Origin of the sequence: Staphylococcus sp. IVB6181 (genome assembly GCF_025561445.1) — a bacterium.
Taxonomy (GTDB): Bacteria; Bacillota; Bacilli; order Staphylococcales; family Staphylococcaceae; genus Staphylococcus; species Staphylococcus simulans_B.
In genome coordinates, this window is the sequence record NZ_CP095096.1 from 1,384,117 (window position 1) to 1,441,787 (window position 57,671).

Below are 57,671 nucleotides of genomic sequence, written 5' to 3' on the forward strand. Positions count from 1 at the left end.
CTTGAAGGTTTAATTGATATGGATAAAGAAATTGCACGTCTTGAAAAAGAATTAGATAAATGGCAAAGCGAACTTGATCGCGTAGATAAAAAATTATCTAACGAAAACTTTGTTAATAAAGCACCAGAAAAGATTATTAACGAAGAACGTGCGAAAAAAGAAGATTATCAAGAAAAATACGATAGCGTTAAAGCTAGAATCGAACAATTAAAAGCATAGGAGTCCTGATTATGAATTACCTAGACAGCTTATATTGGATACATGAAAGAAATAAGTTTGGTATCAAGCCTGGTACTAAACGTATGGAATGGATGCTCGAACGTCTAGGCCATCCTGAACAAAATATAAAAGGTATCCATATCGGCGGAACAAACGGCAAAGGTTCAACAGTTGCTTACTTGCGTGCTGCGCTTGTCGAAAATGGTTATGACGTCGGTACATTTACATCGCCTTATATTGAAACCTTTAATGAAAGAATCAGTTTAAACGGCGAACCTGTAAGCAATGAAACCATTGTTGAACTTGTGACTCGCGTCAAGCCGGTGAGCGAAGCGTTAGAAGAAGAAACTGAATATGGTACAGCTACAGAATTTGAAATCATTACGACAATGATGTTCTTATATTTCGGTGCGTTGCACCCAGTGGATTTTGTGATAGTAGAAGCGGGTCTTGGAATTAAAAATGACTCTACCAATGTATTTTCACCGATTATGACGCTATTGACGAGTATCGGATTAGATCATACAGATCTGCTTGGTCCAACATATTTAGATATCGCCAAAGACAAAGGCGACATCGTGAAGCCGAAAACACCTTTTATTTATGCAGTGAAAAATGAAGAAGCATTGAAATATCTCGGCACATATGCTGAAAAGCAGCAAGCACCTGCCTATGAGTTGGATAAAGATATTTCTGTTGTTTCTCAAGAAGATGAGTTCACATACCGCTTCAAGGACTATGAACTCGAAAACATTGCATTGCATATGCTGGGAGAGCATCAAAAAGAAAATGCGGCACTTGCAATTACTGCTTTGATAATTTTGTTTGAAGAAGGACAAATTCATTTAGACTTTAATAAAATGATTAAAGCGATGGAAAATGTCAGCTGGACTGGACGTATCGAACAAGTGAAAGCCGAGCCGCTTGTGATTATTGACGGAGCGCATAACAATGAAAGTATCGATGCGTTAGTAGATACAATTAAAAACTATTATCATAAAGATAAAGTAGATATCTTGTTCTCTGCAGTCAGCGGCAAACCGATTCATCATATGCTTGAGGATTTAAGCGAGATTGCAAATCAAGTGTATATCACGGATTTTGATTTCTATCGTGCGAAACCAAAAGAAGAGATTGCGCAAGAAGCGGAAAACTTTAATCCTATTCTTATCGATGATTACAATACGTTCATTGAAAATTATGAAGGTGATACATTAGTTATCACAGGCAGTCTATATTTCATCAGTGAAGTTAAAGCAAAAGTTGATTTCGAAAAATAAATAATTATTGATAGCCTTCCTTTTCAGTCTCAAGCAGAGATTGTGCAGGAAGGCTTTTTTTATTATATAGAGGGGTAAAAAACGTTTTTTGTAACTTAAAACGATACATAATTATCATATTTGATTTAAAAATAATTATATTTGTTAAATCGCAAACAGGAGCGTATAATAAGGTATTATTTCAGAAAGTGGGTGAAGCACCTGACGCTTCTTTTATCATCATTAATAAGTCTTGTTTTAGAAAGCTTCTTATTTCAATTGTGTCATGTAAGACAATTAAGTATCAGGTATTTTAAACAGCGCTCTCAATGCGAACATTGCAGGCAGCCGATTCAATGGTATGATTTGATTCCAGTTGCAAGTTTCCTTTTATTAAGGGGGAGATGCAGGTATTGCCATGCACAGTTATCCATCCTTTATTTAGCAGGTGAGATCTTGGCATGTATTCCTGTATTGCTGTTAAGTTATCATGTTGTCCTATTGCCTCAAGAGTTGTTTACAGCGCTTTATTTATTATTGCTTGCGGCTGCATTATATGACATTCAAACACAAACAATTCCTCTGCATTATCTCCTTATCACTTTCATTATCGCACTCACGCTTGCACCTCAGATTTATGTTTTCAACTTTTTTATTGTAGGCTTGCTGCATTTGTTGTTCTTTGTATCGCGTTATGCAATAGGGTACGGTGATATCTTTCTATTTTCTGTCATCAGTCTTACAGTTCCGTATCTCTTTTTTTTCTTTTTTTTCTGCATCACATTTATTATTGGCGGTTGTATTATTTTAATATGTTTGTTGTGTAAGAAACGTATCCTTCACATACCGTTAATTCCTTTTATATTTTTTTCTTTTGTATCAACCTCTGTCTTTTACGCAGACCTTTTATATTTTTTCAACTTTAACTGATAGGAGCATGAAAATTGAATATTAAACAATTACCAGATTGTGATAAACCCAGAGAAAAGCTGGTGACCAAAGGGGCAGACAAATTGTCTGAATCAGAATTACTGGCAATATTAATAAATACAGGCACTAAAGGAAAGTCCAGTGTGGAACTTGCTCAGGACTTACTGCATTTAACGACGAACCTCAAAGATTTGAAGCTATTGTCATTAGACGATATGACAAAAGTTAAAGGGATTGGTTTGTATAAAGCTGTGATTTTAAAAGCTGCCTTTGAATTAGGAGAACGCATGAATGCGCCGGATCAAAAAGAGAAAGTGAAAATCAATTCACCGCAAGATGCGGCGGACTATTTTATGTCTAGGATGATGCATTTAAAGCATGAGCAGTTCGAAGTTTTAGTTTTGAACTCGAAAAATATAGTTATTCGTCATGAAGTGATATTTGTAGGGACATTGAACTCGTCTGTTGTTCATCCAAGGGAAGTATTTAAAGCTGCAATTAAATGGTCGAGTAATGCGATTATTGTCGTACATAATCATCCTTCTGGAGATGTTACGCCTTCTAAAGAAGATATACGAACAACACAACGTTTGCAGGAGTGCGGCAGAGTCCTTGGAATAGAAGTGCTCGATCATATCATTATTGGAGATGCTAAGTATTTGAGTATGGTGGAAAAGGGATATTTTGATGCATAATAAAACCCGACTATACCTTTTATGTATAATCGGGGAGATTATCTATTTCGCTTAAAAGAGATGCAGCTGGAAGTAATCATTCAACCAAACAACGCCTTGATAAGCGAGATAAATTACTAATGCTAATATCGCTAATTTTATAATAAAACGCAATAATGAAATGCCCACTCTAAAGAGCAGTCCAATAAGCAGTACTATTAATATTATTGTTAAAATTGACATGGTCGCCACTCCTTTAATTACATTTTAACCGAAACTATCAGACGATGCATCAGTCCTGGGATAGACTTTTGAAGTCATTCTCTAGTCTGATGCAAACAGTTGTATTTTCGGCTAAAATAAAGACAATAATAATGAGGCGGTGTGAGCATGCGTTTTCTCTTCAACATTATAAAAAATATCATCGCTGTTGTATGTATTATTGTTATCGTATTTTTTGCATTGAAATACGCACCGTTCTTAAAGGAACAAGAGTGGAATCCTATCAGCAACAAAACGACGTATTCCTCTTATCATGGAGGCAACGTACCTGTTGAAGACTTCAAACCAGGTCAGCGTTACGTTGTTGAAAAGAACGATTTATTAAATAACATGCCTGCAAGTCAGACTAAAAATATCTTCGGCATGCTGGACAAACAAGAATTTATGGACGTCAGCGGAATCAGCAGAATGGGATATAACGATAAATATTTAATCGGACAGCGCGGGAATCAATTTATTATGTATCGCTTCGGTTCGAAAGAAATACGAATCTATGCGACTGAAATCGAATTGCAGCAGGATTTGAGAGCGATGCAGCAAAATATACAGATGCAGCCGGTTTCGGCTTTTAAGTAAAAGCACTTCAACAGTTAAGAATCTTGAAAATATGCCTGTCTTGCGTTAACCTTGTGTTGAATCATTAAAAAGAGAGGTTTGGTGTTTGCAATGAGTAAACAAGCGAATGGTAAGAAAGCTGACGAACAATCAAAAGCACAAAAACTATTCGAACAGTGGAGAAAAGAAGAAACACTGTATAAAGAAGACGAGAAAGACAACAGCAGCCAGAAGAAATGATTCACGTTAGGAATGCAGGGAATTAACATTAAAAGCTGATTTTTGAAATAATAATAGAGTAAAAAACACTTTGGAGTATCAGCAAATTGATTTGAATTTGTTGATGCTCTTTTATTTTGTAAAGTGAGTTATAAAATAGGGGGTTCGTACTTTATATAACTAACAGAGTAATATAAAATAAAATGAGATATGAAAAATTGAGTTAATAGAGGTGTTCAGGTTGTCCAAGTTTTTTAAAAATAACAAACTGATTGTTATTTTCTGTTCCCTGATTCTATTTATATCATTAATAGGGTTATCGATCAGATCACATCACCAGTCTCCGGTGGAACAATATGTCGGTGATACTGTTTCAGTTCCGCAACGCGTACTATCTTACCCATTACATATGGTGACTGGTTCAATCAGCGGCTTATTCGATGGGAAATCATCTGAGGAAGATAAAAATAAAATTAAGCAATTAGAAGCGGAAAACGAACGTTTAAAAGCAGAAAACAAAGATTTCCGCAAAGAGCTTGATATTAAAGACATATCCAAATATGAACCTTTGAGTGCTACGGTAATTGCCAGAAATCCAGATCAATGGATGAATAAAGCGATTATCGACAAAGGTAAAAAAGCGGGTGTCAAACAAAACCAAGCAGTGATTACGACGAAAGGTTTAGTCGGCAGAGTTTCGAAAGTCAATCAGTTTTCATCTCAAGTCGATTTGCTTTCTACATCATCAAGAAATGGTAAATTAGCAGTCAATATTCAACATAATTCAAACAAAGTTTTCGGTCTTATCAATCACTATGATACTAAAACAAATGAATTAGTGATCAGCGATATAGACAACAAAGACAAAATTGCCAAAGGCGATAAAGTCGTAACAAGCGGACTTGCTGAACAATTGCCGAGCAACTTATATATTGGAGAAGTTACAAAAGTCGAAAACGATCAATACGGTCTTTCTAAAGAAGTGAGAGTGAAAACAGCGGCTGATTTAAGTGATTTAGGTCATGTCTATGTCGCACAACGCGATCCTCAAACACTTCCTGACGAAAGCGGTGATGAATAATGCGTGCATTTTGTTATTTTTTGATAGGGGCGGTATTGTTTTATCTTGATGCGCTCATCGCATTAGTCATCCCGATGCAGATTTCCGGTAAGAGTATTATCTTTGTACCGCATCTGCTTTTGATGTACTTGCTGATGATTACAATATATAAGAAACCAAGCATTGCAGTGGTACTTGCAATTATTTTCGGGTTAACAACTGATTTGTATTACGGTACGATTTATGGTCTGAACACTTTTGGTTATTTATTATTCGTGATTTTAATGGACTTTTTCTTTAAAGTTTATTACCGCGATCATACAATGATTTTCTTGGGTGTTTGGATATTCACAATCATTTTTGAAATCTATCAAGTTATTATATATGGACTTCTTGGGTTGATTCGATTTAATTTAGGCGAGTTTATTTTATTCAGAATGCTGCCTACTGCTTTCATCAATTTATTACTGTTAATTATTATTTTCAGCTTGATTAGAAAAATTGTAAAAAAATTAGATTTGTCAATTGACAGGAAAGCATAAGGATGGTAAGCTTTAGCAGTTGAGTAGTTTATAGCTACATACAACCGCTCAAATATAGGTTTAAGAATACTATGTGTATCACCTATATATGGCGTGACTTATTTTATAGGAGGTGCAAAGTATGTTTGCTATTATCGAAACAGGCGGTAAACAAATTAAAGTAGAAGAAGGTCAAGAAATCTACGTTGAAAAATTAGACGTAAATGAAGGTGACGCTTTCACTTTTGACAAAGTTTTATTTGTAGGCGGAGACTCAGTTAAAGTTGGTGCTCCAACAGTAGAAGGTGCTACTGTAACAGCTACAGTAAACAAACAAGGTCGCGGTAAGAAAATCACTGTATTTACTTACAAACGTCGTAAAGACTATAAACGTAAAAAAGGCCATCGTCAACCATACACTAAATTAACAATCGACAAAATCAACGCTTAATCATGATAAATATAGACGTTTCGTTTAACGATGAAGGTCAAGTTACAGATGTCATCATGGATGGTCATGCTGAACATGGCGAGTATGGTCATGATATTGTCTGTGCTGGAGCTTCAGCTGTCTTATTTGGAAGTGTAAATGCCATTCTTGGATTAACATCTGAAAGACCCGATATTGATTACGACGATGATGGAGGTTATTTCCACATCCGAAGTGTAAACGTAAACGATGATCAAGCACAATTAATTTTGCAAGCAATGCTCGTTTCGCTTCAAACTATTGAAGACGAATACCAAGATAATATAAAATTAAATTATAAGTGAGGTGTATCCAGATGTTAAAATTAAACTTACAATTCTTCGCATCGAAAAAAGGGGTAAGTTCTACTAAAAACGGACGTGACTCTGAATCTAAACGTCTTGGCGCTAAACGTGCTGACGGACAATTCGTAACAGGCGGTTCTATTTTATTCCGTCAACGCGGAACTAAAATTTACGCTGGTGAAAATGTAGGTCGCGGCGGCGATGACACATTATTCGCTAAAATTGACGGCGTTGTTAAATTTGAACGCAAAGGCCGTAACAAAAAACAAGTTTCAGTTTACGCTGCAGCTGAGTAATTTTGTTGACGCAACACCAGAAGTTTAACTTCTGGTGTTTTATTTTTGTCTTTATTTCTCTGGGTACATAAATAATGATATAATATTCTAGATATTGCATTAGAAAACATATAAAAAAGAGGTGAGAAACATGTTTGTCGATCAAGTGAAAATACTATTAAAAGCTGGTGACGGCGGTAACGGCATTACAGCATACAGAAGAGAGAAATATGTTCCATTCGGAGGACCAGCAGGCGGAGATGGCGGTCGCGGTGCATCAGTGATATTCGAAGTAGATGAAGGATTAAGAACATTGCTTGACTTCAGATACCAACGCCAATTTAAAGCGAAACGCGGCGAAGGCGGTCAAGGCAGCAACATGCACGGCAGAAATGCGGAGGATTTAGTACTTAAAGTACCGCCAGGCACTATTATCAAAGAAGTTGAAACAGGTGAAGTCCTTGCAGATTTAGTTGAAAACGGCCAACGTGCAGTCATTGCCAAAGGCGGTCGCGGCGGACGAGGCAACTCTCGTTTTGCGACACCAAGAAACCCTGCGCCTGATTTCAGTGAAAATGGCGAACCGGGCGAAGAAATTGAAGTTACATTAGAATTGAAATTATTAGCGGATGTAGGACTTGTCGGTTTCCCAAGTGTCGGTAAATCTACATTGCTTTCTACAGTGTCAAAAGCTAAACCAAAAATCGGTGCTTATCACTTTACTACTATCAAACCTAATTTGGGTGTGGTTTCAACACCGGATGGCAGAAGCTTTGTTTTGGCAGACTTACCAGGATTAATCGAAGGGGCTTCTGAAGGTGTCGGTTTAGGCCATCAATTCTTGCGACATGTCGAAAGAACAAAAGTTATTGTACATGTTATCGATATGAGCGGTTCTGAAGGCAGAGACCCGTTAGAAGACTATGAAACGATTAATAACGAATTGAAATCTTACGGTCAGCGATTGGAAGATCGTCCGCAGATTGTTGTTGCGAACAAAATGGATTTGCCAGATTCAGAAGATAACTTAGAATTATTCAAAGCATCTGTCGGTAAAGATATTGAAATTATTCCAGTTTCAGCATACACACGCGACAATATCGATCAGTTGCTCTATGCGGTAGCTGATAAATTAGAAGAGTACAAAGATGTAGACTTCTCTAAAGAAGATGATGAAGCATTAGGTGTAAACCGTGTACTTTATAAACATACACCATCACAAGATACATTTACGATCACACGTGATGATGATGCAGCTTATGTTGTCAGCGGCAAGGCAATTGAAAGAATGTTCAAGATGACTGACTTTAACAGTGATCCTGCAGTCAGACGCTTTGCACGTCAAATGCGTTCGATGGGTATTGATGATGCATTACGAGAACGCGGAGCGAAAAATGGAGATATCGTCAGAATTTTAGGCGGAGAATTTGAATTCGTTGAATAGAGGTGTCTAAGTGAACGATAAACAAGTTAAGAAGTTCTATCTGATACGAGAAGATGTACTGCCTGAATCTGTAATCAAAACATTACAGATTAAAGACGCATTAAAGGACAATCCGCACTTATCTATCTATGAAGCAGTGAAAAAGTTCGGTTTATCCCGCAGTGCGTTTTATAAGTACAAAGATACTATTTTCCCCATTGATGAAAAGATGGAGGAAAGCAAAGAGTTTACGATTATTCTTTATGTGTATGACAAGGTAGGTATGCTTGCGCAAGTTCTCAATACGATATCTCAAATCCAAATGTCGATATTAACGATTCATCAAAGTATTCCTATGGAAGATAAAGCAACCATTACACTTTCTTTGAATTCAGCTGGCAGTCAAGCCTCAATGGAAGATGTGATTTATGCGTTGAGAAATATAGAAAATGTATATAAAGTAGAAATTATAAGTATGTCCATGTAAGGAAGTGACGGCATGTATGCATATATAAAAGGGCAATTGACGCAGCTTTTTCCAACACATGTTGTGGTTGAAACGAATGGTGTCGGTTATGAGATTCAAACACCGAACTCTTATCGTTTTCAATCGTCTTATCAAAAGGAAGTTGTTATTTATACTTCCTTAGTAGTAAGAGAAGATGCGCAATTACTTTACGGATTTGTTTCTGAAGAAGAAAAAGAAATGTTTTTAAGTCTGAATAAAGTAACGGGTATCGGTCCTAAATCAGCTTTAGCAATTTTAGCTGCCAGTACCCCGAACGAAGTTAAAATCGGAATTGAAAATGAAAACGAAGCGTATTTAACGAAGTTTCCGGGCATCGGTAAAAAGACAGCCAGACAAATTATTTTAGATTTGAAAGGCAAAGTTAAAATTACCGAAGAAAGTGCAAGTACTTTATTAACGCAGCTGGACAGTACAGTGTCAGGCAATGACCCTGTTGTCGAAGAAGCATTGCTTGCTTTAGATGCCTTAGGCTATTCTAAGCGTGAATTGAATAAAGTTGAAAAGAAACTCAATGCAGAACATTTCGAGTCTGTAGACGATGCAGTCAAAGCAGGTTTGAAACTGCTTATTTCATAAATTTGTAATAAGGAGGGGACAAAATGGATGACAGAATGGTAGATCAGTCCGTGCATGATGATGAATATTCATTTGAATTATCATTAAGACCGCATTTACTAAGACAATATATTGGCCAAGCTTCAATTAAAGCCAATTTAGAAGTTTTTATCAAAGCAGCTAAAATGCGTGAAGAGCCATTAGACCATGTCTTATTATTCGGTCCCCCTGGACTCGGTAAAACGACACTGTCTAATATTATTGCGAATGAAATGGGTGTCAATATCAGAACAGTAACCGGTCCTGCAATTGAACGCCCAGGCGACTTAGCAGCCATACTCAATGGCTTGCAGCCGGGCGATGTCTTATTTATTGATGAAATCCATCGCTTGAGCAGTGTAGTAGAAGAAGTGCTTTATCCTGCAATGGAGGACTTTTATTTAGATATTGTTATCGGAAAAGGCGAGGAAGCGAGAAGTATCCGCATTGATTTGCCTCCGTTTACACTGGTTGGAGCCACTACGAGAGCCGGAAGTTTAACTGGTCCGCTTCGCGATCGCTTTGGTGTCCATCTGCGTTTAGAGTTTTATAAAGAAAATGAACTCAAAGATATTATTAAAAGAACAGCAGATGTCTTGGATACTGAAATCGATGAAGAAAGTGCAGTTGAACTTGCTAAACGCAGCCGTGGTACACCGCGTATTGCGAATCGATTATTAAAACGTGTCCGTGATTTCCAACAAGTAAATGAAGATGACAAAATTTATATTGAAACGACAAAACGTGCTTTACAGCTCTTGCAGGTAGATGACTATGGTTTAGATTATATTGACCATAAAATGATGCGTTGTATTATCAACCAATATAACGGCGGACCTGTCGGTTTAGACACTATTGCAGTTTCAATCGGAGAAGAACGTATTACTATTGAAGATGTCTATGAACCTTTCTTGATTCAAAAAGGGTTTTTAGAACGTACGCCTAGAGGCAGAAAAGCAACACCCCTAGCTTACGAACACTTTGGTACAGAACATGGAAAGAGGGACGATTTTGAATATTGAAGAATTTGATTACCATTTGCCAGAATCATTGATTGCACAAACGCCTTTAAAAAACAGAGATACTAGTCGTTTGTTAGTGCTGCATAAAACGAATGGCGAAATTGAACATCGTCACTTTAAAGATATTTTAGAATATATCAACCCAGGCGACACATTGGTATTAAATGATACGAAAGTGATGCCTGCACGTTTATTCGGAATAAAAGAAGATACAAAAGCAAAAATTGAAATGCTGATGCTGACACAAATAGAAGGCGATGATTGGGAAGTATTGCTAAAACCTGCCAAGCGAATTAAAGTCGGACAAAAATTATCATTCGGCGAAGGCAAAATTATTGCTGAATGTATAAAAGAATTAGAACAAGGCGGACGTATCATGCGTTTATCGTATGAAGGTATTTTGCAAGAACGTTTGGATGAGCTTGGAGAAATGCCTTTGCCGCCATACATCAAAGAGCGCTTAGATGATCCTGATCGCTATCAAACAGTGTATGCTAAAGCAGCGGGTTCTGCAGCTGCACCAACAGCAGGTCTGCATTTTACAGACGCATTATTAGAACAGCTGAAAGAAAAACAAGTGAACCTTGCATTTGTAACGCTACATGTCGGATTAGGCACTTTCAGACCTGTCAGTGTGGAAAACATCGACGATCATAAAATGCATAGCGAGTACTATCAAATGTCGCAAGCAACAGCGGATTTATTGAATGAAACTAAGGCACAAGGAAAACGAATTATCTCTGTGGGTACAACTTCGACAAGAACACTTGAAACGATACGCAGAGACCATGACCAATTCGCAGCAAAAAGCGGTTGGACAGATATATTTATTTATCCAGGCTTTGAATTCAAAGCTATTGATGGTTTAATTACGAATTTCCATTTGCCTAAATCAACACTTGTCATGCTGGTTTCCGCATTCAGTTCAAAACAATACATTTTAAATGCATATCAAACCGCTGTTGAGATGAAATATCGTTTCTTCAGTTTCGGCGATGCTATGTTAATTATTTAAGGGAGTCGTGAAAAAGTTATGCCTGCAGTAACTTATGAACATATTAAAACATGTAAACAATCTGGTGCGAGGTTAGGAATTGTGCATACACCGCACGGTTCTTTCGAAACACCGATGTTTATGCCAGTTGGAACAAAAGCCACAGTAAAAACAATGAGTCCAGAAGACTTGCGTGCGATCAACGCAGAAATCATTTTAGGAAACACATACCATTTATGGCTTCAACCGGGCAGTGAAATTATCAAACGTGCTGGCGGCCTGCATAAATTTATGAACTGGGATGGTCCGATTCTTACAGATTCAGGCGGTTTCCAAGTCTTCAGTTTAAGCAATCTGCGTAAAATCACAGAAGAAGGCGTACACTTCAGACATCATAAAAATGGTTCTAAACTCTTTTTAAGTCCTGAAAAATCAATGGAAATTCAAAATGATTTAGGATCAGATATTATGATGGCTTTTGATGAATGTCCTCCGATGCCGGCAGAATACGAATATGTTAAAGATTCTATCGAACGCACAACAAGATGGGCTGCACGATGCATAGCAGCGCATCAGCGTACTGAGGATCAAGCATTATTCGGTATTATCCAAGGCGGAGAATATAAAGACTTGCGTCAGCAAAGTGCTGAAGAATTAGTCAAACTTGATTTTCCAGGTTACGCTATCGGCGGATTATCTGTGGGTGAGCCTAAACCAGTCATGTATGATATGGTTGAACATACAGAACAATTTATGCCGAAAGATAAACCGCGCTATTTAATGGGTGTAGGTTCTCCTGATGCATTAATTGAATGCAGTATCAGAGGTATGGACATGTTTGATTGTGTCTTGCCTACACGTATTGCCAGAAATGGTACATGTATGACTTCAAATGGCCGTGTCGTAATTAAAAATGCTAAGTATGCGGAAGATTTAGGTCCATTGGACGAAAATTGCGATTGCTATACATGCCGCAATTATTCTAGAGCGTATCTTCGCCACTTGATAAAAGAAGAAGAAACTTTCGGTATACGCCTAACTACTTACCATAATTTGTATTTTCTGTTAAAATTAATGGAGGATATCAGACAGGCCATTCGGGAAGATCGTCTTTTAGATTTTAAAGAGGAATTCTTCGAACAATATGGATTGAATGAAGAAAATCCTAAAAACTTTTAATTAAAGGAGAATGTTTGTGAATTTAACCGGTCTTATTTTACCTATTGCATTACTAGCTTTAATGTGGTTCTTCATGATCAGACCACAACAAAAGCGTCAAAAAGAACACCGCGAAATGGTGAATCGTTTGGAATCAGGACAACACGTTACAACAATCGGCGGAATCAAAGGTGTGGTTCGCGCAGTTGATGAAACAACAGTTGTGATTTCAGTTAACGACAAAGGCACTCAAATCACTTTTGAAAAAGGTGCTGTTAAACAAGTTAATCCAGACTAATCGCATATTGCGTTAACAAAGTATAGGTTTTTTAATCAAGCAATTCCTGTACATAGATTAACAACATCACATCCCGTATAGATCCTTAGAGGATTTGTACGGGATGTTTTTGTTCATTTGAAATACTTCACTTCCTTGAAAAATAGTTTTAAATTAGTGTTAGAGCGTGTATAATTCATTATTGGAATACGAGTTAATAGGATTCTGTATAGTTCAACCGTAATTAAATCGCATTATAAATTAAGTTGAAATATGCATGAATTTGAATGCGGTCTGTTTTGAAAGTGAAGGAAGGATGTAGTAAGCTATAAAGGTTCATTCAAATAGATTGTATGTCAAAACAATTCACATTATGCAGTGCAGTTTTGGCTTGCAGTTGGTTTGAAAAATCAAGTATGCTATTTACATAAGTAAATAATGAGGTGTTCATGTGAAGAAAAACAGTAGAATAATTGCATTCTTGTTACTTGTTGTTTTGCTATTTGCAGGCATGGGAGCTACATATAAGAGTGTAATTAAAGATGTTCGTTTAGGCTTGGACCTTCAAGGTGGATTTGAGGTACTTTACCAAGTAAATCCATTGCAAAAGGGTGATAAGATAGACGATAAGGCTGTACAAGCCACAGCCAAGACATTAGAAAACAGGGTTAACGTTTTAGGGGTATCTGAACCTAAAATTACAGTGGAAGATAATAACCGTATCCGTGTACAATTAGCGGGTGTTAAAAACCAAAATGAGGCAAGGGATATTTTATCTTCACAAGCGAATTTAACAATTCGAGACTCTGATGACAATGTTAAATTAACAGGTAAGGATTTAGTTCAAGGTTCTGCGAAACAAGAATTCAAGCAGAATACAAATCAGCCGGCAGTTACGTTTAAATTGAAAGACAGCAAAAAGTTCAAAAAAGTAACTGAAGAGATTTCAAAACGCAAAGAAAACGTAATGGTTGTTTGGTTGGACTTTGAAAAAGGCGACAGTTACCAAAAAGAAAAAGATAAAAAAGATCCGAAATACGTATCAGCCGCTTCAGTTGATCAACCAATCAACTCAGACAGCGTAGAGATTTCCGGCGGATTCAACGGTGAAGAAGGCGTACAAAAAGCCAAACAAATTGCGGACTTATTGAACTCTGGTTCATTACCGGTTCAATTAAAAGAAATCTACTCTAACTCAGTAGGTGCACAATTTGGTCAAGACGCACTTGATAAAACAATCTTCGGATCATTATTAGGTGTAGGCATTATTTATTTATTCATGGTAGGATTCTACAGATTGCCGGGTATCATTGCCGTGATTACGTTGACAACATATATTTATTTAACACTTGTTGCATTCAACTTCATTCATGGTGTGCTTACATTACCAGGTTTAGCCGCACTCGTTTTAGGTGTCGGTATGGCAGTCGATGCGAACATTATCATGTATGAACGTATTAAAGATGAATTAAGAATCGGACGAACGTTGAAACAAGCGTTCCATAAAGCTAATAAGAGTTCCTTCATCACTATTTTAGATGCGAACTTAACAACTGTCTTAGCCGCAGCTGTACTGTTCTTCTTCGGTGAAAGTGCAGTTAAAGGTTTCGCAACAATGTTATTACTTGCGATTCTTATGAGTTTCGTAACAGCAGTATTCTTAACACGTATTTTATTATCACTGCTTGTACAATCAAATTACTTCAAGAAAAGCTTTGGATTATTCGGTGTTAATAAAAAACATAGACATGATATCAACGAAGGTATCGATGTGTATCAATTGAAAACACCTTATGACCACTGGAACTTTATGAAGCTTGCTAAACCATTGTTCTGGGCAAGCGGTGTGGTTATCGTTGCAGGTATCGTGATTCTGTTTATCTTCAAACTGAACCTAGGTATCGACTTTACCAGCGGTACACGTGTTGATATGAAAGCAGATCACAAAATCACACAACAAGAAGTCACTAAAAAGATTGAAGATGCAGGTCTGAAACCAGACAGAGTTGCACTATCAGGCAATAACGACAGTGCATCAGTTCAATTCAAAGAAGATTTATCGAAAAATGAAGTGGCTAAAGTTAAATCAATGATGAAAAAAGAATTCGGCAACGATCCGACTGTTAACACAGTATCGCCTGTAATCGGACAAGAGATTGCGAAAAACGCATTATTATCTCTGATTTACGCATCGATCGGTATGATTATTTACATTTCATTACGATTCGAATGGCGTATGGGTCTTTCATCCATCATTGCATTGCTGCATGACGCGTTTATGATTGTCGCAGTGTTTAGTCTCTTCAGAATCGAAGTCGATGTAACATTTATCGCTGCAGTGTTAACCATTATCGGTTACTCTATCAACGATACTATCGTTACATTCGACCGTGTACGTGAGAACTTGCATAAGATGAAAGTTATTACCAAACCAGAACAAATTGATAAAATTGTAAACCGTTCTATCCGACAAACAATGACACGTTCCATCAATACAGTATTGACTGTTGTAATTGTTGTTGTCGCATTATTAATCTTTGGTGCATCAAGTATCTTTAACTTTGCATTGGCATTATTAATCGGTTTAGTTTCTGGGGTATTCTCATCTATCTTCATTGCCGTTCCGTTATGGGGCATGATGAAGAAAAGACAGCTTAAAAAAGCACCAAATCAAAAACTTGTGGTTTATCGTGAAAAACGTAAAAACGAAGATAAAATCCTTGTTTAATTTGATTTCGGTATTAACTCTCAGACTTTTTCAGTCTGGGAGTTTTTTCGTGTAAAAGAAAAACAGTATTTCAGTAGAAGTTGCTTTTTATTTTTTTGGTTCTTCTGTATAATGACATGTGGAAAAGAGGGAAGTCGTTCTATGATTAAAGCTAAGTATAAATGGGACTTACAACAAAATAATATGGAAATCGCACCTGAAGTTGTACAATCATTGAAATTAACGCCGATTGTGCAAAAAGTACTGCAAAGCAAAGGTATTGTTGCACAAGAGGAGATTCAAAACCTGCTTGTACCATCTCAGTTGAAACATGATCCGTTTTTATTAAGTGATATGCAGAAGACTGTTGATAGAATCAATCATGCTCTCGACAAAAAAGAGCGCATTTTGGTTTATGGAGATTATGATGCGGATGGTGTTACGTCTACTTCTATTTTAGTTACGGCTTTGCGTGAATTGGGAGCTGAAGTCGGCTGGTACATACCGAATCGATTCACAGAAGGTTATGGCCCGAACGAAGCAGCATTTAAAAATGCGGCTGATGAAGGTATCGATTTAATAATTACAGTCGATAACGGCATTCAAGGCCATCATGAAATGGAAGTCGCAAAATCATTGGGTATCGATGTGATTGTGACCGATCACCATGAAATCGGCGAAACTTTGCCGGATGCCTACGCAATCGTACATCCAATGCATCCTGAATTTGATTATCCGTTCAAATATTTAAGCGGTGCCGGTGTAGCTTTGAAAATTGCACAAGCATTGCTGGATCATCCATCACCATCTTTTACTGCTTTAGCAGCTATCGGTACTGTAGCGGATTTAGTCTCATTAACAGATGAAAATCGTGCCATCGTTCAACAAGGTTTGAAAGTTATGAACGATCAGCCGTTTGATTCAATCACAGCTTTATTGAATCAAGCAGGTCATAGCGACGTGATTACTGAAGAAACTATCGGCTTTATTATCGGTCCGAGATTAAATGCGGTCGGCCGTTTGGATGATGCAGGATTAGCTGCAGAATTATTAATGTGCGAAAGTGCAGATGAAGCTGAGTTCTTAGCTGAACAAGTTGAACACTTTAATCAAGAACGAAAAGATATCGTTCAAGAAATTGCGGAAGAAGCCTTAGAGATGGCACAAGCAGAAGTCGATGCCAAAAATCGTTTCTTAATTCTTGCTAAAGAAGGCTGGCATGAAGGTGTTTTAGGTATCGTTGCTTCACGTATCGTAGAAACATACGGCTTACCGACAATTATTTTAAATATCGATACTGCACAAGACTTTGCGAAAGGTTCAGCACGAAGTATCGAGCAAGTATCAATGTATGAAATACTAGATAAAGAACGCAGTTTGATTTCGAAATTCGGCGGCCACCACATGGCAGCAGGTATGACACTTCCGATTGAAAGTATTGAACCTTTGAAAGCAGCGCTGAATCAGCATATGGAAGAAATTGCGCACACAGAAGATTTAACACCAAGAAAGAAAGTGGATTTAGTATTGACAGAATCGGACATCACAGTTAAAAATATCGCAGATATTCAAAAACTGAGACCGTTCGGTACTGATTTTACAAGTCCGTTGTTCGAACTTGATAATGTTGTTGTCAAACAAGCAAAAGGTATCGGACAAGAAGGCAAGCATTTAAAAATGACTTTAGGGGATTCAAAACTGCAAGCACTTTATTGGCAGCACGGCGAATATGCGAATCAGCTTGAACCGTATGAACCGTTGAATATGATTGGTGCGCTTCAAATTAATGAATGGAACGGCAATCAATCACCGCAGTTCATGGTGCAGGATATGGCTTCAGAAGCACTTCAAATTCTTGATTTCAGAGGCAAAGCCCGTCAGCATGAAATGCATGATGAAGCCTCTACAGCAGAAATTATCAATGCACAGCAAACTAAGACGCATGAACATCAATATTATTATGGGGATATGATTGATAGACCATATGAACGCTATGTGTTTAAAGAATTGCCGTTGAATTTAGAAACAATGGAGACAACACTGAACTCCATGCAAGAGAGCCAGATTATTTTAGAATTAAAACATAAGCAGTCGATTTACTTTGACGGCATGCCGAGTATGAATCATTTTAAAGCTTGCTATAAAGCACTGATGGCTAAGAATGAAGTCAATCTTCAGCAAGACGGCATGCAGCTATGCGAATTTCTGAAAATCAAGCCGCCATTGCTCATTTTTATCCTCAAAGTATTCAATGAATTGGATTTCATTGAGGATAATCATGGTATAATCAAAGTGAACCAGAATGTGGTTAAAAAGGACATAACATCCAGCAAGCTTTACCAAGCTAGACAAAAGCGGATGGATGTTGAAAAATTCTTATTGTATGATGATTTTTCAAAAGTTAAAAATTGGATTAAAGCACAGCTAGCTAAGTAATTAGGAGGATATATAGAAATGGATTTAAAACAATATGTTTCAGAGGTACAAGATTGGCCGAAAGAGGGCGTAAACTTTAAAGACATCACAACAATTATGGATAACGGTGAAGCTTATGGCTACGCTACAGATCAAATCGTCAACTTTGCTAAAGAAAAAGAAGTTGATATCGTAGTCGGACCAGAAGCCCGCGGTTTCATTATCGGATGTCCGGTAGCTTACTCTATGGGAATTGGTTTTGCACCTGTAAGAAAAGAGGGCAAATTACCGCGTGAGGTCATTAAATACGAATATGACTTAGAGTATGGCACTAACGTTCTTACAATGCATAAAGACGCAATCAAACCAGGTCAACGTGTCTTAATTACTGATGACTTGCTAGCAACTGGCGGAACAATTGAAGCAACAATCAAACTTGTTGAAGAATTAGGCGGCATTGTAGCTGGTATTGCATTCATTATCGAATTGAAATACTTGCATGGTATTGAAAAAATAAAAGATTATGAAGTATTAAGTTTAATTTCATACGATGAATAATAGAATGTATCGCTTGCTTTCGTTTGGCAGGCGATACATTTATTTATTTGCAATATCAGACTTTTATTTTTAAAATAAATATTAATTCCGTATAAAGAAAGGTTCGCTGTATATTGCAGGATAATTGTGAATGTTTAAACAATGTGGTTCGTATAGAGGTTCAATTATCTGTCAATGTATAGTAGAATAGATATATTATTTAATATAAATGTAGGTCGCGGTTAAAGAATGAGGTCAATTGTTTATGAGATAGGAGTGGTAACCTATCATCATTTTCAAAATACTTAAATAAAATTCATCTGAATTCTATGCGGTATGCCTCTTTATACTTGAAACATAACATTTATATGAAAAATGAATATGTGGGGGTGTCTAATGTGAATAATGAATATCCGTACAGTGCAGACGAGGTCCTGTACAAAGCAAAGTCTTATTTAAGTAAAGAAGAATATGAACATGTCCTTAAGAGTTATCATATTGCTTATGAAGCACACCAAGGACAATTCAGAAAAAATGGTCTGCCATATATTATGCATCCCATTCAAGTGGCTGGAATCTTAACTGAAATGCATCTGGATGGTCCGACCATTGTTGCGGGCTTTTTACATGATGTTATCGAGGATACGCCTTACACATTTGATGACGTAAAAGCAATGTTTAATGATGAAGTAGCCATGATTGTCGAAGGGGTTACTAAGTTAAAGAAAGTGAAGTATCGCTCTAAAGAAGAACAACAAGCTGAAAACCATCGTAAATTGTTTATTGCGATCGCAAAAGATGTTCGGGTCATCTTAGTAAAATTAGCCGACAGACTGCATAATATGCGAACATTAAAAGCAATGCCGAGAGAAAAGCAAATCAGAATTTCTAAAGAAACATTAGAAATTTATGCACCGCTTGCACACCGTTTAGGGATTAATACCATTAAATGGGAACTTGAAGATATCGCGCTGCGCTATATTGACGGCGTACAGTACTTCCGTATTGTTAATCTCATGAAGAAAAAGCGCAGTGAGCGTGAAGCGTATATTAAGAATGCGATTGAACGTATTCGTGCTGAGATGGATAAAATGCATATTGAAGGCGAAATTAATGGCCGTCCGAAGCATATCTACAGTATTTATCGCAAAATGATGAAACAAAAGAAACAGTTCGATCAGATTTTCGACTTATTAGCAGTCCGCATTATTGTGGATTCGATTAAAGATTGTTATGCGGTCTTAGGTTTGGTACATACGTTATGGAAACCTATGCCAGGCAGATTTAAAGATTATATTGCCATGCCGAAACAAAACATGTATCAATCCTTGCATACGACAGTAGTCGGTCCGAACGGCGACCCGTTGGAGATTCAAATCAGAACGCATGAAATGCATGAAATAGCAGAACACGGGGTTGCGGCACACTGGGCTTACAAAGAAGGCAAAAAAGTAACAGAAGATAATTCAGGTTATGCTAAAAAATTATCATGGCTGAAAGATTTGGCTGAAGCGGATAAAACAGCAAATGATGCTCAAGAATTTATGGAATCATTGAAGTTTGATCTGCAAAGTGATAAAGTATACGCCTTCACACCGCAAAGTGATGTTATCGAACTGCCGTATGGTGCAGTGCCGATTGATTTTGCTTATGCTGTGCATAGTGAAGTCGGCAATAAAATGATCGGTGCGAAAGTCAATGGTAAAATCGAACCGATTGATTATGTACTGCAAACCGGCGATATCGTTGAAATCCGTACGAGTAAACATTCGTATGGACCGAGTCGCGATTGGTTGAAAATTGTGCGCTCATCCAGTGCAAAAAGCAAGATTAAAAGCTTCTTCAAGAAACAAGATCGTTCTTCTAACATTGAAAAAGGTAAATTCATGGTAGAAGCTGAAATCAAGGAACAAGGTTTCAAAACAGAAGATGTTTTAACTGAATCTAATATTGAAATTGTGAATCAAAAATACAACTTCTCAAACGAAGATGATTTATTCGCAGCAGTCGGTTTCGGCGGTGTGACATCTTCTCAAATCGTCAACAAATTAACTGAGAAACAACGTATTCTTGATAAGCAGCGTGCATTGAATGAAGCACAAGAAGTCACAAAATCAGTACCGATTAAAGATAATATTACGACTGACAGCGGCGTGTATGTTGAAGGTATAGAAAACGTATTGATTAAATTGTCTAAATGCTGCAATCCTATACCTGGAGACGATATTGTCGGTTATATTACTAAAGGACATGGTATTAAAGTGCACAGAACCGATTGTCCGAACATTAAAAACGAAACAGAACGTTTAATCAATGTGGAGTGGGTAAAATCTAAAGACTCCACACAACGTTATCAAGTTGATTTAGAAGTAACCGCTTATGACCGTAACGGCCTGCTTAATGAAGTATTGCAGGCAGTGAATGCAACTGATAGTAATTTAGTTAAGGTTTCTGGTAAATCTGACGTAGAGAAAAATGCTATCATTAACTTGAGTGTTATGGTTAAAAATGTCAATGAAGTCTTCAAAGTTGTTGAGCGTATCAAACAACTAGGAGATGTTTATACAGTTACAAGAGTCTGGAACTAACTGAGGTGTTTATTATATGAGAGTAGTAGTACAACGTGTTAAACAAGCATCTGTAACAAATGACTCGATCAACGCATCTATCGGGAAAGGTTTATGTTTATTGGTCGGTGTCGGACAAGATTCTACAGAAGCAGATGTGAAAGCAGTAGCAAAAAAGATTGCAAATGCAAGAATATTTGAAGATGAACAAGGAAAAATGAATTTGAATGTACAGAAAATCGGAGGTTCTGTATTGTCGATTTCTCAATTCACGCTTTATGCGGATGTTAAGAAAGGCAACAGACCCGGATTTACAAATTCAAAAGCTCCTGATGAAGCGAATCGTTTGTATGAAGCTTTAAATGACGAGTTACGACAATTCGATCTTGAAGTGAAGACAGGTGAATTCGGAACAGATATGTTGGTGGATATCGCAAATGACGGTCCTGTAACTATTATCTATGAAAGTCAGGACGGCAAAGTGATATGAACCGAATTGAACGGTGGTTTAAAAAGAATAGACTGAAACCTATTCCCGTGCTGATTGCCCTGATTCTAATTATCATTTTGGTCTTTATCATCATATTGGTAGCGAATTATCAATATAAACATGATGATAGTGTCACAATGAAAGAAGATGCAGAATTAAGAACCGGACCTAACGCAGTCTATCCTGAAATTTTTCCAGCTGAGAAAGGCCAAACCTTTCATCAAATTGATAAAAGAGGCAAATGGCTTTATGTAGAAACAAAAGACGGCAAAGATAAAGGTTGGGTTGCCGGCTGGCATACGGATTTAGATATTCCTCCGGATAATGATCCGAATGCTAAGCCGTTAAAAGGCAAAGTGATTGTACTGGATCCTGGTCATGGCGGAGGAGACCAGGGTGCTTCCAGTTCAACCAAATATAATTCACTTGAAAAAGTTTACACCTTGAAAACAGGTTTAGAACTTAAAAAGAAATTAGAACAAGAAGGCGCTAAAGTCAAAATGACAAGAGATAAAGATGAATACGTCAAATTGAAAGACAGAAATTTCAAAGGCGACGCATTTATCAGCTTACATAATGATGCATTGAAATCACCTGAAGCTAATGGTGTGACAGTATACTGGTTTAAGAAGCAGCAAGAAGACCTTGCGGAAGCTTTGAGCATGAGTATACAGAAAAAAGGATTGTTATCGCCTAAAGGTGCAAGACAAGAAAATTATCAAGTACTGAGACAGTCGAAACTGCCGGCAGTATTGATTGAATTAGGCTATATCAGCAATCCGACAGATGAAATGATGATTCGCGATAAATTGCACCGACAAGTATTGGAACAAGCAATTGTTGACGGTCTGCGTATGTACTTTTCATCTTAAATAGTTGCAATCAATGCTAAAAATCGTTATGATAGTATCTGAATAAAATAATTAAAACCGTTATGATTCTTGAATAGACATTACGAAATGGCAAAAGAGAAATAATCCTTGGCTGAAAGATTATGCAGAGTAAGGGTGTCAATATTGAACACAAGAAGAGGTGAAGTGCAATACTTGCTGTTGTACTTCCGTAAGACATACGTTAAATGTTTAAAGTGGAGCTGATTTTTTCGGCTCAATTAGGGTGGCAACACGGAAAATTCGTCCCTTGTGTGATAGTGATATCATGCAGGGGGTTTTTATTTCTAAAAGGAAGTGACGAGATGATAAATATACCGCGCGGTACACAAGATATACTGCCTGATCAAAGCAGAAAATGGAGATATATTGAATCAAAATTAGACGAGTTAATGGAACTTTATAATTATAAAGAAATCCGTACACCGATTTTCGAAAGCACAGATTTATTTGCGAGAGGTGTCGGCGACTCTACAGATGTCGTTCAAAAAGAAATGTATACATTTAAAGATAAAGGCGACAGAAGTATTACATTAAGACCTGAAGGTACAGCTGCAGTTGTGCGTTCATATATTGAAAATAAAATGCAAGGCGACCCGAACCAGCCGATTAAATTGTATTATAACGGACCTATGTTCAGATACGAACGTAAACAAAAAGGACGTTATCGCCAATTCAACCAATTCGGTGTAGAAGCGATTGGTGCACAAGACCCAAGTGTTGATGCTGAAATACTTGCTATGGTGATGCATATTTATCAATCATTCGGCTTAAAACACTTGAAATTAGTGATTAACAGTGTCGGTGATTTTGAATCACGCAAAGAATACAACCAAGCATTAATCGAACACTTCGAACCTGTTATCGATACATTCTGCAGTGATTGTCAATCACGTTTGTATACAAATCCAATGCGTATTCTTGACTGTAAAGTCGATAGAGATAAAGAAGCGGTTAAAACAGCACCGCGTATTACAGAATATCTTAACGAAGAATCTAAAACATATTACGAACAAGTGAAAAGTTATTTAGATGAATTAGGCATTCCGTATGTAGAAGATCCAAATCTTGTACGCGGATTAGACTACTATACACACACAGCATTCGAATTGATGATTGATAGTCCAGATTACGACGGTGCAATCACAACGTTATGCGGCGGCGGAAGATACAATGGTCTGCTTGAATTGTTAGACGGACCTAAACAAACAGGTATCGGTTTTGCTTTAAGTATTGAACGTTTATTGCTTGCACTTGAAGAAGAAGGTATCGAAATCGAAGACGAAGATCATCTTGACTTATTCGTCGTAACAATGGGCGACAAAGCAGATCGCTATGCCGTTAAATTATTAAACGACTTGCGTCATCACGGTATTAAAGCAGATAAAGACTATTTGAAACGTAAAATCAAAGGTCAAATGAAACAAGCAAACCGTGTCGGTGCAGAATATACCATTGTTATCGGTGAGCAAGAACTTGAAGATGGAAAAATCGATATTAAACATATGGAAAGCGGCGAAACTGAAAGTATTCAGTTAACAAATTTAGTATCGTATTTCGAAGAAAAGAAAGCAAAATAAGAGGAGAGTATGAAAATGAGTAAAAGAACAACTTATTGTGGTCTTGTAACTGAAGACTTTTTAGGACAGCACGTAACATTGAAAGGATGGGTGCATAACCGCAGAGACTTAGGCGGATTGATTTTCGTAGACTTGCGTGACCGCGAAGGTTATGTACAAATCGTATTCAACCCTGATTTTTCTAAAGAAGCATTAGAAATTGCAGAATCTATCCGTTCAGAATATGTCATCGAAGTTGAAGGTACTGTCACTAAGCGTGATCCTGAAACAGTCAATAATAAAATCAAAACAGGTAATGTTGAAGTGCAAGTAGATAAAATCAACATTATCAATAAAGCACAAACACCTCCGTTTTCAATCAACGATGATTCACAACAAGTTGACGAAAATATTCGTTTGAAATATCGTTATTTAGATTTAAGAAGACAAGAGTTGGCGCAAACAATCAAAATGCGTCACCATATTACACGTTCAATTCATGAATATCTTGATAACGAAGGTTTCTTAGATATTGAAACACCATTCTTAACAAAATCAACACCTGAAGGTGCTCGCGACTACTTAGTTCCTTCTCGTGTGCATGAAGGAAAATTCTATGCCTTGCCGCAATCTCCGCAATTATTCAAACAATTATTGATGATCAGCGGATTCGACAAATACTATCAAATCGTTAAATGTTTCCGTGACGAAGACTTGCGTGCAGACAGACAGCCGGAATTTACACAAGTCGATATCGAAATGAGTTTCGTGGATCAAGAAGATGTTATGGAAATGGGCGAAGACATGCTTAAAAAAGTCGTAAAAGACGTGAAAGGCATCGAATTGACTGAACAATTCCCACGCATGACTTATGCAGAAGCAATGGCACGTTACGGTTCTGATAAACCAGATACACGTTTCGATATGGAATTATTAGATGTATCCGAACTTGGTCAAACAATGGACTTCAAAGTTTTCAAAGATACAGTTGAAAAAGGCGGAGAAGTTAAAGCCTTGGTAGCAGAAGGTGCTTCAGACAAATATACACGTAAAGACATTGATAAATTAACAGAATTTGTTAATATCTACGGTGCTAAAGGACTAGCATGGGTTAAAGTTGTTGAAGACGGCTTAAGCGGCCCAATTGCAAGATTCTTCGAAGATGCAGATGTTGAAAAATTAAAATCATTAACAGGCGCAAAAGCAGGGGATTTAGTATTATTCGTTGCTGACAAACCAAGTGTTGTAGCACAAAGTTTAGGTGCATTGCGTGTGAAACTTGCACATGAGTTAGGTTTAATCGACGAAGACAAATTAAACTTCTTATGGGTAACAGATTGGCCGTTATTAGAATATGACGAAGATGAAAAACGTTATGTGGCAGCACACCATCCATTCACATCTCCTAAAGATGAAGACTTGGAAAAATTAGACTCAGAACCAGAAAATGCTCAAGCAAAAGCATATGATATCGTATTAAACGGTTATGAACTTGGCGGCGGTTCAATCAGAATTCATAACGGCGACATTCAATCTAAAATGTTTGAAGTGCTTGGATTCACAAAAGAAGAAGCACAAGATCAATTCGGCTTCTTGCTTGATGCATTCAAATATGGTGCACCGCCACATGGCGGTATCGCATTAGGTTTAGACCGTTTTGTAATGTTATTGACAGGACGTACAAACTTGCGCGACACAATCGCATTCCCTAAAACAGCATCAGCTGTATCATTAATGACACAAGCACCAAGTGAAGTATCTGACAAACAACTTGAAGAGTTAGCCTTACGTATTCGTCACTAATAAAATATTTCCATTTCAATGGCTTTTAAATTTGCAAATTGGAAATAATGTGGTAATATTTAATTATAAGATAGTCGTCTGAAATACTCGTAGTTTGCTGTATGTATTTTGACCTAACACTCTTTGATCAGGGAGCCCAATAGGTTTTCTTGCAGCGCACACGCCTCTAAAGGAGGACGTGCAAAACAAGAAACAGGGCACCCACCTGTAATTAGCAGGCCAAAATGATCAAGCGCTAACAACTACGGTACAACGGATTCTATCGTACGTAGGACTTCGGTCCTGCGTATTTTTTTTATAAAAGTTTAGAAAATGTTAAGAAATGAACTTGCAAAAGTTTGTTATAATGGTTCAATGTTAGTTAAGTAATACAAAAGGAGTAAGAAGTAGAATGAAGCATCAATTTTCACGTAATGAATTGGCTTATGGTAAAGAAGGACTGGATTTATTAAAAGAACAAACAGTTGCTGTTTTAGGCGTTGGGGGTGTTGGTTCTTTTGCTGCTGAAGCATTAGCAAGAACAAATATCGGCCATATCATTTTGATCGATAAAGATGATGTCGATATCACAAATGTTAACCGTCAGCTGCATGCATTGACGACAACAATCGGCCAAAGCAAAGTATCATTAATGGAAGAACGTATTAAGTTGATTAACCCAGATTGTAAAGTGACTTCATTACATATGTTCTATAACGAAGATACATATGAAGCGCTGTTCAATGACTATGATATTGACTATATCATTGATGCAAGCGATACAATTATTTACAAAGTTCACTTAATGGAAGAATGCTTAAAACGTGGTATCAAATTGATTTCTAGTATGGGTGCTGCAAATAAGACAGATCCTACACGCTTCCAAATTGCAGATATTTCAAAAACACATACAGATCCGATTGCGAAAATCATTAGACAAAAGCTGAAAAAAGACGGGATTAAAAAGGGCGTACCTGTAGTATTCTCTGATGAAAGTCCGATTGTAATCAGAGAAGATGTGAAGGAAACTGTAGGCGATAAAAATGCGGCAACAAGAAAAGGACAAATACCGCCATCATCAAATGCTTTTGTACCAAGTGTGGTAGGTTTGATTTGTGCAAGTTATGTCATTAATGACGTACTTAAAGATATTCCTGTAACACGAATTAAAGACGGCAAACAAAAATATAAGGCTGATAAAGAATCGTAATCATGTATTACGATTCTGATATCAACCTGTTTAAGATTTGTGTTGTTGTTTGGAAATATTATCATAGATTTGTTTGAATTGCTGCTCAGCTTTTGAAGTTGTTTTCGGCTTATAATAATGTTTGTTTTTAAGTTTATCCGGCAAGTACTGCTGCGGAATAAAACCATTTTCTGAGTTGTGCGGATATTGATAGCCGATGGCACGTCCAAGCTCTTTAGCACCGGCATAATGACCATCTTTAAGATGGCTTGGAATTTGTCCGACATGTCCCTTTTTAATGTCAGATAATGCCGCATCGATGGCCGTAATACCTGAATTTGATTTCGGTGACAAGCATAATTCGATCACTGCTTGGCTTAACGGAATACGTGCTTCAGGAAAGCCTAAGCGTTCAGCAGATTCAATCGCAGCAAGTGTTCTTTGTCCTGCACCAGGTGAAGCTAATCCGACATCTTCATAACTGATAACAAGCAATCGTCTTGCGATAGTCGGCAAATCACCGGCTTCTATCAATCTGGCTAAATAATGAAGCGCTGCATCAGTATCGCTGCCGCGAATCGACTTTTGAAATGCACTCATGACATCATAATGCATATCGCCGTCTTTGTCTGAGACAAAGCTGCCTTTTTGCATACAGTCTTTCGCATCTTCAAGCGTGACATGGATGGTACCATCCTCTTGCGGTTTTGCGCTCAGCACAGCGAGTTCCAAAGCATTCAATGCACTGCGGACATCGCCATGACTTTGTGTTGAGAAGTACAACATAGCATCTTCATCCAGTTCAGCATTGTATTTTGCTAAACCTCTGTCTTCTTCAGAAAGTGCACGTTCTAATGCAATCTTGACATCATTTTCATCTAAAGGATAGAGTTCGAAAATCTGTGCACGAGAACGTATCGCTGGATTGATTGCATGATAAGGATTTGATGTTGTTGCGCCGATTAAGACAATTTTGCCGTTCTCTAAATGCGGCAGCAAGAAATCTTGTTTAGCTTTGTCTAAGCGATGAATCTCATCTAATAACAAGATGACTTGACCAGACATTTTCGCTTCTTCAACAACCATTTGCATGTCTTTCTTAGTATTAGTAACAGCGTTTAACTGTCTGAATTTATATTCAGTTGAGCCTGCTATTGCTTTAGCAATACTCGTCTTTCCAATACCAGGCGGTCCATAGAATATCATAGAAGTTAAACGTTTGGATTCAACCATTCTTCTAATGATTCCTTTTGGACCCACCAAGTGTTGTTGTGATATGATTTCATCTAGGTTTTGCGGACGCATTCTAGATGCTAAAGGTTCATTATTCAATATTGAGTCACACCTTTCTATTACTATATTAACGTAAAAAATGCTAGAATTGAATAAAACAAAATCGGATTAAGCGAGGTAATAAAATGAAAATTTCTACAAAAGGGAGATACGGCTTAACCTTGATGATTTCTCTTGCTAAGAGAGAAGGGCAAGGTTGCGTATCGTTAAAAACAATTGCAGAAGAAAATAATCTTAGTGATCTATACTTAGAACAATTAGTGGGGCCGTTAAGAAATGCGGGATTGATTCGAAGTGTACGTGGTGCTAAAGGTGGATACCAACTTCGTGTTCCAGCTGATGAAATCAAAGCTGGTGACATTATTCGACTCCTAGAAGGTCCGATTTCCTTTGTCGAAAGTATAGATTCAGAACCGCCAGCGCAAAAAGAACTATGGCTGCGCATGAGAGATGCGGTAAGAGAAGTGCTCGATGGTACAACATTAAAATATCTTGCTGAGTTTAAAGACAATGATAAACTTAATAACTACATGTTCTACATTTAACAAGGACTAGAAAAGCAGCTGATACACTTTTGTATTCGGCTGCTTTTTTGCTCTAATTTATGTTTGCCGACATTTTCATTGTGGTAAAACAAAATATAAATCAATTATACTTCGAATGGAGGAATAAATGATGACAAACAAAGGCGAAAGCAAATTAGAACAAGCTAAAGGTAATGTAAAAGAAACAGTAGGCAACGCTACAAACAACAAAGAATTAGAAAATGAAGGCAAAGCAGATAAAGCTTCAGGCAAAGTCAACGAAAAAGTTGATGAAGCAGCAGATAAAGCAAAAGACGCTGCTGACAAAGTTAAAGATAAATTAAACGATAAATAAATTGTATTATCAACGATAAAATGGGTGGAACGTACAACATTGCGTTCCACCCATTATTTATGCCGTTTATTAAATTAAGCGGTTATAATTTATTGTTGATTTCAGAGACAACTTTTTGAATACGTTTGAATGAATCAATTTGTTTATCTTGATCGTAAACATAACTGATTGCCATTAATTCATCAATATCTCCGTAAATATCGATAAAGTTTTCAAGTTGTGCTTTCACTGTTGCTTCAGAACCGATTAATGAAGATTTTGCTCGGCTTTCTGCCATTTTCAGTTCGTTAGGTGTTAACAGTGATGCTAAATCATCAGTAGGCGGCTGCAGCGGTTCCATTCTGCCTCTTGCGATACTGACTGCCACTTGTGCTAATGTTGTAGCAAGTTTCTTCGCTTCTTCATCTGTTTCAGCTACAATCGCATTTAAACAAACAATCATATAAGGTTTGTCTAATACATCAGATGGCTCGAATAATTCTTTGTAGATTGCCATAGCTTCTCTCATTTGCTGAGGCGCAAAATGACCGGCAAATACATAAGGCAAGCCCATTCTTGCTGCTAAATGTGCTGAATCTGTAGATGAACCTAATACATATAGCGGTACTTCTTTACCGACAGCCGGATAAGCTCTCACATAACCTTGCTGATTTTCAGGTCCGAAATATTTTTGAAGCTGTACAACTTCTTCAGGGAATGCAAATACCCCGTTATGCTGATCGCGGCGCAAAGCGCTAGCTGTCATCATATCTGTACCAGGTGCACGGCCTAGACCCAAATCGACACGGTTAGGGAACATTGTTTCTAATGTTCCGAATTGCTCAGCCACAACTAAAGGTGCGTGGTTCGGAAGCATAATACCGCCTGAACCGACACGGATGTTTTGTGTATATTCTAATGTATGCTGAATTAATAACGCTGTTGCTGAACTGACTAAATTCGGTGCATTATGATGTTCAGCAATCCAATAGCGTTCAAAGCCGAGTTGATCAAGATTTTGTGCTAAGTCTATCATATTATCAATGGCTTGCTTTTCATCTTGACCGTCTTTAATCGGCACTAAATTTAAAGCTGATACTTTTATATTACTCAAAAAATGACCTCCTCTTTAAAACTCGTAACTTAATTATAACAAGGGCGAAATAGAGAAAGAATTTTATTGCTTAACCACACTTTTTGCATGTTATAATAATTGTTGAACAGAGTACTAGAAAATTTGTAGTGATGGTGCTAGAATTGGAACATTGATAAAATTGTGAGGAAGTGTCTGACAAAATGGAAGTATATGCAGATTATGCAGCAACAACTCCTGTTAAACCAGAGGTTATAGAGAAGATGATGGACTTGTATGCAAAGCATTACGGCAATCCTTCGTCCATCCATCATGTAGGTAGAGATGCCAGACAATATTTAGATGAATCAAGAAGAACAATTGCAAAGTTATTAAGCGCAAACCCGAATGAAGTAATTTTTACAAGCGGTGCAACAGAATCCAACAACACTGCAATCAAGGGCTTGGCTTACGCTAATCAGCATAAAGGCAAACATTTAATTACATCAAAAATCGAACATCATTCTATATTGCATGTATTCGAACAGCTGGAAAAAGAAGGCTTTGAAGTCACATATCTTGATGTAGACAAAGAAGGCCTTGTAGATTTAGAGCAATTAAAATCGGTTATGCGAGACGATACGATTCTAGTATCTATTATGTTCGTTAATAATGAAGTAGGGACTGTACAGCCGATGTATGACATTGAAGAAATAGTCAAAAGCCGTGGTGCATTATTACATGTCGATGCAGTTCAGGCAATTGAACATTTGCCGATTGAATTCGATGACTTCGATATCGATACAATGAGTATGACTGCACATAAATTCGGAGGTCCTAAAGGTGTAGGTGTCTTATTGGTTAAACCGAATACACCGATTCAATATTCACAACTTGGCGGCGAACAAGAAACCAAGCGTCGTGCAGGAACTGAAAATGTACCGCAAATAGCAGGTATGGCAGAAGCATTGAAACTTGCGGCTGAAAATCGAGATGCAAACAATGTGCATTTAATGAGTTTGAAAGAGCAGTTTTTAGTGAATCTTCAAGAACGCAGCATTCCATTTGAAGTCAATGGATCAATGACAGATACAACGGGGCATATTTTAAATTTATACTTCCCGTTTATCGATGTAGAAACAATGCTGACGCTGCTTGACTTAGCCAATATTGCTGTATCATCAGGTTCAGCATGTACAGCAGGTTCAACATTGCCGTCTCATGTCTTAGCAGCAATGTACGGCGAAGATGATAATCGCACAAAACAATCTATCCGCTTCAGCTTCAACGAACTGACAACTGAGCGTGAAATCAAATATATCGTAGCAGAAATTCACAAGATTTATCACAAATTTAAGGAGGAATAAAACGTGAGCAACCAAGATACACGTGTAGTAGTAGGTATGTCAGGCGGCGTTGACAGTTCAGTCACTGCTTATCTGCTTAAAGAGCAAGGTTACGACGCTATCGGTATCTTCATGAAAAACTGGGATGATACTGACGAAAACGGCGTATGTACAGCAACTGAAGATTATAATGATGTCATTGCTGTGTGCAACCAAATCGGTATACCTTACTATGCGGTCAATTTTGAAAAAGAATACTGGGATAAAGTCTTTACTTACTTCCTGGATGAATATAAAAAAGGACGCACACCTAACCCTGATGTAATGTGCAATAAAGAAATCAAATTCAAAGCATTTTTAAACCATGCAATGAAATTAGGCGCTGATTATGTGGCTACCGGTCATTATGCGAGAGTCAGACGCAATGACGACGGAACAGTGGAAATGTTAAGAGGTGTGGATAATAACAAAGACCAAACCTACTTCCTAAACCAATTAACAAATGAACAATTATCTAAAGTAATGTTCCCGTTAGGCGGCATGGAAAAATCAGAAGTCAGACAAATTGCCTTAGAACAAGATTTAGCAACCGCAAAGAAAAAAGATTCAACAGGTATCTGCTTTATCGGTGAACGCAATTTCAAAGATTTCTTATCTAATTACCTGCCTGCACAATCAGGTGATATGCGTACGCTCAACGGCAAGAAAATGGGCACACACAGCGGTTTAATGTATTATACAATCGGACAGCGCCATGGCTTAGGAATCGGCGGAGACGGCGATCCATGGTTTGTTGTAGGCAAAAACTTAGACCAAAACATTTTATATGTTGAACAAGGTTTCCATCATGATGCATTATACAGTGATTATTTAATCGCATCTGATGTATCGTTAGTTAATCCTATCGATTTAAGCGAAGGCTATGAATGTACAGCAAAATTCAGATACCGCCAAAAAGATACGAAAGTCACAGTGACACAAATCGCAGACAATCAAATCCGTGTAGATTTCGAAGAACCAGTCCGTGCGATTACACCTGGACAAGCAGTCGTATTATATGACGGTGAAGTCTGCTTAGGCGGCGCTACAATCGATGATGTTTATAAAAATGAAGGACAACTCACATACGTAGTTTAACTTGCTTGAAGAGACAAGGAGAAATTCCTCGTCTCTTTTTTACATAGTTGCGGTAATTTCTGATAAAATAAAGAGTTGAATATGAAAGAAATGAGGACAAAGCATGAAACAAATAGAAATTTATCAGTTGATTAAAGATGGACAATTCGAAGCGGCTTTAAAAGCCCTTTTTGAAAATATAGATGCACATCCAGAAGCCATTGAAAATTATATCAACTCCGGTATATTACTTGCGGAAGCTGGAGAAGTGGAAAAAGCTGAAAAATTTTTCCAAAAAGCCTTAACAATCGATCCGGACAACGGTGCGATTTATTATAACTTAGCCAATGTGTATTACAATGCTGAAAGTTATAACGATGCTATCAAGCTGTATCATCAAGCGCTCCAAACTGGTGTTAATGAAGCAGATACCAATTATATGATCGGCATGTCATTCAACCAATTAGGCGACTTTAAATCTGCTTTGCCGTTTTTAATGCGCGCAGCTGAATTAGATCAAAATCAAGACGAAGAAATCCAATTCCAATATGGTTTGGTGCTCTGTCATATGGAGATGTTTGAACAAGGCATCACACAACTAGATAAAGTACTAAAAATCAATCCGAAACATACCGATGCATTATATAACAGAGGTTTAGCAGGATTCATGCATACTGAAGATACGGACCAAGCTTTACCTTATTTTGAGAAAGCCGTAGAGATTGATCCGAAACATTTATTAAGCCAGCATGCGATTAAAACATTCAGTCAGCTTAAAGAAGAGGAGGAATAACCTTTGAAGGACCCTACATTATTTGATTATTCAATGGTCAAAGGAACAGTGGAAGCCATCCTGTTTCAAAACAAAGACAATTTTTATACGGTATTAAAAGTAGAACCGATTGAAACCAATGAAGACTTTGATGCGATGCCTACGATTGTAGGGTTCTTTCCTGAAATTGCTGAAGGAGATGTCTACACATTCAAAGGGCAAGCTGTCACGCATCCTAAGTACGGCAAACAGCTGAAAGCTGAAACCTTCGAAAAAGAAGTGCCGCAAACCAAAGATGCTATTGTCAGTTATCTATCCAGCGATTTGTTCAAAGGTATCGGTAAGAAAACTGCAGAAAATATTGTTGCAACTTTAGGAGAAAATACGATTAATAAAATCTTAGATGATAAAACCGTATTAAAAGATGTCCCTAACTTATCGAAGAAAAAGCAAGAACAAATTGCTGATCAGATATACAGTAATCAAGAAGTTGAAAAAATTATGATTCGCCTTCATGATTTAGGGTTCGGTCCTAAACTTGCGATGAGTATCTATCAGGTATATCAAAGCGATACAATTTCAACGATAGAAAAAAATCCGTATGACTTGGTTTATGATGTACGCGGGGTCGGCTTTAATAAAGCAGACACTTTAGCTAAAAATTTGGGTATTGCTTTTGATGCACCTGAGCGTCTCAAAGCAGGGGTGCTGTATACGATTGAAGAAGAATGTATCAAACAAGGGCATACCTACTTGCCTAAAGACTATGTTATCGAAACTTCGCTTGCAATGCTCAGCGGCAGTTACAATGAACAGATTGAACCTGACTTGTTAGAACAGATGATTACAGAGCTTACAGAAGAAAGCAAGTTGATTGAAGCGGATGAAACGTTATCTGTCCCAAGTTTGTATTATTCTGAAATGAAAAGTGTTCAAAATTTATATCGCATTCAATCTCATCAAACGAAGCTGATAGATATCGAACAATCTGATTTGCAGATGCATATCGGTGAAATCGAAGAAATGAACGATGTGAATTATGCAACGTCACAAAAAGAAGCGCTTGAGACAGCAATTAATTCCAAGGTGATGTTGTTAACCGGCGGTCCTGGGACAGGAAAAACAACTGTTATTAAAGGTATTGTTGAATTATATGCGGAGATACACGGTTTATCGCTCGATTATGGCGACTATGATGAAGATGATTATCCTGTTGCACTCGCTGCACCGACAGGCAGAGCAGCCAAACGGCTTCAAGAATCTACAGGTTTAGAAGCGATGACCATTCATCGTTTGATCGGCTGGAGCCAAGATACAAAACCTGAAGATGTTCTAGAAAATGAAATCACCGCAAAATTGATTATTATTGATGAAATGTCGATGGTCGATACATGGCTCTTCCATCAATTTTTAAATGCGGTACCGATTGATGCTCAAATTATCTTAGTCGGCGATGAAGACCAATTACCGTCTGTCGGACCTGGACAAGTATTTAAAGATTTAATTGATGCTAAAGTGATTCCGCGTGTCAATTTAACGGAAGTCTATCGTCAGCAAGACGGATCGAGTATTATCGAATTGGCACATAAGATGAAATTAGGACAGCCGATTGATATTACACAGCGTTTTCACGATAGAAGCTTTATTCCATGTACAGCAGAACAAATTCCGGATGTTGTCAATAAAGTAGTCAGCTCTGCAGTTAAAAAAGGGTATGATATGAGCGATATTCAAGTACTTGCACCGATGTATCGCGGCAGTGCGGGCATCAAACGACTGAATAAAGTGCTGCAAGATATATTGAATCCTAAAGAAGACGATGCGAGAGAGATTGAGTTCGGTGAAGCGGTCTTTAGAAAGGGCGATAAAGTACTGCAGCTGGTTAATCGTCCGAACGATAATATCTTTAACGGCGATATCGGTGTGATTATCGGTATCTTCTGGGCGAGAGAAAATGAATTGAATAAAGATATTTTGGTCGTTGATTTTGAAGGCAATGAGATTACATTTACCAAACAAGATATGATGGAATTAACACATGCTTATTGTACATCGATTCATAAAGCGCAAGGTTCTGAATTCCCGATTGTCATCATGCCGATTGTTAAACAATATTATCGTATGCTGCAGCGTCCGATTATTTATACAGGATTGACACGTGCTAAGCAATCACTCGTCTTTCTCGGAGACAGCCAAGCATTTGATATCGGTATGAAGACATATGGTCAAGTCCGTATGACGCGTCTTGCACAACTGTTGAGAGATTACTTCGGTACTGAAGGTGATGAAGATACAGCTTCAGATATAGATGATTCAACTAGTGAAGAAAAAAGCGAATCATCTGCACCAGCAGGACACAAAGTTGTTGCTCTGACAGAGGAGACAATCTATGACATTGATCCGATGATAGGTGTCGGCGATGTAACACCTTATACATTTAATCAATCTAAATAATCGTGAAGCTATGAGATTTAGTTGACTTTTTGGATGTGTCAGACTAAAATAAAATTAATTCGCATAAAGCCGAGTAAGCAAAGACTATGGTGAAGAGAGATACCGGCAGGTGAAAGGTATCGCATAGCTTGCTGAACGCTACTTTATGTCAGTCCGTATAAAACATTGAGTGATGTGATTCGTTGATAATCGCATAACTAGGGTGGTACCGCGATGCATTCGTCCCTTTGTGGATGGATGCATTTTATTTTGCGTTCTAAGCATGCGTGATACGGAAATTGAACAACAATGCACAATTAGGAGTGAGGTTATTTATGAAACAGCTAAAAGCAAGTGAAATCAGACAAAATTATATTGATTTCTTTAAAGAACAAGGACATATGGTAGAACCTTCTGCACCGTTAGTACCGATTGATGATGATTCTTTACTTTGGATCAACTCAGGTGTTGCGACACTTAAAAAATATTTTGACGGTCGTGAAATCCCGAAAAAACCGCGTATCGTCAACTCTCAAAAAGCGATTCGTACCAACGATATTGAAAATGTCGGCTTTACAGCACGCCACCATACATTCTTTGAAATGTTAGGCAACTTCTCTATCGGCGATTACTTTAAACGAGAAGCAATTGAGTTTGCTTGGGAATTCTTAACAAGCGATCGCTGGATGGGTATGGAACCTGAAAAATTATATGTAACGATTCACCCTGAAGATATAGAAGCATATGATTTATGGCATGATGTCATCGGATTAGATGAAAGCCGTATTATTCGTATTGAAGGCAACTTCTGGGATATCGGGGAAGGCCCATCAGGTCCGAACACAGAGATTTTCTATGACCGCGGACCAGAATACGGCAAAGAAGACCCTGCTGAAGAAATGTATCCAGGCGGCGAAAATGAACGTTATTTAGAAGTATGGAACTTAGTATTCAGTGAGTTCAACCATAACAAAGATCATACGTATACACCGCTTCCTAATAAAAACATTGATACCGGCATGGGCTTAGAGCGTATGGCTTCTATTGCTCAAAATGTACGTACGAACTATGAAACTGACTTATTTATGCCGATTATTGAAGAAGTAGAACGTATTTCTGATAAAAAATATCAAGAAAAAGAAGCACAAGATGTTGCTTTCAAAGTTATTTCTGACCATATCAGAACGATTGCTTTTGCGATCGGTGATGGTGCATTGCCTGCTAACGAAGGCCGCGGCTATGTATTGCGTCGTTTATTACGCCGTGCAGTACGTTTCAGCCAGTCATTAGACATCAACAAACCATTTATGTATGAACTTGTTGATACAGTGGCAGATATTATGGAACCGTATTATCCAGAAGTAAAACAAAAAGCAGACTTCATCAAACGTGTCATCAAATCAGAAGAAGAACGCTTCCACGAAACATTGGAAGAAGGTTTGAACATTTTAAATGAATTGACTAAGACTGCTAAACAAGGCGATAAAGTCATCAACGGTAAAGATGCTTTCAAACTTTATGACACATACGGTTTCCCAATCGAATTAACAGAAGAAATCGCACAAAAAGAAGGCTTAACAGTCGATATGGCAACCTTCGAACAAGAAATGCAGCAGCAAAGAGACCGTGCACGTCAAGCACGTCAAAACTCACAATCTATGCAAATTCAAAGCGAAGTACTTAAAAACATCACTACTGAAAGCGAGTTTGTTGGTTATGATGTTATGGATCAGCACACAACACTTACTGACTTGATTTATAACGGTGAAAAAGTGGAACAAGCAGAAGCTGGAGAAACTGTTTACTTTGTGTTGAAACAAACACCATTCTACGCTGTCAGCGGCGGACAAGTTGCGGATAATGGTACAGTCGGCAACGACAGCTTTGAAATCGAAGTAACAGAAGTCACAAAAGCACCGAACGGTCAAAATCTGCACAAAGGTGTAGTCCAATTCGGTCAAGTCACAGCAGGTGCTGAAGTAGAAGCATCCGTTAATCATGAAGAACGCCGAGACATTACAAAAAACCACAGTGCAACACACTTATTGCATGCTGCGCTGAAAGAAGTATTAGGCGATCATGTTAACCAAGCTGGTTCATTAGTTGAAGGCGAACGTTTGCGTTTTGACTTCTCTCACTTTGGTCCAGTGACAAAAGAAGAATTAGAAAAAATCGAACGCCGTGTGAATGAAGAAATTTGGAAAGGCATCAATGTTACAATTAAAGAAATGCCGATTGAAGAAGCAAAAGCATCAGGTGCAATGGCGTTATTCGGAGAAAAATACGGCGATATCGTACGCGTTGTAGATATGGCACCATTCTCAATCGAATTATGCGGCGGTATTCATGTTAAAAACACATCTGAAATCGGATTGTTTAAAATCGTCAGCGAATCGGGTACAGGTGCTGGTGTAAGACGTATTGAAGCTTTAACAGGCAAAGCAGCATTCTTATATCTTGAAGACATTCAAGATAAATTCAATACAGTTAAAGATCAAGTGAAAGCGAAATCTGATGATCAAGTTGCTGAAAAAGTTGCACATGTGATCGACAGTGAAAAACAATTGCATAAACAACTAGAACAGCGCAATCAAGAAATTACAGCACTTAAAATGGGCAATATCGATGACCAAGTCGAAGACATCAATGGTCTTAAAGTGTTAGCATTGCAAGTAGATGCTGATAATGCAAAAGGCTTAAGACAAACCATGGATGACTTCAAATCTAAATTGCAAGATGCAGTGATTATCTTAGCAAGTGATGTCGGCGGCAAAGTTGCATTAGTTGCGACAGTGCCTAAATCAGAAACAGATAAAGTCAAAGCAGGCGACATTATTAAAGAAATGGCTCCGATTGTCGGAGGCAAAGGCGGCGGACGCCCAGATATGGCCCAAGGCGGCGGCAGCGACCCTAGCAAGATAACAGAGTCATTACAATTCATTAAAAACTATATTAAATCTCTATAATCTCCTTGCACTCTCATGTAGAATAGAGATGTATCAGCCTACTATAGTTTAAGGAGTGTGTAATGATATGAATAATTTCGACAAAACGATGCGTTTTAATATTGACGAAGTGCCAAAAGATGATGTTAAATCCGTGCTGACAAATGTGTATAATACGCTTGAAGAACGTGGTTACAATCCAGTAAACCAAATTGTAGGTTACTTGCTGTCAGGTGATCCGGCATACATTCCACGCCACAATGAAGCGAGAAATCAAATCAGAAGAATTGATCGCGACGACATTATGGAAGAACTTGTTTCTTACTACTTGAAAGTATCTGATCAAGATTAATTTATGTTAAAACATAAAATTATCGGATTAGATGTCGGCAGCAAAACAGTCGGCGTTGCTGTCAGCGATTTAATGGGTTGGACTGCTCAAGGCTTAGATACACTCCGAATCAATGAAGAAGAAAATGAATTAGGTATAGACCGATTGGCAGAAATCATCAAAAAAGAAGACGCAGATACTGTCGTCATAGGTTTGCCGAAAAACATGAATAATTCTATTGGATTTAGAGGCGAAGCTTCGATAAAATACAAAGAAGCACTGCTAGAAGCATTACCGGATATTAATGTGGTAATGTGGGATGAACGCCTTAGTACAATGGCTGCTGAAAGGTCATTGCTGGAAGCGGATGTTTCCAGAAAAAAACGGAGTCAAGTGATTGATAAAATGGCTGCTGTTTTTATCTTGCAAGGTTATTTAGATTCACTTTAATTTACCGTAAAAGGAGAGTTATTTATGTCAGAACAAAATCATAATCAAGATGCAGAATTACAAATCAATAACGATGAGGAATTATTAACATTATACGATGAAGACGGTAATGAAGTATTATATCGCAAAGTCTTAGAATTCTATCATCCTGGATTTGAAAAAGAATATGTTATTTTAGCTGAAGAAGGCGATACTTCAGACGATGATGACATGATCGAATTGATTCCTATGATTAACGTACCAGATGATTCTGGCGACGGTGGTAAATTCTTACCAGTTGAAACAGAGGAAGAGTGGGACATGATTGAAGAAATCGTGAACACTGAAATGGAATAAATGAGTAGTTTGAAGCGGAGGAGCTACCTCCGCTTTTTCTATGCACTCCACTATCAACATAGAAGTTTTTTAACTAAGGTATAAGTTTGAAAATTTATTAGCAGATATTCACTTTGAGTACTTAATATTCAACAAGATATATGGTAAAATATGTAAAGTTAATTTATGAAAAGTGCAGTGTTAAATAAGATAAGAATCAGTCAAAAAACGACTGATTTATTTTTATTGAACCAGCACTCAGTATGGATAAAGGAAGAGAAACATGAGTAAAAATGAAAGTTATTTAGTCGCTTTATCACAAAAGCATCCGCACAAGTTAGAAGCGCTCAGACCCTATGCAATAGAACATGAGGTGCCGATTATTCATCCTTTATCATTAGATATGGTTAAACAATTGATACGTATTCATCAGCCCAAACATATCTTAGAAATTGGTACTGCAATCGGATACAGTGCAATGCATTTTGCGTCAGTCGATCCTGATATCCGTATTACTACGATTGAGCGAAATGACGATATGTATCAGCAAGCGAAACAAAATATTGCAGACTACGGCTATCAAGAACAAATCGAAATCATTTTCGAAGATGCCAGAGAAGCATTTGATGCAGTAGCTGATCGAAAATTAGATATGATCTTCATCGATGCGGCCAAAGCACAAACGAAGAAGTTCTTTGAATTGTATACGCCGCTGCTCAAAACAGGCGGTCTCGTCGTGATTGATAATATTTTATATCACGATTTTGTGGCTGATATTGATGTAGTAAGAAGCAGAAATGTCAGACAGATGGTTAAGAAAATACAAAAATTCAACACTTGGTTAAATGATAACGAAGCGTATCACACTAACTTTTTAGATATAGAAGACGGCTTAGCAATAGCTGTAAAAGGAGAGTCGAAATGACAGAATTATTAGTGACACCGAAGTCGGTAGATCATATTGAAACTTTAATTTACAGAGGCGCTGATGCATTTGTGATTGGCGAACAAAAGTTCGGTTTGCGTTTAGCAGGCGAATTTGACAGAGAAGCAATGAAAGAAGCAGTTGAAATGATTCATGCACACGGCAAAAAAGCATATGCTGCTGTGAATGGTATTTTTCATAATTATCACCTCAATGCTTTAGAAGACTATATTCAATTCTTGCATGAAATCAAAGTAGACAGAATTATCTTCGGCGACCCTGCAGTTGTGATGTATGTAAAAGAACAAGCGAACCCTATTCCTTTGAACTGGGACGCTGAAACATTAGTTACCAATTACTTCCAATGCAACTACTGGGGTAAACGCGGTGCTAAAAGAGCAGTATTAGCACGCGAATTAAGCTTAGAAGAAATTTTGCATATCAAAGAAAATGCAGATGTTGAAATTGAAGTACAAGTACATGGTATGACTTGTATGTTCCAATCTAAACGTATGCTGCTCGGCAACTATTTTACATTCCAAGAGCGTCAAATGAAGATTCAGCGTGATGAAGAGACAGAAAATGATTTGTTGCTGTATGATGAAGAACGAGAAAATCAATATCCGGTCTTTGAAGATTATAACGGCACACATATTATGTCTCCGAACGACATTTGTTTGATTGAAGAGTTAGAGCCGCTGTTTGAAGCGGGTATCGACAGTATTAAAATAGATGGTGTCTTGCATTCTGAAGAATATATTAACGAATGTACAGAACAATACAGAGAAGCTATTGATTTATATAATGATGATCCGGAATCTTATGAAGATCAGAAATTCTTCTTGCTCGATGCGATTGAAAAAATTCAACCAGCACATCGACCATTTGACGAAGGTTTCTTATTCAAGCATACCGTATATTAAGGAGGAATTATCTTGGTTACTCAAGTTAAAGAAATGAAAACAAAATCTAAACGCCAAGTGAAAAAACCTGAATTATTGGCACCAGCCGGCAACTTAGAAAAACTGAAAATTGCAGTACATTACGGTGCAGATGCTGTATTTTTAGGCGGTCAAGAGTACGGTTTGCGTTCAAATGCTGATAATTTCACAATGGAAGAGATTAAAGAAGGCGTTGAATTTGCAGCAAAATACGGTGCTAAAATCTATGTTACGACTAACATCATTGCCCATGATGAAAACATGGAAGGATTAGAAACGTATTTGAAAAATCTAGAAGCTACAGGTGCAACAGGCATTATCGTAGCGGACCCGTTAATCATTGAAACATGCAAAAGCGTAGCACCGCGCTTAGAAATCCATTTATCAACTCAACAATCTTTAAGCAACTATAAAGCAGTTGAATATTGGAAAGAAGAAGGTTTGGACCGTGTAGTATTAGCACGTGAAACCGGTGCGATGGAAATGAAAGAAATGAAAGAAAAAGTGGATATCGAAATCGAAGCCTTTATCCACGGTGCAATGTGTATTGCCTATTCAGGCCGCTGTACATTAAGCAACCATATGACTGCCAGAGACTCAAACCGCGGAGGTTGCTGCCAAAGCTGCCGCTGGGATTATGATTTATTAGAAGTAGAAGAAAACGGCGACTTGGATTTATACTACAAAGAAGGCAAAGTTGTACCGTTTGCGATGAGTCCTAAAGACTTGAAATTAATCGAATCTATCCCGAATATGATGGATATCGGCATCGATTCATTGAAAATCGAAGGCCGTATGAAATCTATTCACTACATTGCGACGGTTGTATCTGTCTACCGCAAAGTCATTGATGCTTATGCTGAAGATCCGGATAACTTTAAAATCAAACCTGAATGGCTGATTGAGCTGGACAAATGTGCCAACAGAGACACTGCTTCATCATTCTTTGAAGGTACACCAGGTTATCAACAGCAAATGTTCGGCAATGAATCTAATAAAAAGACACCGTATGATTTCTGCGGTTTAGTCTTAGATTATGACAAAGAAACTAAAATTGCGACGGTACAGCAACGCAACCACTTCAAACCAGGACAAGAAATTGAGTTCTTCGGCCCTGAAATTGATGGTTTCACACAAGTGGTTGAAGCGATTTATGATGAAGAAGGCAATGAATTAGATGCTGCGCGCCATCCGCTCCAAATCGTTCAGTTTAAAGTAGACCATGATATTTATCCAAACAACATGATGCGAAAGGAAATCGGATAATGAAAGCAACAACGATTATAGGCATTGCAGGCGGATCTGGTTCAGGCAAAACATCAGTTACGAATGAAATTCTTCATAATTTAGAAGGTCATAGTGTTGCATTAATTGCACAAGACTACTATTATAAAGACCAATCGCATCTTACATTCGAAGAACGCTTGAAAACGAATTATGATCATCCGTTTGCGTTCGACAATGATTTATTGATTCAAAACTTGATTGATTTGCGCAACGGCATTCCTGTAGAGGTTCCGACATATGATTATGTCAATCATACGAGAAGCGCTGAAACCATTGCATTTCAACCAAAAGATGTTATTATCGTAGAAGGAATATTTGCACTTGAAAACAAAACATTACGTGATTTAATGGATGTTAAGATTTATGTCGATACAGATGCGGATTTGCGTATCTTAAGACGCTTGATGCGCGATACAAAAGAACGCGGTCGTTCTATGGAGTCTGTCATTGAACAATACATGACAGTCGTGCGTCCGATGCACAATCAATTCATAGAACCGACGAAAAAGTATGCGGATATTATTATCCCTGAAGGCGGCAGCAATAAAGTCGCTATCGACATAATGACAACAAAAATCCAATCTTTAATAAAAAATCAATAGGAACACTTGAGTAAAGGAAGATGACAATATGGAAAACCAAAAACAATATCCAATGACCCAAGAAGGTTTTGAAAAGCTAGAACAAGAACTTGAAGAGTTAAAGACGGTTAAACGTCCTGAAGTTGTAGAAAAAATCAAAGTTGCACGTTCTTTCGGCGACCTTTCAGAGAACTCTGAGTACGATGCAGCTAAAGATGAACAAGGTTTCATCGAACAAGATATCCAACGTATTGAACATATGATCCGCAATGCGCTGATCATTGAAGATACAGGCGACAACAATGTTGTTCAAATCGGGAAAACTGTTACATTTGTAGAGATTCCTGATGGTGAAGAAGAAGTTTACCAAATTGTCGGTTCTGCTGAAGCGGATGCTTTCAACGGCAAAATTTCTAACGAATCACCAATCGCTAAAAGTTTAATCGGAAAACATTTAGACGACGAAGTGCGTGTACCACTACCAAACGGTGCAGAAATGAAAGTTAAAATTACTAATATTCAATCACAATAATTATGAAATAAAGTAATCGTGTTTGGATTGCTTAATAAAATGATGACGGTTGGCGATACTTTTTCTGTTTGAAACACACTTTCAATAAGCAAAAGTAAAGCGCCAACCTTTTTTTGTGGGTTGAAGCTTTGTTGCAATGCGATTGGTCGTTGCGACTGGCAAATTATGATAAAATATCACTGATAGTTAATTTGAAAGGGGAAATGACGATGATTGGTATCATTGGCGCAATGGAAGAAGAGATTATGATTTTAAGAGATAACATCACACATCTCGAAGAAATTACAATTGCCCATGTTAAGTTTTATAAAGGTCAGCTCAACAATAAAGATGTTGTCCTGACACTCAGCGGTATCGGCAAAGTCAATGCCAGTATTTCAACAGCATTGCTGATTAACGAATTTTCACCGGAAGCTATTTTAAATACAGGTTCAGCAGGTGCACTTGATCATTCATTGAATATCGGAGATGTACTAATAGGTACAAAAGCAACGTATCATGATGCAGATGCACGTGCTTTCGGATACGAATTAGGTCAGATTCCAAATATGCCGTTAGCGTATGAAGCAGATAATGATTTGGCTGAACTTGCACAAGCTGTCATCGAGAAGCAGCAGCTGACAGGCCGCTTAGGTCTTATTGTCAGCGGCGATAGTTTTATTGGCGAAGTCAAACAGCGCGAACATATTAAAGCACATTTCCCTGAAGCTATGGCAGTAGAAATGGAAGCAACAGCAATTGCACAGACTTGCTACCAATTCAAAGTGCCGTTTATTGTGACAAGAGCAGTGTCTGATTTAGCAAATGGCGAAGCTAACGTAACGTTTGATGAATTTATTGGAAAAGCAGCGAAATCATCAAGTGAAATTGTATTACAAATGTTGAAATCTTTATAAGGATAAGGTGAATTGTTGTATGGGAATCTTAAGTAAAAACTTTATGCCGAATGCCTATGTGCAGTCTATACATGAAATTGATTTTGATAAGTTAGCAGATAACGGTATTAAAGGTGTCATTACTGATTTAGATAACACATTAGTCGGTTGGGATGTTGCAGATCCGACACCTGCTGTGATTCATTGGTTTAATATGCTTAATGAAAAAGGCATTAAAGTCACAGTAGTGTCTAATAACCACCAAAACAGAGTATCAAGCTTCTGCCAACCGTTAAAAGTCAATTACATTTTCGAAGCAAGAAAACCGATGGGCAAAGCATTTAAACATGCGGCAGACCGTATGGGGTTAAAACCAGAAGAAACAGTGGTCATCGGCGATCAAATGCTGACGGATGTATTCGGAGGCAACCGCCGCGGTATGTATACAGTAATGGTAGTACCTGTTAAGAAAACAGACGGCTTTGTGACGAAATTCAATCGTATTATCGAAAGACGTCTGCTCAACAGATATAAAAGAAAAGGCTATATTAAGTGGGAGGAAAATTGATTGACAGAAACGAGCAAATGTATCGGATGCGGCGCTGAACTTCAAGCTGACGATCCGAAAAAACCCGGTTATGTCCCTGCGCATAATCTGCATAAAGAAGATGTAATCTGCCAGCGTTGTTTCAGATTGAAAAATTATAACGAAATCCAAGATGTCGGTATGGATAGCGAAGACTTCTTAGACTTGCTGAATAATTTAGCAGATAAAAAGGGACTCGTTGTTAATGTTGTAGATGTCTTCGACTTTGAAGGTTCATTTATCAATGCATTAAAACGTATTGTCGGCAACAAGAAAGTCATCTTAGCTGCTAACAAAGTGGATTTGCTGCCGAAACAAATCAATAAACGCCGTGTTAAAGAATGGTTGAAGAAATCAGCACGCAAATATGGTTTAGAAGCAGAAGAGGTTGTTTTGATTTCAGCTGAAAAAGGCTATGCTATCAATGACTTGCTAGAAGCGATTCAAAAACATCGCAGCAATGATGATGTCTATATTGTCGGTACAACGAATGTCGGCAAATCTACTTTAATCAACAAATTAATCGAACAAAGCGTAGGGGAAAAGAATGTCGTTACGACATCAAGGTTCCCAGGTACAACATTGGATTTAATTGATATCCCATTAGACGATACGTCATTTATGTACGATACACCAGGTATTATCCAAGACCATCAAATGACACATTATGTATCAGAAAAAGAATTAAAACAGATTATGCCGAATAAAGAAATTAAACAATGTGTTTATCAATTGAATGAAGGTCAAACATTATTCTTTGGAGGACTTGCACGCATTGATTATGTCTCAGGCGGCAAACGTCCTTTAGTATGCTACTTCTCTAATCAGCTGCATATTCATCGTACTAAAACTGAAAAAGCAAATGATTTATGGCGTACACAGCTTGGAGACTTATTAACACCTCCAGGCAATCGTGATGACTTTGATTTAAATGATATGAAAGCAGTCCGCTTAGAAACGGGTAAAGAGAAAAGAGATATCATGATAGCGGGCTTAGGATTTATTACTATCGGTCCTGGCGCGAAAGTCATTGTCAGAGTACCGAAGTCTGTAGACGTAGTGCTAAGAAATTCTATCATGTAGCAGGTGATAATTATGAAATTTGCGGTTATCGGTCACCCTATCGACCACTCATTATCTCCCATCATGCATAATGCCAACTTTAAAGCATTAGGGCGTGATGACACTTATGAAGCATTGAATATTCCGCCCAAGCATTTTCATCTGATTAAAGAAATAATCAGCGAAAAGCAATTGGACGGCTTTAATATTACGATTCCGCATAAGGAAAGTATTATTCCTTATCTTGATGAAATCGATACACATGCTTCTAAGATAGGTGCAATTAATACAGTTAAAATACAAGATGGCAAATGGACAGGGTATAACACAGACGGCATCGGCTATGTTAAAGGCTTAAAACGTGTGTATCCAGATTTAGAGCATGCGAAGATTTTATTGATTGGTGCCGGCGGTGCAAGCAAAGGATTAGCAGCTGCACTGAGTGAAATTGCGAACAAGCCGCTGACAGTTGCCAATCGTACGATGAAACGTTTCGATACTTGGGATTTAGAGGTCGAACAGTATACGCTCAAAGAAGTAGAAGCAAATTTAGAACAATTTGATATTGTGATTAATACAACGCCCGCTGGGATGAATCATAACCAAGATGTTGTGATTTCATTAGATCAGTTAGCACCTGATACTTTAGTAAGTGATATCGTGTATATACCAGAGAAAACACCGATACTTGCTTTAGCAGAAGCAAAAGGCAATCCTATCTATAATGGGTTGGATATGTTTGTGAATCAAGGTGCTGAGAGTTTTAAAATATGGAGCGGGGCAGAAGCGGATATTGAAGTAATGAAAAGTACAGTGATTGAACAATTAAAAAGGAGAAATTAAATGCTGACAGGTAAACAAAAAAGATTTTTAAGAAGCAAAGCACATCATGTTAACCCAACTTTCCAAATCGGCAAAGCGGGATTAAATGATAATATGATTGAGCAGCTGAATGAAATTTTAGAGAATAGAGAACTTATCAAGATTCATATCTTGCAAAATAACATGGATGATAAAAGCGAATTAGCACAAGCAGTCAGTGAAGCGACGCAAAGTGAATTGGTACAAGTAATCGGATCTATGATTGTGTTGTATAAAGAATCTGAAGAAAACAAACAGATTGAACTCCCATAATATGACAAATAAAATTGTCTTATACGGCGGCCAATTCAATCCGATTCATATTGCGCATATGGTTGCAGCAAGCGAAGTTTATCACCAATTGAAACCTGATCGCTTTCTCTTTTTGCCGAGTTATATGTCGCCGTTAAAAGCACATCGCACTGAATTAAATACTAAACACCGTATTGCGATGTTAAAGGCAGCAATCACGCAATTAGGCTTTGGAGAAATCTGCTTAGATGAGATAGAACGAGAAGGCCAAAGTTATACGTATGATACGCTGCAAGCGATTAAATCGGCACATCCAGATTCAGAACTCTATTTTGTGATTGGTACTGATCAGTACGATCAACTAGATAAATGGTATAAAATTGATGCATTGAAACAAATTGTGACGTTTGTCGTTGTGAACAGAGACAAAGCAGTTCAATATGTTTCTAATGACATGATAGCAGTGAACATTCCTCGAATAGATATCAGCTCGTCTATGATCAGAACACGTGTTGCTGAAGGTGAATCTATTCAAGTGCTGGTTCCTGCAGAAGTGGAATCCTATATCAGGAAGGAGCGATTATATGAAAATTAATGAAGCGGTAAAACTTGTAGAAGAAAAGCTGCCTAAAAAACGTTATAAGCACTCTTTGCGTGTAGCAGAAACTGCTAAGCATTTAGCACAAATACACAAAGGGGATGTAGAAAAGGCAGAACTTGCAGGTGTTTTGCATGACTATGCAAAATATGATGATTTAAGTTCTATGTACCAGATTGTAGGACAATATAACTTAGATCAGGATTTATTAAGTTATGGTTCAGAAATTTTACATGGCCCAGTCTGTGCGGTTATTATGAAAGAGAAGTATGGTATCGATGACCAAGAAGTTTTAGATGCGATTCACTTCCATACGACAGGGCGTGCGCAAATGTCGAAAACAGAAAAAATTGTTTTCATTGCGGACTATATTGAGCCGAAAAGAACTATACCTGGTGTAGAAGACATAAGAGAGATGGCAGAACAGCCGGGCAACTTAGATAAAACTATTTATGAAATTTCTAAAAGAACCGTTTTATTTTTAATTGGCAATGATATCTCTGTGTACAAAGCGACGATTGATTGTTTAAATTACTACAATTTCAGTGATGAAAGAATAAAGGATGATTAAATGCAAACAGAACAAATTTTAGATTTGGCGGTAGAAGCTGTTGAGAGTAAAAAAGCAGAAGAAGTGATTTCTCTTAATTTAGAGGGCATCAATGATATGGCAGATTACTTTGTGATTTGTCATGGTAATAACGAGAGACAAGTACAGGCGATTGGGAGAGCTGTTAAAGAAGCGGCTGACAAAGCAGGCGTAGATATTACTGTCTTTGAAGGCCTGAGCGAAGCAAGATGGGTATTACTGGATTTATCTGGTATTATTGTCCACATCTTCCATAAAGACGAGCGCAGTTATTACAACATTGAAAAGCTCTATAGAGATGCACCGATGAAAACCTATGAGGAAGCTTACTAAATGGTTCAGTACCAAGGTTTTAGTCAATACTATGATGAATTAACACAAGATCAACCTTATGAACAATGGTTAGCTATTATACAGCAAGCTGCTTCAAAACGAGATTCTATTTTGGATATCGGTTGCGGAACCGGCAGCTTAACGCATTTATTAACAGATTTTAAGCATGTTACTGGTATGGATTTAAGCAGTGATATGCTAGCTGTTGCATCAAAAAAAGCATCGAATATCAGATGGATAGAAGGCGATATGACTGATTTTGATTTAGGTCAAACTTATGACGTCATTACAATCTTATGCGATTCATTGAATTATATTGCTGAAAAAGATCAAGTTGCAGCAACTTTTAATCATGTATACGAGCATTTGAATGACGATGGAACTTTCATCTTTGATGTGCATTCCACTTACAAAATGGAGACCTTATTTGCAAATCATAGTTATATTGACGAGACAGAACATATCTTCTTAGGATGGGACGCTGTTAAAGGCGAGGAACCCTTTAGTGTTTGGCATTATATGACATTCTTTGAGCTTCAAAATGATGGCAGTTATCATCGTTTTGATGAAGAACATTATCAAAGAACGTATCTGCGTGAGGACTATATTGATATGTTGGAAAATGCCGGCTTTAAGTCGATTTCAACCTTCTATGATTTTGATGTTGAGAATCAAGATGAGCAAAGCGATCGTTTATTCTTCATTGTAAAAAAATAAAGTAAATTCACTCCTTGAAACGTTTGTTATATAAAGGAGTGAATTTTTTATGTTTGACCAATTAATACATTATTATGAGCAATATAAGCAATACACCTGGTTAGCAGTAATTGGAATGTTGCTGCTGTTGGGTATCTTCTTATTTATCCATCCTAAAGAAGAAAATGCACCAATAGAAGCCAAAGCTGCTGATAAACCTGCGCATGAGTATCAAAAAGGCAGCAATAGTACTTCTGAAAAAGGAAAAGACACCTCTGAACCTATTAAAACGAATGGTGGAAAAGTTAAAAATATTGTAGTGGATGTCAAAGGAGCGGTAGAGCATCCTAACATTTACGAGATGAAAGATAACCAAAGAGTTAAAGATGTACTGGATAAAGCAAAAATAACCTCCAAAGCTGATTTGACCCTGATAAATCTTTCGGAAAAGCTTACCGAACAAAAAATGATAGTCGTACCTGAAAAAGGACAAACAGTCTCAAATACTACAAGCACAAACGCTGCAGCTTCATCCAAGCAATCTGGGAGTCCTCAGGCTAAGGTTAACTTGAATAGTGCTAAAGAAAGCGAATTGACTACTGTTAACGGATTAGGGCCATCTAAAGCAAAAGCGATAATAGAGTACAGAGAATCAAAAGGTTCATTTAATAGTGTAGATCAATTAAAAAAACGTTAAAGGCATAGGTGAAAAATCATTTGAAAAGCTAAAGGATTATTTCACAGTTTAGAGATAATGATTTATTAAAATGCCTTTTTGTAATAAAATAGTATTGTTATATAACAATGGAGGTGCAAAACGTGGACAGAATAAAATGGGAAGAGTACTTTATGGCGCAAAGTCATTTGCTTTCACTTCGTTCTACGTGCACTAGACTCTCTGTCGGTGCAACAATTGTAAAAGATAATAGAATCATTGCAGGAGGTTATAACGGCTCTGTAGCAGGCGAAGTACACTGTATTGATGAAGGCTGCTTAATGGAAGATGGTCATTGTATCAGAACAATTCATGCAGAAATGAATGCCTTATTGCAATGTGCGAAACAAGGGGTTTCTACAGAAGGGGCAACAATCTATGTAACACATTTCCCGTGCTTGAATTGCACTAAATCCATTATTCAAGCTGGTATTAAACAAATTTACTACGCTAAAGATTATCACAACCACGATTACGCAATTCAACTGCTTAAACAATCAGGAATTGAATATAAAAAGATACCATTTGATGCTGATCAAGTTGCAGAATTTTTAACTAAGAAGTGATAGATATTTGATATATATTGCACTTGCATTTTTAGACGGCATCTTATTGATTTATAATAAGCCGCTTGCTTACATGCTTGCTGGCTTATTATTATTCATAATTACAAAAAGAAAGCTTCCAATATTATTAACTATAGTTATATTATGTCAACCCATAATAAGTTATACGATTTTTTCTAGCCATATTTCAAATAAATCCCAAAAATTAATGTGGTTTAAGACTTCAAAACCTTTTAAAGGTCATTTAATGCTTCAACATTTGCAAATAAAGAAGGAAAAATATGCAGAATCAAAGGTTAAAATTCGAGATTTTCTCGTAAAATTGACTTACTTTCCAAAAAATCCTGCGGAAATAAACAAATTAAAGGGGATGACTGCTTATGTAGACTGCTATATAGAAGGCCAATTTAAAGTTGATCCGGACTTTAATGATGCAATATCTTTAATCGTAAAGAAAATAAACTATGCATCATGTAAGCCGGTAAAATCCCATTCTTTGGAATCATTAATAGCACAACATAAGTTTTATTCTCTTCATCGTCTCAAACTCTATTCTCCGCATTGGCAAAATACATTTGCGATGATTACTGGTGATGTAAGTTTTATTAGTCCAAGTGAATTAGAAACTGATAAGGAACTTGGTATTTATCATTTGCTCGCTGTAAGCAGCTCTCATGTTGTGGTCATTGCCTCGATTTTCTATTTTGTGTTTAATAGACTCTCTATTCCTCTTATCTTTATCAAGTTTATTATTATTACAGTATTATTGTTATTTGCTTACTATACTGATTTTGCGCCAAGTGCGTTACGCGCCATTTTATGTATGAGCTTAGTAATGATACTTCCAAAAAAGTTTTACCATTCTCTAATTGATATCTTATGTACTGTATTTTTATTTCTATGCATCGTTAACCCTGATATTGTATTAGATATCGGCTTTCAATTTTCATTTTTAATTACATGTTTTATATTATTATCCTCACCAGCACTTAAAAATAAATCCGCTTTATTTACCATGTTTATCATGACCTTGATTGCACAATTCGGTTCTTTTTTGATTAGCGCTTATCATTTCAACCAAATTCAATGGATTGGATTTGTTTCCAACTTTATATTTATTCCTTTTTATTCGTTCATTTTATTTCCGCTTGCTATTTTTACTTATTTTTATTATCAGTGGCTCCCGTCGAATACGTTACTTAATTTGCTAATAGTTAAATTATATGCCATTCATGATCAATTACTTATTCCTTTGTTCAAGTACTTAGTGCGATTTCGCTGGTTCATAGGGGAGATGAATAGTTTTCTCATTGTAATGACACTCGTTTGGCTGATTATCTTGCTGGTGTTAACAACCAATACTAAGATTAAAGCAGCTCTGATTTTGTTTGTGGCAGGCAGTGTTGTTCTCACGTACATTGCATCTATCCCACACACTAGATTCACTGCACTGAATGTGGGACAAGGAGATGCATTTTTATTTGAAACACGCCATCGAGATCGTATTTTAATCGATACAGGAGGAAAAGCACAAAATGAAAATCAATTGTTTGATTTTAACTCCAATGATTCAAATGATTCTCATTCCATCAGCAAGTTTCATATTTTGCCTACATTAAGAAGAAGGGGAATCTCGACACTTGATTATGTCATAGTGACACATCCGCACGCAGATCATATTGGAGAGCTTCATTATGTAATGACTCACGTGCACGTTAAAAATTTGATTGTTAACTTTAAAAGTTTTCCTGTTTCTTCTTTAATGCAGCTTCATGGATTATGTCATCAAAACAAGACGCAATTAATAGACGTTAATACAATAAAATCTATACGTTTAGGTGAAAATAAAATTACATTTTATGATACTGCCTTAACACAAAGCAAAGACTTAAATGATCATTCAATCATTGCATTAATTCAAACCAAAAAATATAACATTTTAACGACAGGGGATGCTACTGCTAAAAACGAAAATCTGTTACTGCAAAAATACAAATTACCTAAAATTGATATTTTAAAGGTGGGCCATCATGGCAGCCAAACGAGTAACAGTGTTACGTACATCAATACAGTACATCCCACTTACAGTATAATTTCCAGCGGCAAAAACAATGTGTATAAACTACCGAATAAAACTATATTAAAACGTTTAAAAGACGTCCGTTCAATGATTTACGACACTCAAATAAATGGTGAAGTGACTTTTAATTTAGATCACAATATAGAAGTCATCACGCAAAATCAATAGGAATGGTGTCATATTAATACAAATGCTATAATACTAAAGTATGCTAATTTTGAGAGGTGCCAGTTGTGGAAAATAATATTATTACAATTTACGGTGAAGTACCTGAGCTAATTGATAAAAAGACAAATGAGCTTACACAACAATATTTGCAAACAGATAAAGATGACTTTAACTTTGCAAGTTTTAATTTAAACGAAACAGAAATCAGTGTATGTATTGAAGAAGCAATGACTTTACCTTTTTTCTCAGATGAAAAAGCAGTTGTGATTAAAAATGCTTATGTATTTACTGGTGAAAAGGGCAGTAAAGATGTAACGCACAATCTAGAGCAGCTGCAAGAATTTATTGAAAAGTTCGATGGACCCTCACTTGTAATATTTGAAGTATATAACCAAAAATTAGACGAGCGTAAGAAGCTTGTGAAAACTTTAAAAAAACATTCAAAGCTGATTAAAATAGAGCAAATGTCTGAAGAAGAATTGAAAAATTGGATTAAAACATCCTTGAATGAACAATATAAAGACATTAAGCAAGATGCGTTAAACCTTTTTATTGATTTAACAGGTATTAATTTCAATTTGGTAAAGCAAGAGTTGGATAAAATCATTTTATATTTAGGGGATCGACCTACAATTACAAAGCAGGATGTTGAAACGATTGTAAATAGAAGTTTAGAACAAAATGTATTTCTATTAACTGATTATATTCAACAAGGTAAGAAACCAGAAGCTGTAAATTTGGTGAATGATTTAATCACCATGAAAGAAGAGCCAATCAAGTTATTGGCATTAATAGCAAGTAATTTCAGATTGTACTACCAATGTAAAATTTTAGCGAAAAAAGGGTATTCTCAACAACAGATTGCTAAAACAGTCAGTGTACATCCATTCAGAGTTAAATTAGCTTTAAGAGCATCAAGACAATATGATTTAAGACATTTAATGCAAATCATGAATGCATGTGCTGAAACTGACTACAAACTTAAATCTTCTTATATGGATAAACAATTGATATTGGAACTTTTTATTTTGTCCATATAAAAAAAGTTCAAGCCAAGAGCTTGAACTTTTTCATTATTTAGCTGCAACCATCAATTGTGATTTTACGCGGTCAGCTTTATTTGAGTGGATTAAGTTAGCTTGTGCTGCTTTATCAACTTTTTTCACAGCGATACGTACTAATTCTTCTTTGTTATCAGCGTTTTCAGCGATAGCTGTTTTCGCACGTTTAACTGCAGTACGCATAGCATTTTTTTGAGAAATGTTTTGTGCTTCAGCTTTGTTAGTTGTTTTAACACGTTTAATAGCAGATTTAATATTTGGCATCGAATGTCACCTCCTATAGTGATCTATGCTCATCAAATAAATATTTGATTACAACAAGAAATATTTTATCAAATGTACTATTAAACTGCAATCATTTATTTTTAAAGAGGCTTTTAACAAGCGCAGATTTACAGTAAAATAGAGTCTGACAATAAATGTACAATAAATTGCCATTAGTTGCAATTATGGGGCAAACACGTTATTATATCAAAGAATATCATACATAATGCTCTATTGAATATTATGAAAGCGAGTAGATAGAATGAATAATCAAGAACGGTTAAACCGACAAGAAAATATTAGAAACTTTTCTATCATTGCCCACATTGACCATGGGAAGTCAACTTTGGCTGATAGAATTTTAGAAAATACAAAAAGTGTAGAAACAAGAGAGATGCATGCGCAATTATTAGACTCAATGGATTTGGAAAGAGAACGCGGTATTACGATTAAATTAAACGCAGTTCGATTGAAATATGAAGCAAACGACGGCAACAGTTATATTTTTCATCTTATCGATACACCAGGACACGTCGACTTTACTTATGAGGTATCACGTTCTCTAGCAGCTTGTGAAGGGGCAATATTAGTAGTAGATGCTGCTCAAGGTATTGAAGCACAAACTTTAGCTAACGTGTATCTTGCATTAGATAACGACTTAGAATTGCTTCCTGTCGTAAACAAAATCGATTTGCCGGCTGCAGAACCAGAAAGAGTTAAACAAGAATTAGAAGATGTCATTGGTTTAGACCAAGATGAAGTGGTTTTAGCAAGTGCTAAATCCAACATCGGTATTGAAGATATCTTAGAAAAAATTGTTGAAGTTGTTCCGCCTCCGCAAGGTGATCCTGAAGCTCCATTAAAAGCATTGATTTTCGACTCTGAATACGATGCATATCGCGGTGTCATTTCATCTATCCGTATTATCGACGGTGTTGTAAAAGTTGGAGATAAAATTAAAATGATGGCTACAGGCAAAGAATTCGAAGTTACAGAAGTAGGTATCAATACACCGAAACAATTGCCTGTTGAAGAATTAACTGTCGGAGATGTTGGTTACATTATTGCCAGCATTAAAAATGTAGACGACTCACGTGTAGGGGATACTATTACACACGCTGAGCGACCAGCCGCAGAACCTTTAAAAGGTTATAAGAAAATGAATCCGATGGTATTCTGCGGACTCTTCCCGATTGATAATAAGAATTATAACGACCTAAGAGAAGCATTAGAGAAACTTCAATTAAACGATGCTTCTTTAGAATTCGAACCTGAAACATCACAAGCATTAGGATTTGGGTTCCGTACAGGTTTCTTAGGTATGCTGCACATGGAAATTATCCAAGAGCGTATCGAAAGAGAATTCGGTATTGAGCTTATTGCTACGGCACCATCTGTTATTTATGAATGTGTCTTGAAAAATGGAGACAAAAAAATTGTTGATAACCCTGCTCAAATGCCTGAGCGTGATCAAATTGAAAAAATTTACGAACCATACGTTAAAGCAACTATGATGGTACCTAGTGATTATGTCGGTGCTGTAATGGAACTTTGCCAAAGTAAACGCGGTCAATTTATCAATATGGATTATTTAGATGATATTCGAGTAAATATTATTTATGATATTCCATTATCAGAAGTTGTATTCGACTTCTTCGACCAATTAAAATCAAACACTAAAGGTTATGCATCATTTGATTACGAATTGATTGGTTATAAAGAAAGTAATCTTGTTAAGATGGATATCTTGCTTAACGGAGATAAAGTGGACGCATTAAGCTTTATCGTTCACAAAGACTTCGCGTATGAACGCGGTAAAGCTTTAGTTGAAAGATTAAAAACTTTAATTCCGCGTCAACAATTCGAGGTGCCTGTTCAAGCAGCAGTTGGTCATAAAATTATTGCACGTACAAACATTAAATCAATGGGTAAAAACGTACTTGCAAAATGTTACGGCGGGGATATCAGCCGTAAACGTAAATTATTAGAAAAACAAAAAGAAGGTAAAGCTAAAATGAAAGCTGTAGGTAACGTAGAGATTCCTCAGGATGCATTCTTAGCTGTACTAAAAATGGATGAAGATTAATAAAGGTTGGGACACTCGAACGTCCCAGCTTTTTATTTTGAATTTCATTCCTAAAAGAGAGGCGAAACCATGAAAGTAGAAAGTGCATATATTCATATCCCTTTTTGTGTCAGAATTTGTACTTACTGTGATTTCAATAAATATTTCATTCATAATCAACCTGTCGATGACTATTTAGACTGCTTGATTGAAGAGTTTAAAACTGCCAATAATAGAAATTTGAAAACGATGTTTGTCGGAGGCGGTACACCCACAGCTTTAAGTAATAAACAATTAGAAAGATTGCTGCAAGCCATCAATACACATTTTAATATCTCAAATGAATATACGTTTGAAGCGAACCCTGATGAACTTACACCTTCAAAAATCAAATTATTAAAGGATTATGGTGTCAATAGAATATCGATGGGGGTACAGACGTTTGATCAAGATTTATTAAAAGTACTTGGACGTACACATCAAACAAACGATATTTATAATGCTGTGGATTTGGCAAATCAATACAACATTGATTCAATCAGTTTAGATTTAATGTATCATTTGCCAGGTCAAACGATAGAGCAGTTTGAAAAAAGCTTGGATATTGCACTGTCCATGGATATCAATCACATTTCAAGCTATGGTTTAATTTTGGAACCTAAGACTCAATTTTATAACCTATATCGTAAAGGAAAATTAAAATTACCCAATGAAGACTTAGGTGAAGAAATGTATCAATTGCTTCTGAGTAAAATTAATCAATCTTCAATGCATCAATATGAAATTTCAAACTTCAGTCAGA

The 57,671-nt window shown here is 37.1% G+C and carries 61 protein-coding genes, 1 other RNA gene and 1 other annotated feature (2 of these 63 only partly in view); of the genes, 58 read left to right on the plus strand and 4 right to left on the minus strand.

Features of this window, described 5'->3' with window-relative positions:
- The 4 genes from MUA90_RS06730 to radC all read left to right on the plus strand — a co-directional run.
- Positions 1 to 219 carry the 3' end of a valine--tRNA ligase gene (locus tag MUA90_RS06730; protein ID WP_262585869.1) on the plus strand. It extends 2,412 nt beyond the left edge of the window, so only the last 219 of its 2,631 coding nucleotides appear in the window; the start codon falls outside the window, past its left edge; its stop codon occupies positions 217 to 219.
- A gap of 11 nt (positions 220 to 230) precedes the next feature.
- The gene (locus MUA90_RS06735) at positions 231 to 1,499 is read left to right on the plus strand and encodes a bifunctional folylpolyglutamate synthase/dihydrofolate synthase (protein ID WP_262585870.1); all 1,269 of its coding nucleotides are present in this window, start codon (positions 231 to 233) and stop codon (positions 1,497 to 1,499) included.
- 192 nt (positions 1,500 to 1,691) lie between these two features.
- Positions 1,692 to 2,408: a prepilin peptidase gene (locus tag MUA90_RS14080; protein ID WP_398577337.1), complete on the plus strand. Its 717-nt coding sequence runs from the start codon at positions 1,692 to 1,694 to the stop codon at positions 2,406 to 2,408.
- A 14-nt stretch (positions 2,409 to 2,422) separates the two neighbouring features.
- Positions 2,423 to 3,103, plus strand: coding sequence for a RadC family protein (radC, locus tag MUA90_RS06740; protein WP_262585872.1), 681 nt, complete (start codon positions 2,423 to 2,425; stop codon positions 3,101 to 3,103).
- Positions 3,104 to 3,154: 51 nt separating this feature from the next.
- On the opposite strand, the gene MUA90_RS06745 is transcribed toward radC, so the two are convergent.
- Entirely contained in the window at positions 3,155 to 3,325 is a 171-nt protein-coding gene (locus tag MUA90_RS06745; RefSeq protein ID WP_199790637.1) for a hypothetical protein, read from the minus strand.
- 147 nt (positions 3,326 to 3,472) lie between these two features.
- Here MUA90_RS06745 and MUA90_RS06750 point away from each other — a divergent pair, with 147 nt between their 5' ends.
- The 24 genes from MUA90_RS06750 to MUA90_RS06865 all read left to right on the plus strand — a co-directional run bounded on the left by MUA90_RS06750 (position 3,473) and on the right by MUA90_RS06865 (position 26,922).
- Positions 3,473 to 3,940 (plus strand): DUF4930 family protein, encoded by a 468-nt coding sequence (locus MUA90_RS06750; RefSeq protein WP_114603207.1) that lies wholly within the window; start codon positions 3,473 to 3,475, stop codon positions 3,938 to 3,940.
- A gap of 90 nt (positions 3,941 to 4,030) precedes the next feature.
- Positions 4,031 to 4,159 (plus strand): hypothetical protein, encoded by a 129-nt coding sequence (locus MUA90_RS06755; protein WP_262585877.1) that lies wholly within the window; start codon positions 4,031 to 4,033, stop codon positions 4,157 to 4,159.
- A gap of 220 nt (positions 4,160 to 4,379) precedes the next feature.
- On the plus strand, positions 4,380 to 5,219 hold the full coding sequence (gene mreC, locus MUA90_RS06760; protein ID WP_262585879.1) for a rod shape-determining protein MreC: 840 nt from the start codon (positions 4,380 to 4,382) through the stop codon (positions 5,217 to 5,219).
- Positions 5,219 to 5,740 carry a rod shape-determining protein MreD gene (gene mreD / locus MUA90_RS06765; RefSeq protein WP_114603209.1) on the plus strand — a complete coding sequence of 174 codons (522 nt, stop codon included), beginning with the start codon at positions 5,219 to 5,221 and terminating at the stop codon, positions 5,738 to 5,740. Before mreC ends, mreD begins: the two co-directional genes overlap by 1 nt.
- A 32-nt stretch (positions 5,741 to 5,772) precedes the next feature.
- Positions 5,773 to 5,849 (plus strand) — a sequence feature (ribosomal protein L21 leader region).
- Between the two features lie 12 nt (positions 5,850 to 5,861).
- Positions 5,862 to 6,170 carry a 50S ribosomal protein L21 gene (gene rplU / locus MUA90_RS06770; RefSeq protein WP_105992613.1) on the plus strand — a complete coding sequence of 103 codons (309 nt, stop codon included), beginning with the start codon at positions 5,862 to 5,864 and terminating at the stop codon, positions 6,168 to 6,170.
- Positions 6,171 to 6,172: 2 nt separating this feature from the next.
- Positions 6,173 to 6,493, plus strand: a complete 321-nt coding sequence (locus tag MUA90_RS06775) for a ribosomal-processing cysteine protease Prp (protein WP_105992614.1) — start codon at positions 6,173 to 6,175, stop codon at positions 6,491 to 6,493.
- Between the two features lie 11 nt (positions 6,494 to 6,504).
- The gene (rpmA, locus tag MUA90_RS06780) at positions 6,505 to 6,789 is read left to right on the plus strand and encodes a 50S ribosomal protein L27 (RefSeq protein ID WP_105992615.1); all 285 of its coding nucleotides are present in this window, start codon (positions 6,505 to 6,507) and stop codon (positions 6,787 to 6,789) included.
- Between the two features lie 130 nt (positions 6,790 to 6,919).
- Positions 6,920 to 8,212, plus strand: coding sequence for a GTPase ObgE (gene obgE / locus MUA90_RS06785; RefSeq protein ID WP_262585884.1), 1,293 nt, complete (start codon positions 6,920 to 6,922; stop codon positions 8,210 to 8,212).
- A gap of 10 nt (positions 8,213 to 8,222) precedes the next feature.
- A complete protein-coding gene (locus MUA90_RS06790; RefSeq protein WP_262585886.1) occupies positions 8,223 to 8,678 on the plus strand; it encodes an ACT domain-containing protein in 456 nt (151 codons plus the stop codon).
- Positions 8,679 to 8,690: 12 nt separating this feature from the next.
- The gene (ruvA, locus tag MUA90_RS06795) at positions 8,691 to 9,296 is read left to right on the plus strand and encodes a Holliday junction branch migration protein RuvA (RefSeq protein WP_262585888.1); all 606 of its coding nucleotides are present in this window, start codon (positions 8,691 to 8,693) and stop codon (positions 9,294 to 9,296) included.
- 23 nt (positions 9,297 to 9,319) lie between these two features.
- Positions 9,320 to 10,336 carry a Holliday junction branch migration DNA helicase RuvB gene (gene ruvB / locus MUA90_RS06800; protein WP_262585889.1) on the plus strand — a complete coding sequence of 339 codons (1,017 nt, stop codon included), beginning with the start codon at positions 9,320 to 9,322 and terminating at the stop codon, positions 10,334 to 10,336.
- Positions 10,326 to 11,351, plus strand: coding sequence for a tRNA preQ1(34) S-adenosylmethionine ribosyltransferase-isomerase QueA (gene queA / locus MUA90_RS06805; protein ID WP_262585890.1), 1,026 nt, complete (start codon positions 10,326 to 10,328; stop codon positions 11,349 to 11,351). Before ruvB ends, queA begins: the two co-directional genes overlap by 11 nt.
- A gap of 18 nt (positions 11,352 to 11,369) precedes the next feature.
- A complete protein-coding gene (gene tgt, locus MUA90_RS06810) occupies positions 11,370 to 12,509 on the plus strand; it encodes a tRNA guanosine(34) transglycosylase Tgt (protein WP_262585892.1) in 1,140 nt (379 codons plus the stop codon).
- Positions 12,510 to 12,525: 16 nt separating this feature from the next.
- The gene (gene yajC, locus MUA90_RS06815) at positions 12,526 to 12,786 is read left to right on the plus strand and encodes a preprotein translocase subunit YajC (RefSeq protein WP_002481121.1); all 261 of its coding nucleotides are present in this window, start codon (positions 12,526 to 12,528) and stop codon (positions 12,784 to 12,786) included.
- Between the two features lie 430 nt (positions 12,787 to 13,216).
- The gene (gene secDF, locus MUA90_RS06820; RefSeq protein ID WP_262585893.1) at positions 13,217 to 15,493 is read left to right on the plus strand and encodes a protein translocase subunit SecDF; all 2,277 of its coding nucleotides are present in this window, start codon (positions 13,217 to 13,219) and stop codon (positions 15,491 to 15,493) included.
- 141 nt (positions 15,494 to 15,634) lie between these two features.
- Complete coding sequence (gene recJ / locus MUA90_RS06825) at positions 15,635 to 17,908, plus strand: single-stranded-DNA-specific exonuclease RecJ (protein ID WP_262585894.1); 2,274 nt, start codon at positions 15,635 to 15,637, stop codon at positions 17,906 to 17,908.
- An 18-nt stretch (positions 17,909 to 17,926) separates the two neighbouring features.
- Positions 17,927 to 18,445 (plus strand): adenine phosphoribosyltransferase, encoded by a 519-nt coding sequence (locus tag MUA90_RS06830; protein WP_105992624.1) that lies wholly within the window; start codon positions 17,927 to 17,929, stop codon positions 18,443 to 18,445.
- Between the two features lie 377 nt (positions 18,446 to 18,822).
- The gene (locus MUA90_RS06835; protein ID WP_262585896.1) at positions 18,823 to 21,012 is read left to right on the plus strand and encodes a RelA/SpoT family protein; all 2,190 of its coding nucleotides are present in this window, start codon (positions 18,823 to 18,825) and stop codon (positions 21,010 to 21,012) included.
- 16 nt (positions 21,013 to 21,028) lie between these two features.
- Positions 21,029 to 21,481 (plus strand): D-aminoacyl-tRNA deacylase, encoded by a 453-nt coding sequence (gene dtd / locus MUA90_RS06840; protein ID WP_262585897.1) that lies wholly within the window; start codon positions 21,029 to 21,031, stop codon positions 21,479 to 21,481.
- Entirely contained in the window at positions 21,478 to 22,353 is an 876-nt protein-coding gene (locus tag MUA90_RS06845) for an N-acetylmuramoyl-L-alanine amidase (RefSeq protein ID WP_262585899.1), read from the plus strand. The genes dtd and MUA90_RS06845 overlap by 4 nt, the downstream gene beginning before the upstream one ends.
- A gap of 323 nt (positions 22,354 to 22,676) precedes the next feature.
- On the plus strand, positions 22,677 to 23,951 hold the full coding sequence (gene hisS, locus MUA90_RS06850; protein ID WP_262585901.1) for a histidine--tRNA ligase: 1,275 nt from the start codon (positions 22,677 to 22,679) through the stop codon (positions 23,949 to 23,951).
- A 15-nt stretch (positions 23,952 to 23,966) separates the two neighbouring features.
- Positions 23,967 to 25,733, plus strand: a complete 1,767-nt coding sequence (aspS, locus tag MUA90_RS06855) for an aspartate--tRNA ligase (RefSeq protein ID WP_114603218.1) — start codon at positions 23,967 to 23,969, stop codon at positions 25,731 to 25,733.
- A 72-nt stretch (positions 25,734 to 25,805) separates the two neighbouring features.
- Positions 25,806 to 25,996: non-coding RNA, 6S RNA (ssrS, locus tag MUA90_RS06860), on the plus strand.
- Between the two features lie 128 nt (positions 25,997 to 26,124).
- On the plus strand, positions 26,125 to 26,922 hold the full coding sequence (locus tag MUA90_RS06865; protein ID WP_262585903.1) for a tRNA threonylcarbamoyladenosine dehydratase: 798 nt from the start codon (positions 26,125 to 26,127) through the stop codon (positions 26,920 to 26,922).
- Between the two features lie 30 nt (positions 26,923 to 26,952).
- On the opposite strand, the gene MUA90_RS06870 is transcribed toward MUA90_RS06865, so the two are convergent.
- The gene (locus tag MUA90_RS06870) at positions 26,953 to 28,233 is read right to left on the minus strand and encodes a replication-associated recombination protein A (RefSeq protein WP_262585904.1); all 1,281 of its coding nucleotides are present in this window, start codon (positions 28,231 to 28,233) and stop codon (positions 26,953 to 26,955) included.
- An 86-nt stretch (positions 28,234 to 28,319) separates the two neighbouring features.
- On the opposite strand from MUA90_RS06870, the gene cymR reads away from it, so the two are divergent.
- Complete coding sequence (gene cymR, locus MUA90_RS06875; RefSeq protein ID WP_105992632.1) at positions 28,320 to 28,739, plus strand: cysteine metabolism transcriptional regulator CymR; 420 nt, start codon at positions 28,320 to 28,322, stop codon at positions 28,737 to 28,739.
- 130 nt (positions 28,740 to 28,869) lie between these two features.
- On the plus strand, positions 28,870 to 29,073 hold the full coding sequence (locus MUA90_RS06880; protein ID WP_262588817.1) for a CsbD family protein: 204 nt from the start codon (positions 28,870 to 28,872) through the stop codon (positions 29,071 to 29,073).
- An 82-nt stretch (positions 29,074 to 29,155) separates the two neighbouring features.
- On the opposite strand, the gene MUA90_RS06885 is transcribed toward MUA90_RS06880, so the two are convergent.
- On the minus strand, positions 29,156 to 30,166 hold the full coding sequence (locus MUA90_RS06885; RefSeq protein ID WP_262585905.1) for an LLM class flavin-dependent oxidoreductase: 1,011 nt from the start codon (positions 30,164 to 30,166) through the stop codon (positions 29,156 to 29,158).
- Between the two features lie 182 nt (positions 30,167 to 30,348).
- On the opposite strand from MUA90_RS06885, the gene MUA90_RS06890 reads away from it, so the two are divergent.
- The 26 genes from MUA90_RS06890 to holA all read left to right on the plus strand — a co-directional run bounded on the left by MUA90_RS06890 (position 30,349) and on the right by holA (position 54,519).
- Complete coding sequence (locus MUA90_RS06890) at positions 30,349 to 31,491, plus strand: cysteine desulfurase family protein (RefSeq protein ID WP_262585906.1); 1,143 nt, start codon at positions 30,349 to 30,351, stop codon at positions 31,489 to 31,491.
- 3 nt (positions 31,492 to 31,494) lie between these two features.
- A complete protein-coding gene (gene mnmA / locus MUA90_RS06895; RefSeq protein ID WP_262585907.1) occupies positions 31,495 to 32,607 on the plus strand; it encodes a tRNA 2-thiouridine(34) synthase MnmA in 1,113 nt (370 codons plus the stop codon).
- Positions 32,608 to 32,710: 103 nt separating this feature from the next.
- A complete protein-coding gene (locus tag MUA90_RS06900; protein ID WP_262585910.1) occupies positions 32,711 to 33,379 on the plus strand; it encodes a tetratricopeptide repeat protein in 669 nt (222 codons plus the stop codon).
- Positions 33,380 to 33,382: 3 nt separating this feature from the next.
- Positions 33,383 to 35,812, plus strand: coding sequence for an SF1B family DNA helicase RecD2 (locus MUA90_RS06905; RefSeq protein WP_262585912.1), 2,430 nt, complete (start codon positions 33,383 to 33,385; stop codon positions 35,810 to 35,812).
- 314 nt (positions 35,813 to 36,126) lie between these two features.
- On the plus strand, positions 36,127 to 38,757 hold the full coding sequence (alaS, locus tag MUA90_RS06910) for an alanine--tRNA ligase (RefSeq protein ID WP_262585913.1): 2,631 nt from the start codon (positions 36,127 to 36,129) through the stop codon (positions 38,755 to 38,757).
- Between the two features lie 67 nt (positions 38,758 to 38,824).
- Positions 38,825 to 39,088, plus strand: coding sequence for an IreB family regulatory phosphoprotein (locus MUA90_RS06915; RefSeq protein ID WP_105992639.1), 264 nt, complete (start codon positions 38,825 to 38,827; stop codon positions 39,086 to 39,088).
- 3 nt (positions 39,089 to 39,091) lie between these two features.
- Positions 39,092 to 39,517, plus strand: coding sequence for a Holliday junction resolvase RuvX (gene ruvX, locus MUA90_RS06920; RefSeq protein WP_114603228.1), 426 nt, complete (start codon positions 39,092 to 39,094; stop codon positions 39,515 to 39,517).
- A 24-nt stretch (positions 39,518 to 39,541) separates the two neighbouring features.
- Complete coding sequence (locus tag MUA90_RS06925) at positions 39,542 to 39,853, plus strand: DUF1292 domain-containing protein (protein ID WP_105992641.1); 312 nt, start codon at positions 39,542 to 39,544, stop codon at positions 39,851 to 39,853.
- 262 nt (positions 39,854 to 40,115) lie between these two features.
- Complete coding sequence (locus MUA90_RS06930; RefSeq protein WP_262585917.1) at positions 40,116 to 40,757, plus strand: O-methyltransferase; 642 nt, start codon at positions 40,116 to 40,118, stop codon at positions 40,755 to 40,757.
- Positions 40,754 to 41,680, plus strand: coding sequence for a peptidase U32 family protein (locus MUA90_RS06935; RefSeq protein ID WP_262585919.1), 927 nt, complete (start codon positions 40,754 to 40,756; stop codon positions 41,678 to 41,680). The genes MUA90_RS06930 and MUA90_RS06935 overlap by 4 nt, the downstream gene beginning before the upstream one ends.
- 33 nt (positions 41,681 to 41,713) lie before the next feature.
- On the plus strand, positions 41,714 to 42,964 hold the full coding sequence (locus MUA90_RS06940; protein ID WP_114603263.1) for a peptidase U32 family protein: 1,251 nt from the start codon (positions 41,714 to 41,716) through the stop codon (positions 42,962 to 42,964).
- Positions 42,964 to 43,587 carry a uridine kinase gene (udk, locus tag MUA90_RS06945; RefSeq protein WP_114603231.1) on the plus strand — a complete coding sequence of 208 codons (624 nt, stop codon included), beginning with the start codon at positions 42,964 to 42,966 and terminating at the stop codon, positions 43,585 to 43,587. The genes MUA90_RS06940 and udk overlap by 1 nt, the downstream gene beginning before the upstream one ends.
- Positions 43,588 to 43,615: 28 nt before the next feature.
- The gene (gene greA / locus MUA90_RS06950; RefSeq protein ID WP_105992645.1) at positions 43,616 to 44,098 is read left to right on the plus strand and encodes a transcription elongation factor GreA; all 483 of its coding nucleotides are present in this window, start codon (positions 43,616 to 43,618) and stop codon (positions 44,096 to 44,098) included.
- Positions 44,099 to 44,307: 209 nt separating this feature from the next.
- Entirely contained in the window at positions 44,308 to 44,994 is a 687-nt protein-coding gene (locus tag MUA90_RS06955) for a 5'-methylthioadenosine/adenosylhomocysteine nucleosidase (protein WP_262585922.1), read from the plus strand.
- Positions 44,995 to 45,013: 19 nt separating this feature from the next.
- A complete protein-coding gene (locus MUA90_RS06960) occupies positions 45,014 to 45,541 on the plus strand; it encodes a YqeG family HAD IIIA-type phosphatase (protein WP_114603233.1) in 528 nt (175 codons plus the stop codon).
- The gene (gene yqeH / locus MUA90_RS06965) at positions 45,542 to 46,642 is read left to right on the plus strand and encodes a ribosome biogenesis GTPase YqeH (RefSeq protein WP_262585924.1); all 1,101 of its coding nucleotides are present in this window, start codon (positions 45,542 to 45,544) and stop codon (positions 46,640 to 46,642) included.
- Between the two features lie 12 nt (positions 46,643 to 46,654).
- Positions 46,655 to 47,464 (plus strand): shikimate dehydrogenase, encoded by an 810-nt coding sequence (gene aroE, locus MUA90_RS06970; protein WP_262585926.1) that lies wholly within the window; start codon positions 46,655 to 46,657, stop codon positions 47,462 to 47,464.
- Complete coding sequence (gene yhbY, locus MUA90_RS06975) at positions 47,465 to 47,755, plus strand: ribosome assembly RNA-binding protein YhbY (protein WP_114603236.1); 291 nt, start codon at positions 47,465 to 47,467, stop codon at positions 47,753 to 47,755.
- Position 47,756: 1 nt separating this feature from the next.
- On the plus strand, positions 47,757 to 48,329 hold the full coding sequence (locus MUA90_RS06980; RefSeq protein WP_262585928.1) for a nicotinate-nucleotide adenylyltransferase: 573 nt from the start codon (positions 47,757 to 47,759) through the stop codon (positions 48,327 to 48,329).
- Entirely contained in the window at positions 48,319 to 48,903 is a 585-nt protein-coding gene (gene yqeK / locus MUA90_RS06985) for a bis(5'-nucleosyl)-tetraphosphatase (symmetrical) YqeK (protein WP_114603238.1), read from the plus strand. The genes MUA90_RS06980 and yqeK overlap by 11 nt, the downstream gene beginning before the upstream one ends.
- Positions 48,904 to 49,254, plus strand: a complete 351-nt coding sequence (gene rsfS / locus MUA90_RS06990) for a ribosome silencing factor (protein ID WP_114603239.1) — start codon at positions 48,904 to 48,906, stop codon at positions 49,252 to 49,254. It begins immediately after the preceding gene.
- A complete protein-coding gene (locus MUA90_RS06995) occupies positions 49,255 to 49,971 on the plus strand; it encodes a class I SAM-dependent DNA methyltransferase (RefSeq protein WP_262585930.1) in 717 nt (238 codons plus the stop codon).
- Positions 49,972 to 50,020: 49 nt separating this feature from the next.
- The gene (locus MUA90_RS07000) at positions 50,021 to 50,647 is read left to right on the plus strand and encodes a helix-hairpin-helix domain-containing protein (RefSeq protein WP_262585932.1); all 627 of its coding nucleotides are present in this window, start codon (positions 50,021 to 50,023) and stop codon (positions 50,645 to 50,647) included.
- 122 nt (positions 50,648 to 50,769) lie between these two features.
- Positions 50,770 to 51,231: a ComE operon protein 2 gene (locus tag MUA90_RS07005; protein WP_114603242.1), complete on the plus strand. Its 462-nt coding sequence runs from the start codon at positions 50,770 to 50,772 to the stop codon at positions 51,229 to 51,231.
- 7 nt (positions 51,232 to 51,238) lie between these two features.
- Positions 51,239 to 53,479: a DNA internalization-related competence protein ComEC/Rec2 gene (locus MUA90_RS07010; protein ID WP_262585934.1), complete on the plus strand. Its 2,241-nt coding sequence runs from the start codon at positions 51,239 to 51,241 to the stop codon at positions 53,477 to 53,479.
- 65 nt (positions 53,480 to 53,544) lie between these two features.
- Positions 53,545 to 54,519 carry a DNA polymerase III subunit delta gene (gene holA / locus MUA90_RS07015; RefSeq protein WP_114603244.1) on the plus strand — a complete coding sequence of 325 codons (975 nt, stop codon included), beginning with the start codon at positions 53,545 to 53,547 and terminating at the stop codon, positions 54,517 to 54,519.
- Positions 54,520 to 54,552: 33 nt separating this feature from the next.
- On the opposite strand, the gene rpsT is transcribed toward holA, so the two are convergent.
- Positions 54,553 to 54,804, minus strand: a complete 252-nt coding sequence (rpsT, locus tag MUA90_RS07020; RefSeq protein WP_105992658.1) for a 30S ribosomal protein S20 — start codon at positions 54,802 to 54,804, stop codon at positions 54,553 to 54,555.
- A 262-nt stretch (positions 54,805 to 55,066) separates the two neighbouring features.
- On the opposite strand from rpsT, the gene lepA reads away from it, so the two are divergent.
- Together lepA and hemW are read left to right on the plus strand one after the other, a co-directional pair.
- Positions 55,067 to 56,890, plus strand: coding sequence for a translation elongation factor 4 (gene lepA / locus MUA90_RS07025; RefSeq protein WP_262585936.1), 1,824 nt, complete (start codon positions 55,067 to 55,069; stop codon positions 56,888 to 56,890).
- Positions 56,891 to 56,959: 69 nt separating this feature from the next.
- Positions 56,960 to 57,671, plus strand: the 5' portion of a protein-coding gene (gene hemW / locus MUA90_RS07030; RefSeq protein WP_262585938.1) for a radical SAM family heme chaperone HemW. It continues 410 nt past the right edge of the window; the window shows 712 of its 1,122 coding nt (coding positions 1-712); its start codon is at positions 56,960 to 56,962; the stop codon falls past the right edge of the window.

Excerpts from the sequence above, each read along its gene's own strand:
- MUA90_RS06750 (WP_114603207.1), top strand. The coding sequence starts at position 3,473 with ATGCGTTTTCTCTTCAACATTATAAAAAATATCATCGCTGTTGTATGT.
- aspS (WP_114603218.1), top strand. The coding sequence starts at position 23,967 with ATGAGTAAAAGAACAACTTATTGTGGTCTTGTAACTGAAGACTTTTTA.
- MUA90_RS06775 (WP_105992614.1), top strand. The coding sequence starts at position 6,173 with ATGATAAATATAGACGTTTCGTTTAACGATGAAGGTCAAGTTACAGAT.
- yqeK (WP_114603238.1), top strand. The coding sequence starts at position 48,319 with ATGAAAATTAATGAAGCGGTAAAACTTGTAGAAGAAAAGCTGCCTAAA.
- lepA (WP_262585936.1), top strand. The coding sequence starts at position 55,067 with ATGAATAATCAAGAACGGTTAAACCGACAAGAAAATATTAGAAACTTT.
- MUA90_RS06745 (WP_199790637.1), bottom strand. The coding sequence starts at position 3,325 with ATGTCAATTTTAACAATAATATTAATAGTACTGCTTATTGGACTGCTC.
- MUA90_RS06915 (WP_105992639.1), top strand. The coding sequence starts at position 38,825 with ATGAATAATTTCGACAAAACGATGCGTTTTAATATTGACGAAGTGCCA.
- ruvB (WP_262585889.1), top strand. The coding sequence starts at position 9,320 with ATGGATGACAGAATGGTAGATCAGTCCGTGCATGATGATGAATATTCA.
- cymR (WP_105992632.1), top strand. The coding sequence starts at position 28,320 with ATGAAAATTTCTACAAAAGGGAGATACGGCTTAACCTTGATGATTTCT.
- ruvA (WP_262585888.1), top strand. The coding sequence starts at position 8,691 with ATGTATGCATATATAAAAGGGCAATTGACGCAGCTTTTTCCAACACAT.
- MUA90_RS06845 (WP_262585899.1), top strand. The coding sequence starts at position 21,478 with ATGAACCGAATTGAACGGTGGTTTAAAAAGAATAGACTGAAACCTATT.
- MUA90_RS06735 (WP_262585870.1), top strand. The coding sequence starts at position 231 with ATGAATTACCTAGACAGCTTATATTGGATACATGAAAGAAATAAGTTT.
- yhbY (WP_114603236.1), top strand. The coding sequence starts at position 47,465 with ATGCTGACAGGTAAACAAAAAAGATTTTTAAGAAGCAAAGCACATCAT.
- MUA90_RS06755 (WP_262585877.1), top strand. The coding sequence starts at position 4,031 with ATGAGTAAACAAGCGAATGGTAAGAAAGCTGACGAACAATCAAAAGCA.
- MUA90_RS06900 (WP_262585910.1), top strand. The coding sequence starts at position 32,711 with ATGAAACAAATAGAAATTTATCAGTTGATTAAAGATGGACAATTCGAA.
- aroE (WP_262585926.1), top strand. The coding sequence starts at position 46,655 with ATGAAATTTGCGGTTATCGGTCACCCTATCGACCACTCATTATCTCCC.
- MUA90_RS06880 (WP_262588817.1), top strand. The coding sequence starts at position 28,870 with ATGACAAACAAAGGCGAAAGCAAATTAGAACAAGCTAAAGGTAATGTA.
- rpmA (WP_105992615.1), top strand. The coding sequence starts at position 6,505 with ATGTTAAAATTAAACTTACAATTCTTCGCATCGAAAAAAGGGGTAAGT.
- MUA90_RS06980 (WP_262585928.1), top strand. The coding sequence starts at position 47,757 with ATGACAAATAAAATTGTCTTATACGGCGGCCAATTCAATCCGATTCAT.
- mreD (WP_114603209.1), top strand. The coding sequence starts at position 5,219 with ATGCGTGCATTTTGTTATTTTTTGATAGGGGCGGTATTGTTTTATCTT.
- alaS (WP_262585913.1), top strand. The coding sequence starts at position 36,127 with ATGAAACAGCTAAAAGCAAGTGAAATCAGACAAAATTATATTGATTTC.
- MUA90_RS06925 (WP_105992641.1), top strand. The coding sequence starts at position 39,542 with ATGTCAGAACAAAATCATAATCAAGATGCAGAATTACAAATCAATAAC.
- MUA90_RS07000 (WP_262585932.1), top strand. The coding sequence starts at position 50,021 with ATGTTTGACCAATTAATACATTATTATGAGCAATATAAGCAATACACC.
- MUA90_RS06830 (WP_105992624.1), top strand. The coding sequence starts at position 17,927 with ATGGATTTAAAACAATATGTTTCAGAGGTACAAGATTGGCCGAAAGAG.
- MUA90_RS06940 (WP_114603263.1), top strand. The coding sequence starts at position 41,714 with ATGAAAACAAAATCTAAACGCCAAGTGAAAAAACCTGAATTATTGGCA.
- tgt (WP_262585892.1), top strand. The coding sequence starts at position 11,370 with ATGCCTGCAGTAACTTATGAACATATTAAAACATGTAAACAATCTGGT.
- hisS (WP_262585901.1), top strand. The coding sequence starts at position 22,677 with ATGATAAATATACCGCGCGGTACACAAGATATACTGCCTGATCAAAGC.
- MUA90_RS06930 (WP_262585917.1), top strand. The coding sequence starts at position 40,116 with ATGAGTAAAAATGAAAGTTATTTAGTCGCTTTATCACAAAAGCATCCG.
- MUA90_RS06995 (WP_262585930.1), top strand. The coding sequence starts at position 49,255 with ATGGTTCAGTACCAAGGTTTTAGTCAATACTATGATGAATTAACACAA.
- rplU (WP_105992613.1), top strand. The coding sequence starts at position 5,862 with ATGTTTGCTATTATCGAAACAGGCGGTAAACAAATTAAAGTAGAAGAA.
- dtd (WP_262585897.1), top strand. The coding sequence starts at position 21,029 with ATGAGAGTAGTAGTACAACGTGTTAAACAAGCATCTGTAACAAATGAC.
- MUA90_RS06890 (WP_262585906.1), top strand. The coding sequence starts at position 30,349 with ATGGAAGTATATGCAGATTATGCAGCAACAACTCCTGTTAAACCAGAG.
- MUA90_RS06865 (WP_262585903.1), top strand. The coding sequence starts at position 26,125 with ATGAAGCATCAATTTTCACGTAATGAATTGGCTTATGGTAAAGAAGGA.
- MUA90_RS06955 (WP_262585922.1), top strand. The coding sequence starts at position 44,308 with ATGATTGGTATCATTGGCGCAATGGAAGAAGAGATTATGATTTTAAGA.
- MUA90_RS06935 (WP_262585919.1), top strand. The coding sequence starts at position 40,754 with ATGACAGAATTATTAGTGACACCGAAGTCGGTAGATCATATTGAAACT.
- rpsT (WP_105992658.1), bottom strand. The coding sequence starts at position 54,804 with ATGCCAAATATTAAATCTGCTATTAAACGTGTTAAAACAACTAACAAA.
- greA (WP_105992645.1), top strand. The coding sequence starts at position 43,616 with ATGGAAAACCAAAAACAATATCCAATGACCCAAGAAGGTTTTGAAAAG.
- rsfS (WP_114603239.1), top strand. The coding sequence starts at position 48,904 with ATGCAAACAGAACAAATTTTAGATTTGGCGGTAGAAGCTGTTGAGAGT.
- MUA90_RS06960 (WP_114603233.1), top strand. The coding sequence starts at position 45,014 with ATGGGAATCTTAAGTAAAAACTTTATGCCGAATGCCTATGTGCAGTCT.
- udk (WP_114603231.1), top strand. The coding sequence starts at position 42,964 with ATGAAAGCAACAACGATTATAGGCATTGCAGGCGGATCTGGTTCAGGC.
- ruvX (WP_114603228.1), top strand. The coding sequence starts at position 39,092 with ATGTTAAAACATAAAATTATCGGATTAGATGTCGGCAGCAAAACAGTC.
- recJ (WP_262585894.1), top strand. The coding sequence starts at position 15,635 with ATGATTAAAGCTAAGTATAAATGGGACTTACAACAAAATAATATGGAA.
- obgE (WP_262585884.1), top strand. The coding sequence starts at position 6,920 with ATGTTTGTCGATCAAGTGAAAATACTATTAAAAGCTGGTGACGGCGGT.